General features: G+C 69.3%; 54 protein-coding genes and 2 pseudogenes (1 of these 56 only partly in view). 20 read left to right on the forward strand and 36 right to left on the reverse strand.

The genetic code is table 11. The annotated features are described in order from the left end of the window. Positions 1–162: 162 nt before the first annotated feature. The 5 genes from ABZ883_RS36500 to ABZ883_RS36520 form a co-directional block, all read right to left on the reverse strand. Positions 163–1,623 (reverse strand): M1 family metallopeptidase, encoded by a 1,461-nt coding sequence (locus tag ABZ883_RS36500; protein ID WP_360914146.1) that lies wholly within the window; start codon positions 1,621–1,623, stop codon positions 163–165. Beyond that, complete coding sequence (locus ABZ883_RS36505; RefSeq protein ID WP_360914150.1) at positions 1,620–2,540, reverse strand: M20/M25/M40 family metallo-hydrolase; 921 nt, start codon at positions 2,538–2,540, stop codon at positions 1,620–1,622. Before ABZ883_RS36505 ends, ABZ883_RS36500 begins: the two co-directional genes overlap by 4 nt. A gap of 761 nt (positions 2,541–3,301) precedes the next feature. After that, positions 3,302–4,213: an alpha/beta fold hydrolase gene (locus ABZ883_RS36510; protein ID WP_360914153.1), complete on the reverse strand. Its 912-nt coding sequence runs from the start codon at positions 4,211–4,213 to the stop codon at positions 3,302–3,304. 306 nt (positions 4,214–4,519) lie between these two features. Then, positions 4,520–4,981, reverse strand: a complete 462-nt coding sequence (locus ABZ883_RS36515; RefSeq protein WP_360914156.1) for a nuclear transport factor 2 family protein — start codon at positions 4,979–4,981, stop codon at positions 4,520–4,522. A gap of 44 nt (positions 4,982–5,025) precedes the next feature. Beyond that, entirely contained in the window at positions 5,026–5,799 is a 774-nt protein-coding gene (locus ABZ883_RS36520) for an SDR family oxidoreductase (protein ID WP_360914158.1), read from the reverse strand. A gap of 610 nt (positions 5,800–6,409) precedes the next feature. Here ABZ883_RS36520 and ABZ883_RS36525 point away from each other — a divergent pair. Continuing rightward, positions 6,410–7,561 carry an FAD-dependent monooxygenase gene (locus ABZ883_RS36525; RefSeq protein WP_360914161.1) on the forward strand — a complete coding sequence of 384 codons (1,152 nt, stop codon included), beginning with the start codon at positions 6,410–6,412 and terminating at the stop codon, positions 7,559–7,561. A 71-nt stretch (positions 7,562–7,632) separates the two neighbouring features. Continuing rightward, on the forward strand, positions 7,633–8,562 hold the full coding sequence (locus ABZ883_RS36530; protein ID WP_360914164.1) for an AraC family transcriptional regulator: 930 nt from the start codon (positions 7,633–7,635) through the stop codon (positions 8,560–8,562). A 124-nt stretch (positions 8,563–8,686) separates the two neighbouring features. On the opposite strand, the gene ABZ883_RS36535 is transcribed toward ABZ883_RS36530, so the two are convergent. The 4 genes from ABZ883_RS36535 to ABZ883_RS36550 form a co-directional block, all read right to left on the reverse strand. Next, positions 8,687–9,235, reverse strand: coding sequence for an alpha/beta hydrolase fold domain-containing protein (locus tag ABZ883_RS36535; RefSeq protein ID WP_360914167.1), 549 nt, complete (start codon positions 9,233–9,235; stop codon positions 8,687–8,689). A 22-nt stretch (positions 9,236–9,257) separates the two neighbouring features. Further along, positions 9,258–10,271: an SDR family NAD(P)-dependent oxidoreductase gene (locus ABZ883_RS36540; protein ID WP_360914170.1), complete on the reverse strand. Its 1,014-nt coding sequence runs from the start codon at positions 10,269–10,271 to the stop codon at positions 9,258–9,260. Between the two features lie 121 nt (positions 10,272–10,392). After that, positions 10,393–11,184: an SDR family oxidoreductase gene (locus tag ABZ883_RS36545; RefSeq protein ID WP_360914173.1), complete on the reverse strand. Its 792-nt coding sequence runs from the start codon at positions 11,182–11,184 to the stop codon at positions 10,393–10,395. Between the two features lie 322 nt (positions 11,185–11,506). After that, a complete protein-coding gene (locus tag ABZ883_RS36550; protein ID WP_360914176.1) occupies positions 11,507–12,556 on the reverse strand; it encodes an SDR family NAD(P)-dependent oxidoreductase in 1,050 nt (349 codons plus the stop codon). A 714-nt stretch (positions 12,557–13,270) separates the two neighbouring features. Here ABZ883_RS36550 and ABZ883_RS36555 point away from each other — a divergent pair. Continuing rightward, on the forward strand, positions 13,271–14,101 hold the full coding sequence (locus tag ABZ883_RS36555) for an alpha/beta hydrolase (protein WP_360914179.1): 831 nt from the start codon (positions 13,271–13,273) through the stop codon (positions 14,099–14,101). A 64-nt stretch (positions 14,102–14,165) separates the two neighbouring features. On the opposite strand, the pseudogene ABZ883_RS36560 reads toward ABZ883_RS36555, so the two are convergent. The 3 genes and pseudogenes from ABZ883_RS36560 to ABZ883_RS36570 all read right to left on the reverse strand — a co-directional run. After that, a pseudogene (locus ABZ883_RS36560) lies at positions 14,166–14,573 on the reverse strand (hypothetical protein); the annotation flags it as partial. Further along, on the reverse strand, positions 14,554–15,201 hold the full coding sequence (locus ABZ883_RS36565) for a DDE-type integrase/transposase/recombinase (protein WP_360914181.1): 648 nt from the start codon (positions 15,199–15,201) through the stop codon (positions 14,554–14,556). The pseudogene ABZ883_RS36560 and the gene ABZ883_RS36565, both read right to left, overlap by 20 nt. Further along, on the reverse strand, positions 15,198–15,506 hold the full coding sequence (locus tag ABZ883_RS36570; RefSeq protein WP_360914184.1) for a transposase: 309 nt from the start codon (positions 15,504–15,506) through the stop codon (positions 15,198–15,200). The genes ABZ883_RS36565 and ABZ883_RS36570 overlap by 4 nt, the downstream gene beginning before the upstream one ends. A gap of 78 nt (positions 15,507–15,584) precedes the next feature. Between ABZ883_RS36570 and ABZ883_RS36575 the strand changes: the two are divergent. From ABZ883_RS36575 to ABZ883_RS36585, 3 genes and pseudogenes are all read left to right on the forward strand, one after another. Next, positions 15,585–15,761 (forward strand): annotated as a pseudogene (locus ABZ883_RS36575) (transposase family protein); the annotation flags it as partial. Between the two features lie 157 nt (positions 15,762–15,918). Further along, positions 15,919–16,164, forward strand: a complete 246-nt coding sequence (locus ABZ883_RS36580) for a hypothetical protein (protein WP_360914187.1) — start codon at positions 15,919–15,921, stop codon at positions 16,162–16,164. Positions 16,165–16,269: 105 nt separating this feature from the next. Beyond that, positions 16,270–16,416, forward strand: coding sequence for a hypothetical protein (locus ABZ883_RS36585; protein WP_360914190.1), 147 nt, complete (start codon positions 16,270–16,272; stop codon positions 16,414–16,416). A gap of 108 nt (positions 16,417–16,524) precedes the next feature. Here the strand turns inward: ABZ883_RS36585 and ABZ883_RS36590 are convergent, their stop codons facing one another. Beyond that, on the reverse strand, positions 16,525–16,788 hold the full coding sequence (locus tag ABZ883_RS36590) for a helix-turn-helix transcriptional regulator (protein ID WP_360914193.1): 264 nt from the start codon (positions 16,786–16,788) through the stop codon (positions 16,525–16,527). A gap of 142 nt (positions 16,789–16,930) precedes the next feature. Between ABZ883_RS36590 and ABZ883_RS36595 the strand changes: the two genes are divergently transcribed. Both ABZ883_RS36595 and ABZ883_RS36600 read left to right on the forward strand, forming a co-directional pair. After that, a complete protein-coding gene (locus ABZ883_RS36595; RefSeq protein WP_360914196.1) occupies positions 16,931–17,494 on the forward strand; it encodes a hypothetical protein in 564 nt (187 codons plus the stop codon). 205 nt (positions 17,495–17,699) lie between these two features. Continuing rightward, a complete protein-coding gene (locus ABZ883_RS36600) occupies positions 17,700–19,181 on the forward strand; it encodes a restriction endonuclease (RefSeq protein WP_360914199.1) in 1,482 nt (493 codons plus the stop codon). 127 nt (positions 19,182–19,308) lie between these two features. Here ABZ883_RS36600 and ABZ883_RS36605 read toward each other — a convergent pair whose 3' ends face one another. The 14 genes from ABZ883_RS36605 to ABZ883_RS36670 all read right to left on the reverse strand — a co-directional run bounded on the left by ABZ883_RS36605 (position 19,309) and on the right by ABZ883_RS36670 (position 35,427). Beyond that, complete coding sequence (locus tag ABZ883_RS36605; RefSeq protein WP_360914202.1) at positions 19,309–19,683, reverse strand: hypothetical protein; 375 nt, start codon at positions 19,681–19,683, stop codon at positions 19,309–19,311. A gap of 281 nt (positions 19,684–19,964) precedes the next feature. Further along, positions 19,965–21,170: a helix-turn-helix transcriptional regulator gene (locus ABZ883_RS36610; RefSeq protein ID WP_360914205.1), complete on the reverse strand. Its 1,206-nt coding sequence runs from the start codon at positions 21,168–21,170 to the stop codon at positions 19,965–19,967. 163 nt (positions 21,171–21,333) lie between these two features. Then, on the reverse strand, positions 21,334–21,582 hold the full coding sequence (locus tag ABZ883_RS36615) for a hypothetical protein (RefSeq protein ID WP_360914208.1): 249 nt from the start codon (positions 21,580–21,582) through the stop codon (positions 21,334–21,336). Continuing rightward, positions 21,579–22,085 carry an NUDIX hydrolase gene (locus ABZ883_RS36620; RefSeq protein WP_360914211.1) on the reverse strand — a complete coding sequence of 169 codons (507 nt, stop codon included), beginning with the start codon at positions 22,083–22,085 and terminating at the stop codon, positions 21,579–21,581. The genes ABZ883_RS36615 and ABZ883_RS36620 overlap by 4 nt, the downstream gene beginning before the upstream one ends. A gap of 355 nt (positions 22,086–22,440) precedes the next feature. Next, complete coding sequence (locus ABZ883_RS36625; protein WP_360914214.1) at positions 22,441–23,481, reverse strand: GNAT family N-acetyltransferase; 1,041 nt, start codon at positions 23,479–23,481, stop codon at positions 22,441–22,443. Then, positions 23,478–24,887 (reverse strand): phosphotransferase, encoded by a 1,410-nt coding sequence (locus ABZ883_RS36630; protein ID WP_360914217.1) that lies wholly within the window; start codon positions 24,885–24,887, stop codon positions 23,478–23,480. Before ABZ883_RS36630 ends, ABZ883_RS36625 begins: the two co-directional genes overlap by 4 nt. Further along, positions 24,884–25,738: a class I SAM-dependent methyltransferase gene (locus ABZ883_RS36635; RefSeq protein WP_360914220.1), complete on the reverse strand. Its 855-nt coding sequence runs from the start codon at positions 25,736–25,738 to the stop codon at positions 24,884–24,886. Before ABZ883_RS36635 ends, ABZ883_RS36630 begins: the two co-directional genes overlap by 4 nt. Further along, positions 25,735–27,048: a methyltransferase domain-containing protein gene (locus ABZ883_RS36640; RefSeq protein ID WP_360914222.1), complete on the reverse strand. Its 1,314-nt coding sequence runs from the start codon at positions 27,046–27,048 to the stop codon at positions 25,735–25,737. The genes ABZ883_RS36635 and ABZ883_RS36640 overlap by 4 nt, the downstream gene beginning before the upstream one ends. A 5-nt stretch (positions 27,049–27,053) precedes the next feature. Beyond that, complete coding sequence (locus ABZ883_RS36645) at positions 27,054–28,421, reverse strand: MFS transporter (RefSeq protein ID WP_360914225.1); 1,368 nt, start codon at positions 28,419–28,421, stop codon at positions 27,054–27,056. Positions 28,422–28,520: 99 nt separating this feature from the next. Continuing rightward, entirely contained in the window at positions 28,521–29,993 is a 1,473-nt protein-coding gene (locus ABZ883_RS36650; RefSeq protein ID WP_360914228.1) for an NUDIX domain-containing protein, read from the reverse strand. 92 nt (positions 29,994–30,085) lie between these two features. Continuing rightward, positions 30,086–31,948: an ABC transporter ATP-binding protein gene (locus tag ABZ883_RS36655; protein WP_360914357.1), complete on the reverse strand. Its 1,863-nt coding sequence runs from the start codon at positions 31,946–31,948 to the stop codon at positions 30,086–30,088. Positions 31,949–32,464: 516 nt separating this feature from the next. Beyond that, positions 32,465–33,592, reverse strand: coding sequence for a hypothetical protein (locus ABZ883_RS36660; RefSeq protein WP_360914231.1), 1,128 nt, complete (start codon positions 33,590–33,592; stop codon positions 32,465–32,467). 83 nt (positions 33,593–33,675) lie between these two features. Continuing rightward, positions 33,676–34,518 (reverse strand): TauD/TfdA family dioxygenase, encoded by an 843-nt coding sequence (locus ABZ883_RS36665; protein ID WP_360914234.1) that lies wholly within the window; start codon positions 34,516–34,518, stop codon positions 33,676–33,678. Between the two features lie 30 nt (positions 34,519–34,548). After that, entirely contained in the window at positions 34,549–35,427 is an 879-nt protein-coding gene (locus ABZ883_RS36670) for an amino acid--tRNA ligase-related protein (protein WP_360914237.1), read from the reverse strand. Between the two features lie 503 nt (positions 35,428–35,930). On the opposite strand from ABZ883_RS36670, the gene ABZ883_RS36675 reads away from it, so the two are divergent. The 10 genes from ABZ883_RS36675 to ABZ883_RS36720 all read left to right on the forward strand — a co-directional run bounded on the left by ABZ883_RS36675 (position 35,931) and on the right by ABZ883_RS36720 (position 45,313). Beyond that, on the forward strand, positions 35,931–36,140 hold the full coding sequence (locus ABZ883_RS36675; protein WP_360914240.1) for a hypothetical protein: 210 nt from the start codon (positions 35,931–35,933) through the stop codon (positions 36,138–36,140). 135 nt (positions 36,141–36,275) lie between these two features. Further along, on the forward strand, positions 36,276–37,316 hold the full coding sequence (locus ABZ883_RS36680; RefSeq protein ID WP_360914243.1) for a fatty acid desaturase: 1,041 nt from the start codon (positions 36,276–36,278) through the stop codon (positions 37,314–37,316). Between the two features lie 103 nt (positions 37,317–37,419). After that, the gene (locus tag ABZ883_RS36685; protein ID WP_360914246.1) at positions 37,420–38,565 is read left to right on the forward strand and encodes an inosamine-phosphate amidinotransferase 1; all 1,146 of its coding nucleotides are present in this window, start codon (positions 37,420–37,422) and stop codon (positions 38,563–38,565) included. Between the two features lie 62 nt (positions 38,566–38,627). Further along, on the forward strand, positions 38,628–39,956 hold the full coding sequence (locus ABZ883_RS36690; RefSeq protein WP_360914249.1) for a cupin domain-containing protein: 1,329 nt from the start codon (positions 38,628–38,630) through the stop codon (positions 39,954–39,956). Further along, complete coding sequence (locus ABZ883_RS36695; RefSeq protein WP_360914252.1) at positions 39,953–40,783, forward strand: DUF3865 domain-containing protein; 831 nt, start codon at positions 39,953–39,955, stop codon at positions 40,781–40,783. The genes ABZ883_RS36690 and ABZ883_RS36695 overlap by 4 nt, the downstream gene beginning before the upstream one ends. Then, positions 40,783–41,214 (forward strand): GFA family protein, encoded by a 432-nt coding sequence (locus ABZ883_RS36700; RefSeq protein WP_360914255.1) that lies wholly within the window; start codon positions 40,783–40,785, stop codon positions 41,212–41,214. Before ABZ883_RS36695 ends, ABZ883_RS36700 begins: the two co-directional genes overlap by 1 nt. Positions 41,215–41,345: 131 nt before the next feature. Next, positions 41,346–42,212 carry an arginine deiminase family protein gene (locus tag ABZ883_RS36705; RefSeq protein ID WP_360914258.1) on the forward strand — a complete coding sequence of 289 codons (867 nt, stop codon included), beginning with the start codon at positions 41,346–41,348 and terminating at the stop codon, positions 42,210–42,212. 67 nt (positions 42,213–42,279) lie between these two features. Beyond that, complete coding sequence (locus ABZ883_RS36710; RefSeq protein ID WP_360914261.1) at positions 42,280–43,563, forward strand: cation:proton antiporter; 1,284 nt, start codon at positions 42,280–42,282, stop codon at positions 43,561–43,563. Continuing rightward, positions 43,560–44,129: a nitroreductase gene (locus tag ABZ883_RS36715; protein WP_360914264.1), complete on the forward strand. Its 570-nt coding sequence runs from the start codon at positions 43,560–43,562 to the stop codon at positions 44,127–44,129. Before ABZ883_RS36710 ends, ABZ883_RS36715 begins: the two co-directional genes overlap by 4 nt. An 80-nt stretch (positions 44,130–44,209) precedes the next feature. Next, positions 44,210–45,313 carry a class I SAM-dependent methyltransferase gene (locus ABZ883_RS36720; RefSeq protein ID WP_360914267.1) on the forward strand — a complete coding sequence of 368 codons (1,104 nt, stop codon included), beginning with the start codon at positions 44,210–44,212 and terminating at the stop codon, positions 45,311–45,313. Between the two features lie 68 nt (positions 45,314–45,381). On the opposite strand, the gene ABZ883_RS36725 is transcribed toward ABZ883_RS36720, so the two are convergent. The 9 genes from ABZ883_RS36725 to ABZ883_RS36765 form a co-directional block, all read right to left on the reverse strand. Then, positions 45,382–46,701 (reverse strand): transcriptional regulator, encoded by a 1,320-nt coding sequence (locus tag ABZ883_RS36725; RefSeq protein ID WP_360914270.1) that lies wholly within the window; start codon positions 46,699–46,701, stop codon positions 45,382–45,384. Between the two features lie 672 nt (positions 46,702–47,373). Then, a complete protein-coding gene (locus ABZ883_RS36730) occupies positions 47,374–47,631 on the reverse strand; it encodes a hypothetical protein (protein WP_360914274.1) in 258 nt (85 codons plus the stop codon). Positions 47,632–47,951: 320 nt separating this feature from the next. Then, positions 47,952–48,425: a helix-turn-helix transcriptional regulator gene (locus ABZ883_RS36735; protein ID WP_360914277.1), complete on the reverse strand. Its 474-nt coding sequence runs from the start codon at positions 48,423–48,425 to the stop codon at positions 47,952–47,954. Positions 48,426–48,607: 182 nt separating this feature from the next. Next, positions 48,608–49,816 carry an acyl-CoA dehydrogenase family protein gene (locus ABZ883_RS36740; RefSeq protein WP_360914280.1) on the reverse strand — a complete coding sequence of 403 codons (1,209 nt, stop codon included), beginning with the start codon at positions 49,814–49,816 and terminating at the stop codon, positions 48,608–48,610. A gap of 163 nt (positions 49,817–49,979) precedes the next feature. Beyond that, a complete protein-coding gene (locus ABZ883_RS36745; protein ID WP_360914283.1) occupies positions 49,980–50,519 on the reverse strand; it encodes a GAF domain-containing protein in 540 nt (179 codons plus the stop codon). Next, a complete protein-coding gene (locus ABZ883_RS36750; protein ID WP_360914286.1) occupies positions 50,516–51,094 on the reverse strand; it encodes an ATP/GTP-binding protein in 579 nt (192 codons plus the stop codon). Before ABZ883_RS36750 ends, ABZ883_RS36745 begins: the two co-directional genes overlap by 4 nt. A gap of 10 nt (positions 51,095–51,104) precedes the next feature. After that, positions 51,105–51,476 (reverse strand): DUF742 domain-containing protein, encoded by a 372-nt coding sequence (locus tag ABZ883_RS36755; protein ID WP_360914289.1) that lies wholly within the window; start codon positions 51,474–51,476, stop codon positions 51,105–51,107. Position 51,477: 1 nt separating this feature from the next. Next, positions 51,478–51,924, reverse strand: coding sequence for a roadblock/LC7 domain-containing protein (locus ABZ883_RS36760; protein WP_360914292.1), 447 nt, complete (start codon positions 51,922–51,924; stop codon positions 51,478–51,480). Between the two features lie 32 nt (positions 51,925–51,956). Next, a complete protein-coding gene (locus tag ABZ883_RS36765; RefSeq protein ID WP_360914295.1) occupies positions 51,957–53,462 on the reverse strand; it encodes an ATP-binding protein in 1,506 nt (501 codons plus the stop codon). 2,660 nt (positions 53,463–56,122) lie between these two features. Here ABZ883_RS36765 and ABZ883_RS36770 point away from each other — a divergent pair. Beyond that, entirely contained in the window at positions 56,123–56,608 is a 486-nt protein-coding gene (locus ABZ883_RS36770) for an ATP-binding protein (RefSeq protein WP_360914298.1), read from the forward strand. Continuing rightward, positions 56,605–56,766, forward strand: the 5' portion of a protein-coding gene (locus ABZ883_RS36775) for an aldo/keto reductase (protein ID WP_360914301.1). It continues 894 nt past the right edge of the window; 162 of the gene's 1,056 nt are visible here — the first part of the coding sequence; its start codon is at positions 56,605–56,607; the stop codon falls past the right edge of the window. The genes ABZ883_RS36770 and ABZ883_RS36775 overlap by 4 nt, the downstream gene beginning before the upstream one ends.

Raw genomic sequence — 56,766 nt, forward strand, 5'->3', positions numbered from 1 at the left:
TGTAACTTGAGCGACCCCTGCCACAGCCTCGGACATCATGGCTGCAGACCACGATCTCCGGTGCCGATCCAACACGTTGGGATACCTCTCTGATCGCCCCCGCTTGACACAGAGAGGTGCCGTTCTTTGTACAGTCCCCAGCCCCACCCTTCTGGGCATCATTCACTTATCGACGGGGGCGAAGTTGCGCCAGGCTTCCCGGGAGAGGTACCGGTCCGGCGGTACGGTCGTGCTGTGGGCCCAGGCGCTAAAGAAGCCGGTGAGGTCCTGGCCGGAGACCTTGGCGGCCAGCCGCTCGAAGTCTGGCCACGAGGCGTTGGAGTCGCGGTGTTCGGACGTCCACTGCTTGAGAGTTGTGAAGAAGCCGGCGTCGCCGACGGTGCGGCGCAGGGCATGCATCATCAGGGCGCCCTTGACGTATATCCCCTCATCGTGTTCGTGGCCGGGACCCGCGTCGTAGATCCGCGTGCTCCAGAACGACGGATCACCGCTGGCGCCCTCAAGTGTGCCCTTGTAGAACACGGTGTCGAGATCGCAGCCAGCGGCGTGTTCGTCCCAGAGCTGGGTTGCGTACTGAGCCACGCACTCCGCGATGCAGGCGTCGCGCCAGTCGGTGTAGGAGACGCTGTCGCCGAACCACTGGTGGGCGATCTCGTGGGTCATGGGGTAGTCCCAGAGCCCGCCCTGGTAGGTGGGGCGGCTTTGGGTCTCCAGGCCAGGGGGCACGTCCCGGCCGCTACCAAGGGCTATCCCGCCAGCGGATTCGAAGGGGTAAGGGCCGAACTTGGAAGAAAAGAAGGAGATGATGTCGGCCTGCACCCGCTGTGTCTGCGGGTCGATGGCCTCGCCGGGGCTGTAAGCGTCGATGACGGGGGTCCCGTCGGCCAGTGCGTACTTCTGGACGGTGAACTTGTCGATCGCGACGGTAGCGGCATACATGACCATCGGGTGGGTCTCGCTCCAGCGGAACGTCCGTCGGCCGCCGTCGACTGTCGTGGGTCCGGGCAAGCCGTTACCGATCACCGTCCAACCGGTGGGCACGGTGACAGCCAGTGCGAGGGTCGCCTTGTCGGAGGGGTGATCATTGGCGGGGAACCAAGACGTCGCGCCGTGCGGCTCACCCGCAGCCTCGGCGCCGCCGTCGTCCAGGATGTGCCACCCCTCGGCCGCAGGATTGCCGGCGTACCGGACGCGTACGGTGAACTGCTGCCCCTGCCGCAATTGTACGTACGGTGTGACGACCAGTTCGTGGTCGCCAGAACGCCTCACCGCTCGTGCTGCGTGCCCGTCGACAAGTACTCCGCTGACCTCGAAGCCCTTGAGGTCGAGGTCGAACTGGCCGAGGCCGGCCGTGGCTTGCGCGGTGACGGTCGTGTCGCCGTCGAGGCGGTCGGGGTGAGCGGGGTCGTAGTGGACGTTGACGTCGTAGTGGATGACGTCGTAGCCCGAATTTCCGTCCTCGGGATAGTACGGGTCACCGACGCCCGCTCCGCCTGTGGTGGCGGCGGCGGGCACGGAAACGCCCAGGAGGAGTGTGCCGACGGCGGTCAGTGACACGGCGCCGGTGACTCCGAAGTGCCGGGACCTCTGACGACCTGAGGAGGGACGGAAACTGGTGGTCACGATCGATCACCCTGGTGCCGGTGTTGCGGAGTCGTGGCGGCGTGGCTGCTCGTGGCGAGCGCCCAGGTCACGTCTAGGATCGTGTTGGCGCTCGATGTTTCCGTAGCTGGATCCACGTTCGACAGGTCGTCGCACGGTTCGTGTATGCAGTCGGAGATGCCGGTGGTGAAGCCGCCAATCGGGATACCACCGCTCTTGAAGGACGCGTCGTCCGACCCCCCCGCCCCACCGACTTCGAAGGTCGGTTGGCCGCGCTGAGCGAAGTCCTTCTCGTAGGCAGCGTACGTCTCCGGGTCATCGCTGGTGACTATGCGGTATTCGACGTTCTTCGAACCGGTCCCATCGAAATTCGAGTAGGAGTCGATCGCCGCCCGTGCCTGGGGGCTGAGCCTGTCGACATAATGGGCCGAGCCGATGAGACCTGGCTCTTCGCCGTCCCACCAGGCGAAGCGCAGGTGACGCTGCGTCCTGAGGCCGGACTGCGCGATGGCGACCGCGGTGGAGAGGAGCGCCGCGGAGCCAGAACCGTTGTCGTTGATCCCCGGGCCTTCCGGGACGCTGTCAAGATGACCACCTGCCATGATGATGTGCCGCGCATCACCGCCGGGCCAGTCGGCTATGAGATTGTGCCCACGCTTGCCCTGGTAGGTGAACGGCTCGACGTGGGTGACAAAGCCCGACGCATCCAGGATCTTCTTGACGTAGCCGAATGACTCGTCGTCCCCCTTGGTGCCCAACCCCCTGTTGCCGCCGTTGCGATCAGCGATCTGCTGCAACACCTGCAGGTGGGCCATCACCTCCGACTGAGAGATCGTCGGTGGGGTCGCCGTGTGACCGACGGCGGTCTCGGCGACGGCGACACCGGCCGCGCCCTGGCTCGCCACACAGAGCCCCGCAGACAGGGCGAGCGCGGCCACCCTATGCATCGGTCGGCGGGAGCCCTCCCCGCCGACCGATCCGGCCCGACGGATTGAAGGCCCTGAGACAGCCAATTGTTGTACCCGTTGCATATGGGTTTCCCTTTCGTTCGGATGCGGCTGCGCACGAAGTATGAAGCTCGTGTTTGAGGGAAAGGTCAGGAAATTGTCCGGAGCCCATTAGACGATCTTGCGTGCCGGCCTGCCGACGGAGCAGACGGAGCATTTTGCGTTCCCTGCGGGTGATGGGCAGGCCAGTGGCCTGACTCTCGTGTCGGGGTGGACGCCAGGTTCCACTGCTCCGGACTGGTGGTGCTGCTCGTTGGGACGGGGAATCCGGCTGGTCAACCGGAGTTCGGCAGTTGGGCGAGCCGTACGCGTCCGCCGGGGATTCGGAACCTCCGCCCCACCTGTACTGTCCGGCTGTGCACCGAAGTCCTGGACGCGTGGTCCTGGATAACCACTTGGTCTGACGAACCCCTGCCCCACGACTGCCCCGTCTCAGATGAGTCCGGGTAGTGCAGGCTTCGAATGGGCCTCGTGGGGCCGTGAGGAAGTCTACGGCCCTTAAGAGATATCTTGTCCAGGTAGTTGGTGTTCTGGAGTGGTTTTGTGACCGGCGTCGTTGGTGGTCGTTGGATGTGGCGTGAGTGTTCGCCGTCCGTACCGCAGTGATGTGCCCGACGCCCGCTGGGTGTTGCCGAGTGGCAGCGGAGGGTGACCGGCGAGGTTCCGCACGACCAGTGCTGTGAGCTGCGGCATCAGTCCTGTACGCCGGTCTCGTTGTTTGCCGTGTAGGTGTTCACGATGAAGCTGACGACCATGGCGCGCCGCTTGTCAGCTTCCTTGGATCCGTACAGCATCAAAGTCCCGTGCGCTTCGCCGTCGATCGCGACGAGGTGCTTGTCCGGTGCCGCTGACGCCTCGTAGAGCTCCCGGATCTGCTGCTCGTGCGCTCCCTGCATGTCGTTGTGCGCGACCATGAACAGCGAGGGCTCCTTGATCTTCTTCACCGCTGCCACGGCGTCATCGTCGCAACGCGCAGGTGAGGAAAGCAGCGTCAAACCGACGACGGGTATGCCGCTTTCCACGCCCTGCACGGCTGCGGTCGTTCCGCCGCAGGAGGCTCCCACCAGGAAGACCCGCTTCGTCCCCAGGTCCTTCAGCTTGTCGAAGGCGGCTTTCGCATCCAGGGAGCTGGAGGCGGCGGACTTCTCGGAGGCCACATGGTTGCGGAACTCCGGAAGCATCACCCGGTAGCCACGCCCGGCGAATTCCTCGGCAAGGTCAAGGAAGTTGTAGATCTGGCCTCCGTACTGGTGCCCGAAGTAGACGGCGTTCGGGCCGTTGCCCAAGACCAGAATGGAGAGGTGCTTGCCGTCCTCCGTGGTCAGTGTGGTGACGTACTTGTGCAGTCGTCGGGGAACGCAGTCGTTGACAAGGTGCCCTGACGGCGTCCGCACGGTGGACTCGGGTGCCGCGGGCGGGTACGACACCGGCTTCTCGGTGACAGTGGCCCTCGGTTGCTGCGGCTGTACAACCGAGGACTTGACCGGAGAGGGGCTCTCGTCCACTGCTACAGGGTCGGTCGAGGCGCAACCGCCGAGCACCACGGTAGCGGCGGCCAGGGACAGTGCCGCGGTGTGGTGACCGGCGCGGCGATTCCAGGGCAAGGAGCTCCTCCTGAGAGTGCGGTGTCGAATCTGTGGACGTGCTCTCCGCGGGTTCGGTGACCCGTCCGTACCTAGAGACGCCCGAGTCGCCATGAGGTTGGTAAATGTGACGGAGGACACGGCGCGTGGCTACGGCGCTGTGGCGGCTGCCGCATCTGGGCGGCCATCGGGTCCCAATGCGGACTTCGAACCCCAGGCTTCGGTTGGCGCCGGTGATCAGTGCCTGCAGCACTGTTCGTTTCCTGATGTTGAATCCACGGTTGAGGCGATCGGCAGGAGAGGAGGTCGTCGGGGGCGGCAGTCTGCTCAGGTGCCGGCTTGTTGCCCGACCCCGATCTCGGTACCGGTCGCGAGCCAGCCGGAAGGGTCGAGGCCGAGACGGCCGTAGAGGTAGCCGGTGTCGAAGTTCTCCCAGACTTCCGCGATCTCGCCCTTGTCCATGCGGAACCGGAAGCTGTAAAGGTTGTCGTAGGCGGTGCCGTCCGCGAGGGTCGCCGTCTGGCGCCAGTCCACTGCGACGTGATCGCCCTCGGCGAGGCAGCGTTCGACCCGCACGCGCCGAGAGCCGGGGACGAATGGGGCTCCACCCGCGGCGATCAGGGCGATCACGGCTTCAGGGCCGTGATGGGGCCCCTGGTAGGCGGGCAGGGTGGACGGCGGGGTGTGCCATATGACGGTGTCGGACACCGCAGCCCGTATGGCACCTTCGCTGCCGGTGACAGCTGCTTCGATCAGCTTGACTGCAGTGTTTTTCGAGGTCTCGTTCATGTCGGTTCCCTCTTCGGCGGGTCGGTGTGCGGCTGGGTGTGGCATCAAACGATCCCGCCAGAGGCGTGGATGATCTGACCGTTGATCCACCGCAGATCCAAAGCGGTGGCGAGGACGACGTCGGCGATGTCGTCGGGCCGTCCGATGCGGTTCAGCGGGGAAAGGGCGCTGATCGCGGTGCGCGCGGCCTCGGGCTCGGGGGCGCGATTCAGGTCGGCTTCCAGCATGTCGGTCAGGGTGGGGCCTGGAGCGACGGCGTTGACGGTGATGCCGCGTGAGCCGAGCTCCCGGGCCATGACGATGGTGAACGCCTCCAGGCCCGCCTTGGACGCGGCGTAGGCGGAGTACTGGGGCGCCAGCGTCTTGGTGATGGCGCTGGAGACGTTGACGACAGCGCCGCCGTCACGCAGGTGCAGTGCGGCCTGCCGGCCCACGAGCATGGTGCCGAGCAGGTTCGTCTCCAAGGCGTCACGCATGTCCGCGACGGTGAGCTCGGCGACGGGGGCGGTAGGGAGGGCGGCGGCGGCGTGTACGACGACGTCGACCTGGCCGAGGCGTTCTCGTACGGTCTGGAAGAGCGCGGTGACGCTGGTGGGATCGGCGACGTCGGTCCGAACAGCCAGAGCGTCCCCACCGCGGCCGACGATGTCCTCCACGGTGCGTTTCGCCGCATCGGCATGGGAGCGGAACGTGATCGCGACCGCGTGTCCGTTCGCCGCGAACCGCTCCGCGATCCGTCTGCCTATCCCGCGAGATCCGCCGGTGACGATTACAACGCGGCGGTCATGGCGAGTCTCGTTCTGCTCTGCGTCGTTCATGGAATGATCTTCAGCCGAGCTGCGGGCGGCCGCCGTCGCGCACGTCCGGGATACGTGCGCGGCAGTACGGAATTCGCCGGCCTCCGCCGGAACTCAGCACGAGCGGTGGTCGGCGGCCACCCTTCCGGACCCCGGCGGAACCGACAAGGACTTCATTGCAAGCCTGGGTCGAGCCCAAGTGACTGCTCAGGGTGTCGTGGCTCTTGCAGTGATGCCCCAAACGCATGACCAGGGCACCGTTTGATCAGCTGCTGGACGTGAATGCTCAAAGGGCAGCACCCGCGTCAGACCGCATCCAGCCGTCCCGCGAGCGTCTCGCCGCCCTTGCCGAATCCGATGAGGAGGAAATCGGGCCCTTGAGTAGGGCGCGAGGGACTTCGAGGTACAGAAAGTTTCCGTCGAGTAAGACATGCGCTGAGTCGCCGCATCCGCCCTGCCGGCCTGCGCGGCGGGTCGACGTCCGCTGCCCTGTCGCGGCCGACGGGAGATGTCGGCTCGGCCGTGCGCCGCGGATGCGGCGCACGAGGCGCCTGGTTAGCTTTGTCGGTGGACGACCGCCCGATTCTTCATCGGCCCGCTCCCCGGAGCCGTAGCCTGCCCGAGGTATGCAGTGGATGACGAAACTTTTACCGCTCTTGTCATCGGGGGGTCGGTCGGCGGCCTGGCGGCCGCGCACGAACTGCGATCCGCTGGCGCGGACGTCGGGGTCTACGAGCGCTCGGCCGGACCCACGCAGGCGCGCGGCGCGGGTATTGTCATGCAACCGGAGGTCGAGTCGCTGCTCAATCGGACCGGAACGTCGGCGCGGGATGTCTGCGTCGAACTGAGTGAACGCCAGCACCTGACCCGCCGTGGCGAGACGGCCCGTTACCCCGCACCGCAGCTGATGACCACATGGGACACCCTGTACCGCGCGCTCCGCGACCCGCTCGAGGACGTCTGCTACCGGCAGGACAGCACGCTCGACGGAGTCCTCGTGGAAGGGGACGGGGTCACTGTCTCTTTCAGCGACGGACATACTGCGCGGAGCGACTTCCTGGTCGGCGCGGACGGAATCGGTTCCGCCACCCGCAGGCTGCTCGACTCGACGCCGCCCGTTTATGCCGGCTACGTCGCCTGGCGCGGGCTGGAGGCGGAATCCGGCCTGCCCGGCCACCTGGTGGAACTGCTCGCCGACCGGTTCACGTTCTTCGAGGCCCCCGGCATGCAGATGCTCTGCTACCTGGTTCCGGGAAGCACAGGCGAACGCCGAGACGGGGAACGGCGCGTCAACTGGGTCTGGTACACCAACGTCGCCGAACATGACCTGCCAGCCATCATGACGGGCCGTGCAGGCAAGCGCTTCGCCCACTTCGTTCCCCCGGACGAGCTGCCGCAGGACACAATCGAGAAGGTCGTGGCGCAGGCACACACATCGCTTCCGGCGCCTTTCGCCGAGCTCGTTCATTCGTCCAGGGTCTTCCTCCAGCCGGTCCTGGACCTGGCACCGCACCGAATGCTAACCGACCACGCGGTGCTGATCGGTGATGCTGCGGGCACCGTCCGCCCGCACACCGCCTCGGGCACATCCAAGGCCTTCGGGGACGCCGCGGGTCTTGCCAAAGCCCTCCGTGGTTGGAGGTCCGGACTACCGCTGCCCGTCCAGGCCCTGCAGGAGTGGGAGGTCGTCCGCCTGGACCGGTTGGTGACGCTGGCCGAAGCCGGTGTGCACCTGGCTGCCAGGTCGGGTCTGGGCTCGGGGCGGTCCTTCTTCAGGCGGTAGCCGGGGAGGGCGCCGCCGACGGCGGCTCGCCCGTGCCTCCGTCCGACGGGCCGGTGACATACTTTGCGAATATGAGCGATGACCTGGGCCCCGTGTTCGACCTGCTGGAAGTCAACGGCGTGATTTCGGCGGGATTCGTGGCCGGAGGCAGGTGGCGTACCGGGTTTCGCCCGGACGTGCGGTTGAAGCTGCTTACCGTTGCCCGGGGAGGGGCCCGTGTCTCGGCGGACGGCGCTGACGCCCAGGTCATGGGTGTGGGCGATGTCGTGGTGCTGAACGGCTGCAAGTCTGTGCGCATCGAGGACGCCCTGGAGACGGGCGGGCTGCAGACGACGTTCACGCACCCGCCTGATCAGGCTTTCTACGAGGCCGGTGGTGGTGACGACACCGTGATCGTCGGAGGGCACATTGACCTGTCCGAGGGATCCGATGCCCTGGTCGAAGGCTTGAGCGGATCTGTGCTGTACCTGCCTGCAGGTCGTGACACCGAGAGGCTGTCGAGGACACTGAACCATCTCGTCGACGAGGCAGTGTCGTCGAGGGTCGCCTCAGAACCGGCCGGCCGGCTTCACGCGCGCCTGGTAATCCTCGAAGTGCTCCGGGCTGCGGTCCAAGACGGGGAATCGGTGCCCATCGGGTGGGCACGAGGCCTGCTCGACGAGGCCCTTCGCCCAGCGCTGCGGGCGATACACGGCGACCCCGGACGCTCATGGCGCCTGGAGGAACTCGCCCAGCGCTCGGCGATGTCCCGCACCGTGTTCGCCGAACGGTTCACCACAGTGGTCGGGAAGCCGCCCCTTGCCTACTTGACCGGCTGGCGCATGTACGCGGCTCGGCGCGCCCTCAGAGGCGAGGATGTGCGCGTCGACGAACTTGCCATGCGCCTTGGCTACTCGACGGCCAGTGCGTTCAGCACCGCCTTCCGCCGCGAAGTGGGTGAATCCCCCCGCGCGTACCGATCTCGTTTTACCAGGCATGAGGCCGTGCCGGCCGCCGGCTGAGAGCGCGCCGCCGCGGCATCCCGGCCCGACGTAAGAGTGCTGGAACAAGCGGTGGTCACGCGCCCCGTGCCATGCCCGGGCTCGTACGCGGCATGACACGGGGCGCGCCTGTGTGAGGTGGACCTCACTCGTCCAATAGGCGCTTTAGCCATTGGTGGCACGGGCCTGCCGGGAGATCGCGGCGTGGGGAGCCAGGCTGTCGAAGCCGTGGTACCCGCCCGGCCACACATGAAGTTCGGCGCCTCCTCCCACGCTCCAGATGCCTCCGGAGAATTCGACGACCTTGTCGGAAGGTCTCCGCGGAACCGACGTCGCGGAATGTCGGTGGGAGTCCTGGCGGATCCGATGCGTTGCCCGGTGCGGCGGAGGGGGACACCTCCCCCTGGGCGGGTCGTACCTCAGCCACGCACGCCAGGCGGTGGAGGTCCTGTCCCGCACCCCGCGTCCGAGTATCTGGCGTGCGGACGGACGCCGTGCTGTTGCGGTGTTCGAGCACCGGGTACGTCAGGACCTGTCCGAGAACACTGATGCTCATGCGGTCGCGGGCGAGCAGGCTGAGAGCTGCCGCGATGTTGCCGCCAGCGCTGCCCCTTGGACGCGGCTCGGCGCGTGCCGGGGGGGCAGGCCTGGGGTTCAGGTCCGCTCCGCGAGCGAGACCCCGCGTGTCCCGCATTGAGATGAGCGGCGGTCAGGTTCTAGCGGATCCGGGTTCCGGGCACGAGGCGCTCGCTGAGGTCCCAGAGCCGGTCGGCGACGTCGGGGTCGAGGGCGTGGGCGACAACGCCCGCCGGGGTCTCGCCTGCGACGGCGAGGGCCTGCAGATCGTCGGGCTCGGGGAGCTCGACGAGAGGGGAGACCTCGTTGTTCTCGCCGTAGACGCCGCCGTGGCCGGTCAGGCGCGGGTCGGTCGCCATCCAGGTCTGAGTGGAGGCACCCTGCTGAGAGGTCTTCTTGCCGGCCTCGGGGTCGATGACCCAGTTCCCTTCCTCGTCCATGAGGTCCATGGCGCGGAGGATGTCCGGGGTAGCCCACGGGGACAGGTCGGTGCTCGGGATCGCTCCGGGGTGGACGGAGAACGCTTCGATGCCGTCGGCGGCGCCCCGGGCCGTGATCCCGACGGCGTGCAGGATGTTGGCGGTTTTGGACTGTCCGTAGCCGAGGATCCATTCGTAGCTGCGGTGCTCGAACATCGGGTCGTCGAAGACGATCGGGGACATTCGGTGGGCCCAGGCGGCAACGTTCACCACTCGCGCGCCGTTGGCGGTGGCCAGCGCCGGCCACAGTTGCCGGACGAGCTGGAAGTGGCCGAGGTGGTTGGTGGCGAAATGCGCCTCGTAGCCGCGGCTGTCGCGGGTCAGGGGCACTCCCATGATCCCGGCGCTGTTGACGAGGATGTGCAGCGGCCGGCCCGAGGCGACGAAACGTGCGGCGAAGTCGTCCACGGAGGCCGGGTCGGCGAGGTCGAGCCGGTCGACCTCGATGCGGTCTCCGGCGCCTGCCAGGCGGGCCCGGCCCTTGGCGGGGTCGCGGACGGGCACCACGACCTGGGCTCCTGCCGCGCTCAGAGCGCGGGTGGTCTCCAACCCGACGCCGGAGTGGCCGCCGGTCACCACCGCGGTCCTCCCCGTGAGATCGACGCCCGCGACGACCTCCAGCGCGGTGTTCGCCGCGGTGAAACCGGAACCGATCGGCTGCTGCTTGAACTGCATGGTAATGACGTCCTCCTTGCCGGCGGTGTGCCGGCGATAGTGCTGTTGCTCTCGGTGGGGCAGCGGTGGACTCGGCTCCGGCCTCAACCACCGTGCGCCACGGGGGGATCCGGTAGGCGGGTTATCCGAAGGTCTCGGTCTGTCCACCGTCGATCGTGATGGCGGTCCCGTTGATGTAGGAGGCCTCGCCGGACATCAGGAAGGCGGCCAGTGCGGCGGCCTCATCGACGTGTCCGAAGCGCCGCATGGGGTTGGTCGCGGCTGCCGCGTCGCGGAAGGCTTCCCAGTCCTCGCCCGCCATGCGCCGGAGCGAGGCGTCACTCATGGGGGTGGTGAAGGCGCCCGGCACGAGCGCCACGACCGAGATTCCCTTGGCGCCGTATTCCGCGCCCGCGGTGCGCGTCAGCCCGATGATGCCGTGCTTGGTTGCGGAGTAGGCGCTGCGGGTGGCGAAGCCGCGGATTCCGCCCACGGAGGAATTGTTGACGATGACTCCGCTGCCTTGTTCCACCATGACGGACAGGACATGCTTCATCGCGTAGAAGGTGCCCATCAAATTCACCCCCACCACGCGCTCGAAGTCCTCGGTCGGGTACTCGTGCAGAGGAACGAGCGGCCCTTCGTAGCCGGCGTTGTTGAACAGGGCGTCGATGCGGCCGAAGCGCTCCAGCGTCTGCGCGACCATCCGGGAGACGGCACTCTCGTCCGCCACGTCGGCCACCGTGGTGAGAACGTCAGCACCGGGTACCAATTCGCGAAGGACTCGCTCGCCCTCGGCGAGACGAGTCTCGGTGCTGCCCACGAGGGTCACCTGCCCGCCCTCGGACGCTATGCGTTGTGCCGTGGCCAGGCCGATGCCCGACCCACCGCCCGTGATCACCACGGATTTGCCGGCGAATCGTGTGTCGTTCATATCGGAGTTCAGTTCCTTCTGCGTGTCGTGTCCACCAGCGAAACGATGGTGGCGTGGTGACGAGCGCGAGCGTCCGCGCCAGTGCGGCAGGCGGCAGCGAGTGGTGAAGTTGGCACACTGCCGGCGGGGGCCGCGAGGTGGAAGATGGGGCGTGTGTCTGCGTCCCGCCAGGCCCGGGCGACGGCAGTTCGCCAGCCGGAAGTCGGGAACTGCAGCAGCCGCGGAACGGGCCTGGCACGTGGTGTGTTCGCCGTCCAGCAGTACCTGGGGGCTCGGCCCGAAGCGTGAGCGGGGCCGGACCTGGCCGCCGGGCGGTTCGGGGTCAGCGGGCGTGGGTGACGAGCTTCTCGCTCAGCTCCCACAGCCGGGTGGCCGCGTCGGGGTCCACGGCGTGCGGGGCGACGCCGACCGGGTAACCCTGGGCGGCCGCATCGGTGTCGACGCCGCCGCTTTCGCCATCGGCGCTTTCGGCACCGGTGCCGTCAACGGGGTCCAGCAGAGGAGAGACCTCGTTGTTCTCGCAGTACAGGCCGCCCAGGCCAGCCAGCTGCGGGCTGGTGGCGCACCACACCGAGGTCGAAGCACCCTGCGCCGGGGTCTTGCGACCGGAAGCGGGGTCGATCACGGGCTTGCCGTTCTCGTCGAGGGTGCGGCTCTCCAGCAGCACCTCCTGGGAGACGTGCCGGCTCAGCGGCGTGAAGATCGCCCCCGGGTGCAGGGCGAAGGCACGCACGCCGGCATCCCGCTCGCGCCGGTCCAGCTCCACGGTGAACAAGATGTTGGCTGTCTTGGACTGGGCGTAGGCCATCAGCGGGTCGTATCCGCGTCGCTCGAAGTGCAGGTCGTCGAAGACGACCGGCGACAGGCGGTGCGCCATGGCAGCAACGTTGACGACCCGGGCCCCCTTCTCGGCACGCCGCAGCGCCGGCAGCAGACGGGTGGTGAGCTGGAAGTGCCCGAGGTGGTTGGTGGCGAAGTGCGACTCGAAGCCTCGTGCGTCGCGAGCGAGAGGCGCGGCCATGATGCCGGCGCTGTTCACGAGGATGTCCAGCGCTCGGCCGGACTCCAAGAACGCGCCCGTGAACCGGTCGATGGATGCCGGGTCCATCAGGTCCATGGCGACGACCTCGACACCTGTCACAGGTCCCAGCGCACCTGCGAGGGACTTCTGCGCCCGGGCGACGTCACGGGCCGGGATGATCACCTGCGCTCCTGCAGCGGCCAGGGCCCGGGTGGTCTCGATGCCGATCCCGGAGTACCCGCCGGTTACGATGGCGGTGCGCCCCGTGAGGTCGATACCGGCGATGACGTCGTCGATGGTGGAGGCGGCCGTGAAACCGGAACCGATCGGCTGCTGAACGGGAGAGTGCATGGTCTGGCCTTTCGGGGCCCCGCGGGGCCCATCAGTGCTGCGTGCGCGGCGTCTCCGCGCACTGGTCACACTAGGTTTGGGCCACCCAAGGGATGATCTTCCTGCGTTCGGAGTTCTTTCGCCATCGTCCGGAAACCGCAGCCCCCTTCTCGTTCCCCTCCGGCCGCGGGCCCGAGTCACGTCTTCGGAGGCGGTCCTCACCCTCGTCAAGGACCATCCCGCCGCTTGCGCCGCTCTCCGACGCTTCGGCTGCCTCGCACAGATCAGGAAGGCAATCGGCGCCGCCTGGCCACCCCGCTGCGACCGAAGGCGCCACGGATGGTTGAGCGCCTGAGTGAAGAGACCTGCGTACTCGACGAACAGACCGTGGTCCAGTGACGCAGACAGCAGCAGACCTTGCCACCTTCGACAAGTCGTCCGGACGTCCCTCCGCATACCCAGCACAACTGCCCGCTGACCGTCCATGCCCGAACGGCATGGCCCGCGAAGCATCCGGTACACGAGGGCGGGCACCGGGTTCGGCCAGCAGCACAGGGCACTGCGCCGGACGATCACGCACGAACTCCGGACGCACGCGAAAGTCGCCCACCACGACCGGTGGGAGGCTCCTTCTGTGCACAGCGCAGACAAGGCAATCACCTTGCCCTGAACGCGCCCCTGGGATTTACCTGTCCGCATTTCGAAATCAATGAGGTTAAAAGAGAGGGCTTATCGATGGGAACTGTCGTCACCAATGACGGTACGAACATCTTTTACAAGGACTGGGGGCCGCACGACGTCCAGCCGATCGTTTTCCATCACGGCTGGCCGCTCAGTGCAGACGACTGGGACAACCAAATGCTGTACTTCTTGTCCCACGGCTACCGCGTGATCGCTCACGACCGCCGCGGCCACGGTCGTTCCACCCAGACCTCGTCCGGCCACGACATGGACACCTACGCCGCCGACGTGGCCGCACTGACCGACGCACTCAACCTGCGGGATGCCTTCCACATCGGTCACTCGACCGGCGGAGGCGAGGCCGCGCGCTACATCGCCCGCGCCAAGCCGGGACGCGTCGCGAAGGCCGTGCTGGTCAGTGCGGTCCCACCGATCATGGTCAAGTCGGACTCCAACCCGGGCGGCCTGCCCATCGAGATCTTCGACGAACTGCGCGCGACTCTCGCCGGTAACCGTGCGCAGTTCTACTCCGAAATCTCCTCCGGCCCGTTCTACGGATTCAACCGACCCGGAGTGAATGTTTCACAGGGGCTGATCAACAACTGGTGGCGGCAAGGCATGATGGGCGGCGCCAACGCCCACTACGAGTGCATCAAGGCATTCTCGGAGACCGACTTCAACGAAGACCTGAAGAAGATCGACGTACCTGTCCTTGTCGCGCATGGCACCGATGACCAGATCGTTCCCTACGCGGATTCGGCGCCGCTCTCGGTCAAGCTCCTGAAGAACGGGATCCTCAAGAGCTACGAGGGCCTCCCCCACGGCATGCTGTCAACTCACCCGGAGATCCTCAACCCCGACATTCTGGCGTTCCTGCGGTCGTAGCACAGCTCGTCAATTCATCGATGGCCTGCAACCGCAAGCGCCGGCTGCAGGCCACCTAAAAAGTCTGGACGTAAAGGGCTTGGTAGATCACTTTGTGCGAGATACGCATCGCCCCATCCTGGGGGAAATCCACCTTCAGCCGGTGAGAGATCTGCTCCGGACTCCAAGCCGACATCCATTTCCGGTCCTGACGGTGGGGCTTGTTGCGGCCTTTCCAAGGTCTGTCTCGGGGCCCCTGCACCAGGGTTCCATCCGGGCGGTGGACGTGTCCCGACAGCCGTTCCTGCACATACTCGTGCCGCCGCTGCCGGAACCATCGGGTGCCGGCAGCCGGAGACACGCCGACTGTAACAGCGGCCTCCTCGCTGAGGAGGCCTTTGACGATCTCACACCAGAACTCGCGCTCGACCTCCCGCCGCAACGACGGCGCCCCTGGTGACTCCATCGGAGACCTACCCGTCAGCTCCTTCATCCACCCTGCCCATCACACCTCTCCAGTCGAGGTGTTGCGACGACCGGTTGAATCCACCCTGCGATCCGCGATCGCTGTGCAGGATGCATCCGTCGACGTGTTCACGCCGGGCGACGGCGTTGTCCAGGGCGGCCACGGCCAGCCGGGACTTCATCCGCGTGTCGATGGAGTAGCCCACGATCCTGTTGCTGAAGGCGTCCTTGATCGCGCAGAGGTACAGCTTGCCGTCGCCGGTGGCGTGTTCGGTGATGTCGACGAGCCACAGGCGGTTCGGAGCGTCGGCGGTGAAGTTGCGGCGGACCAGGTCGTCGTGGACCGGCGGGCCGGCCTTCTTGGTCCTTCCGCGCTTCTTGCCGAACACGCTCCACCAGTGGTTGTCCCGGCAGATCCGCCATGCGGTCCGGTCGGCCATCGCGGCCCCTGAGCTTCGGGCTTCGTCGGCCAGGAAGCGGTAGCCGAACTCGGGATCCTCGCGGTGGGCGTCGAACAGCGCGTTCGCGCGATGAGCCTCCTCCAGCGCGGTGTCGGTCACCGGCTTGTCGAGCCAGCGGTAGTACGGCTGTCTGGCGAGTTTCAGCACCCGGCACGTCACCGTGACGGGCACCCCGTCCGCGGCCAGCTCTTTCACGAGCGGGTAGATCCTTTTCCCGGCAGATGCGCCTGCGACAGGTAGGCCGCAGGCCTGCGCAGGACCTCGTTCTCCTGCTCCAGCAGCTTGATCCGCCGACGCGCTTCCCGCAGTTCCGCACTCTCCTGGCCGGTCACCCCGGGCCTGGCACCTTCATCGATGTCCGCCCGGCGCATCCATTTCCACAACGTCATCGGATGGACTCCGAAGTCGGTGGCCACCTGCTCGACCGTCACCCCCGGGCCACGGTTCCTCGCGACCCGCACGACGTCTTGGCGGAACTCATCCGGATAGGGCTTGGGCACAGCGACATCCTTCCCACCTGCCCCACAGGGCAAGCCAGTTCAGATGTCACCCGATCGTGCGGCAGACCCCTTCGGTACCTGTCCGGTCTGCTCAGCGCCCGGCGTCGCGAGCGCGGCACCCGCTGGCGACGGCTTACCTCGGACCGGCAGGCTCTCCTGGCGCTGGCATATTTGCGCTGCGGACACACCTACGCCCAGTTGGCGGAAGGTTTCGGCGTCGGGATCGCCACGGTCTACCGCTACGTCGCCGAGGCTCCTGCGCAAGCTGAGGTGCAGCACCACCCGCATCACCGCCTTCGTCCAGGCCGTCCTCGCCCTCCACCTCAACCCTGCAAACTGAGGTTGGAAACAGCTCACTGACGTCGACTTGCGTGACTGGGACATGCCGCACACCGAGAATGCTGCCTGACCGATGACGGTCTACATCGCCTACCTTCGGTTCCAGCCTGGCGGAGGCACGGTCACCGGGCAGTGGGACGTGTACGACACTGCCCTGCGCGCATACCGCGGCTACGTCGGCCGCTACGGGAACCCTCAGTCCGACGTGACGATCATGCTTCTGGAGGACAACGGCGGCCGCCGGAAGATCCTGAAGCGGTTGACTGCGGACGGCGAGGTCGATGACACAGATCCTGTGCAGCCCTCGTCGGACGGCTGACACGCCGGAACGACGTCCGGAACGCGGGTCGATGACTTCGAGGTCGATCGGTCGGCGTTCAGCCGGTCAGCTCCGCTTCATGCCCCGTGTGACGATGCGATAGGCATGGACGTCGTCACCGGGCTGGACCGGTCTTCCTCATCGTTCTCCTTGTGCAGGTACATCCACACCGCCACGCAGATGAGGGCCACCAACGCCACCTGCCACCAGGACGGACGGAACTCCGGCCGCCCCGGGCCCCTGCTGTTCTGATCCACGCGATTCCCCCTCCGATCGAGGAGCACACGGTACAGCGGTGCGTGAGCACGGGGAGCGCCATAGGGCGCCCGAAGAGGCCACTCCCGCGGATGGTGCGATGCCTCAACGGTCGGCGACGTGATCGATCTCCAGTGCCGGCTCGCGCACCAGGTCGGTAACCGGCGTCTGGAGCGCATTGGCGATGGCCAGCAGCATGTCGAGACGGACCCCTGATCGGCCGGATTCCAGGGAGACGACCATGCGGCAGGAGACGCTGGCGGCGTGCGCCAGGTCCTCCTGCGAGAGGTTGCGCCACAGCCTCGCAGTCCGCACGTGATCGGCTACGGCCTGGTGGAAGCGGGCGAGGCGCGTCGGGTCGTGGAGCATGCGGGCACGCTGTCATCATCCAACTGGCGTGGCAAAACGGTCAGGCGATGGGCGGGCCGGTGGCACACCACGTAATTTCTGCCCGGCGGGCCATCCGGCGGGCTGGTGCGGTCCCGGAAGTTGGCTGCTGGTGACCGGGGCGGTGAGTACAGTCGAACAGCTCGCCGACCCCCGGGTCCGCGAACACCTGGCCCGCATGGCCAGCGTCGCCGACAACACCACCAGCGCGCTGGTCCGGCTCGCCCGCAAAGCCTGGGCCCAACACCGCACGGACACAGCCCCGGCCGACATGCTCACTTCCCGACTCACCCCCGACGGTCTCGACCTCGCCTGGATGGAAGCCGTCGACGACAGCCGGCCCGGCAGCGACCTGGACACGATCGTCGGCCAATGGGCAGCCGCCCTGACCGCCACTGCCGAGCGCGGCATCGACTCCCTGAACCTCCCGCTGTCCGTACGGTCCGAACTGAACCGGGCGCTCCTCGACCTGCACAACATCCCGGCATCCCGGGCCCCCAAAGCCGGCGTGAAGACCTACGAATTCCTCGGCGAGCAGCTCAGCCTGGCCCAGATCAGCAGGCACCCGCAGTGCGTCGTCAGCTACAACACGCTCCGCAGGCGAGTTGAGGAGGCAGGGCAGGACGTTCACACGGCTGCGACCACCCCAAGCAGACGGGGCCGCCCCAGGGGCGGCTCGGCTTCCTGACCGCTCCCAGTGGCCGCTTCCAGGAAGCCGTCAACTACCAATCCAGCGGCTTGGTCTGGAAACCGTCCAGGCCGACCTCGCGCGACCTAGAATCCGATCATCTTGATCGGACGGGGAGGCCTCGTTGGGTGCCACAGACGAATCGGCGGGTCAGCCCAGCAGCGGGGCGGATGCGTCACCGGCTTCCCGCGTCCCCTTCGGCACCATGATCGGCAGCGTTCGCTCTGGCTACGGGGTACATCCGGGGAAGGCATCTGAGGGCGCCTGCTCGGCGAATCGGCCGGGCGCGGTGCGCCTGATCTGGTCCTCGCATCTGAGTGGGGACGGGGAGATTGCCAGTGCGGATGAGGATGCGATCTGGCGGGACGACTTGCCGGATCGGTTCCAACTGCAAGCTGGAGACCTGCTTCTGTCCGCGGGATTCGGTAAGCATCATCGTCCCCGGGTGGCATTGGTCGAGGAATCCGACCTGCCGGCGGCGGCCACCAGCAGCCTCCTCGTCCTTCGGCCCGTTGACGCCCTGCCGACTGAGTACGCCCGCCTGATTCTCGGGTACCTACGTTCACGCGCCGTTGGGATGGCCCGCAACGCGGTCGGTCTCATGCGTCTTTCCCCTGAAGACCTGGCTCTTTTGGAGTTACCGAAAGCCGATGAGGCGCTCTCTGCCGCGCTTGAGGAACTGCGCACAGCCGGCCAGAGGCTGGGCGGCTGGAGCGCTGAAGCGACATACTTGGCCAGCTCCGTCTTCGACATCGGAGCTGGCCCTGAGACCGTACGGCGCTCCGTCATTGAGGCGGGCCAGCTCACCAGACTTCGGGTAGAGGCGGCAGCTCAGCTCGACGACCCCGGGTACATCGCGCGCACGCGCCTTCCGTACCCCATCGCGCTGCGATGGCGGGAAGTCGAAGCACGGATGAGCGCGAGTGACACCGGACCTGCCTATGAGGCCGTCCTTGAAGCGGCGGAGGCCCTGCTGGCTTACAGCGCCCTGGTAGCCGCGGCGCTCGCCCACGAGGCGGGCATCGCGCTGTCGTCCGTAGCGGATCTGCAGCGCAAGCTCTCCCGAGGCCCGGGAGGCCCAGGACTGGGGGATTGGACGGCAATCCTCCAGGAAGTCGGCGGGGCGAGGACGCGGCGCGCGCTGCCAGCAGACCACCCCCTTCACGAACTGGGAACGCTCCTCAGCGGTGATGACGCCCAGCAGGCGCGAAACCGGTTGTCGGATCGCCGCAACGCCCGGGCTCACGGGCGGGCCCTTGACGCGGTCACCCTGCCCACCGCGTTGCAGGAGGCACACGCCGACCTCACCCTCGTCGTGACCCGTGCTCGATTCCTCGCTGACCTGCCCCTGATCCACGTGACGTCCGTGACGTGGGACGCCTACGAAGGCGAAGCGTCTATCATGTTCCGGCGCCTCATGGGTGACCACCCCGTGGTGCCGACGTCGACCATGCAGTACCGGAGCAACGCGATCGAAAGCGGCAGCCTGTACATGGCTGACCGCGACCGCAACCTGCACCTGCTGCGTCCTTTCCTGACGTGCGAGGTGTGCGAGACGTGCCGCAGCTGGTCGACCTTCCACGCGGACAAGGAGAGAGGCAGCCTCGTTCAGAAAAGTCTTGAGCACGGCCATCACTACCCGTACCGGGCAAACGCCGGAGTCCTCCAGCGGGTCGGCCTGCTCTGACCGAGGCGGTTGCTCGCAAGCGTGCGAGGGGCTTCGAGGAGCGGTGTGCCGGATGCGGTTGCCCTGGCCCTCACAGTCGAAGACGGCCTGGAGCCTGCGGAAATGGCTCCAGACCGCTTCGTTAGCGTCAGGACGAGGCTTCCAGGACACGGTCGATGGTGGTGCGCGCAACCCCAAGACCACGGTGAACGCTGGCCTTGGACAGCCCTGCGCCAATCGCCCAGCGGATCACCCGGTCACGTGCCGCATCGTCCGGCGCCGCCCGGTACCGCCGGAAGACCAGCTGCCCGAGCTCGTTGCGCCAGGGATTCTCCAGAAGCCGCCAGGGAGTCCAGGAATCGGTGAGCGCGGGCAGTTCGAGGTGGGCCGGCGGCAGCGCGTCGACGGCTGCCTGGCGCTCCTGCTGCTCGGCACGGTACAGCCGCGCCAGCGCGCTACGCCCCACCTTCCGGGCCCGGTTGACCGGGACACGGTCGTACCACTCGGCGTCGTCGGCGACCACGAGTTCGTCCTCGGTTCCGTACGCCAGGACCTGCTCGACCCAGGCGTGCGGCCGCTCGGGCTCCTGACCCTCTTGGTCCTGTAGCAGTAGCGTCTGCAGGGCGGAGATGCGGCTCCCGAGCTGCGCGGCCTGATCCAGGTGAGCGATGCTCCGCGCCCAGGGCGCGACCTCGGCGTCCCGCCGGCGAGGCGGCCCCGCTGGTGTTCGCGGGCGATCTCCGGTCCGGTGTCTGCAGGGCTCGTCACGGCGACCAGTATTACGGTCGGCGGCGGCACTGCCGCCTATCCGGTGGAGGCGGTCAGGGCGGCGCGCAGGTTCCTGGCCGATCCGGTTGCGGTGGCGATGGCCACAGCTTGTGAGGCGAGGTCAGCGGCGGTGTCGCGGTCGCCGCGCGCCGCGTAGATGCGTGCGCTCGCGGTCAGTACCTCGGCAGAGCCGCGGACACTTGTGGCGGGCCAGGCGGCCCGGGCTTCGTCGAGAGCCGCCTGGCCGGCGCGCAGGAAGGACGGGGTTTGCTGTCCGAGGCGGGCCATGGCGTGGCCGGTCCACTTGTTCAGCTCGGCGGGGCCGAGGTAGCGGATGTAGGGAGGTGTCTCGCCGTCGTCGGCGTGGTCCAGTAGCTTCCACGCGGTGGTGAGGTCCTTTTGGGTGGTGCGGGCGTCGCCGAGGCAGGCGTGGTGGTGTGCGCGGACGGCGTGCAGCCAGGACCGTACTGCAGGGTGGGCCTTGGTGCCGGCCAGGTGCAGTGCGCCGTCGGCAAGGGTGAGGGCGCGGTGGTAGTGCCCCTGGTCGGTGAGGATCCGGCTCATCTGGCCGATGAGGTTGATACAGCAGGAGAGGTCGCCTGCCTGGCGGGCGTGGGCGGCGGCGTCGCGGTAGTGGGCGGCGGCGTTCTCGGCCATGCCCAGGTCGTAGGTGAGGAATCCGACGAAGCCGCCGGTGTCGGCGGCGAGCGCGGCGATCTGCTTGCGTTCGGTGGCGGCCGCGGTGGCGTGCCAGGCGAGGATCTGCTGATGGTGGCCGACGGCGTGGGGGTACACAGCGGACGCCCCGCGTAAGTTGTCCAGCCGCCCGTGGGCGGCCCGGAGAGCGATATGGGCGTCCAGCAGGTCACGACCGCCCACGGCGGCCATACTGCCCGTTCCCAGACCGGTGGTCAGGGCAGCGGCGCCCACACCCTTGAGGAAGTCTCTGCGCCACACGTTGTCCCATTCCCGCAGGAGACCGTCCTCGGCACTGTCCGAAGCCGCTTCGGCTGTCTCCTCGCTCAAACGCTGCCGTTGGGCCAAGGAGACCAGTGTGCCGCCTGCCCCGAGGGCCTTGTCCAGACCGAGCGCGATCGGGAGCGTCGGCGATCTGCGTGCGTGTTCGAGGTCGCTGATGATGCTCTTGCTGCACGAGGCCCGGCGTCCGAGTTCCCGTAACGTCACCGTTCCCCGCAACCGCCGCAGTTCCGCGGCGAAGGTCGTCTTGTAGGCCTCCGGCATCGCTACCTCCACGCCCTTGTGGTGAATCGTGCTGTCCGCACAACGGTGCGGACAGCGTTCATGCTGTTGTGACCAGCACACACCCCTTCCCGGCGAAATGGGTGGGCCTTGAGTGCGCTGAGGAGAGCCCGTCCACCTGGGACGATCCTAGGCCGACCCTCTTTCAACCGGTGGGCGGGCGGAGCGGGATGACGTTGTCGGGGGCAGGTTGGTCTTGGCTGTCGGGTTTCCGGAGGATGAGGACGGCTGCCGCGAGGGCCACATGCTCCGCTCGATGCCGGGACTTGGCCTCGGCAGCCTGGGAGTTCTTGAGAACTTCCTTCAGGCGGACCACCTCTTTGCGAAGCCGCTTTTCGACCTTCGGTGTCTGGTGCGTTTCCGTACGCACTCGCGCGTAGAACACGATGCTCATTCCTGCCCCCAGTCCCAGTTGTCGAAGTACGCGGTCGTGCCGGTGCGGCGCGCCTCCACCACGGCTTTTAGGCGGTTGAAGTCCTGGGTGGGCATTAGTGGCTGCCAGTCGTTCACGGCCAGGACTCGAGCCTCGTCGTGCTCGTCCACATCCAGGATGATGCCCTGGACCTGCGCATCGGTAAGGCAGCCCCCGTCGAAGATGAACCCCATTGTGCTGTAGGGCCAATCGGCTCCCGGCAAGCCGTAGACGGCCGCCAGCAGGCGCGGCGGGCCGGTCACCGTTATCCCGGTCTCTTCGTGGCACTCCCGGACAGCCGTCTGCCAAGGGCGCTCGCCTGGTTCCATTGTGCCGCCGGCCATCTGCCAAGGGTGCGTTGCTGAGTAGACACAATGGAGTTGGACGGGACGGTCGTGCTCGTCGGTGAAGTAGATGCAGGCAAAGCCTGTCGCCTTCATCAATTGCTCGGCGTACTCTTCCGGCGGTAGCCAGGTACGACGCACCGCTCCTCTTTCTTGCACTGGTTCTGGACGGTTCACCAGGTCCCTTCCCAGGCCGAGGGCACGGCCCTGTGATCGGCTTCTGCACGGAGCCGGGCCAGGCCGCGTTTGCCGCGTTCCACAAGTTCGGGATCCCAGTTGCGTGCGCCGAACCGGATTCCTGAAATGGAGTCCAGAGCGGCGTCGATGGCCAGGTGTGAGACTGAGTGCTGTGGTTTGCCAAGAACCTTCCTCCCTGGCGCTGGTGGTGACGGTTCTGCGCGCGTGGAGTTGCATGAGATGAGCGCGTGACTCTGCATTTTTTGCACGGGGATCGCGGCTACCCGCCGGTCGGACATCAAGACGATGCTGCTGGCACTCATGCGTTCCCCCAGGTGTCGACGTATGCGGCCACGCCGGTGCGGCGGGCCTTCTCCACGGCACGCAGCCGCGTGAAATCGCGGGCGGGCATCAAGGCCTCCCACTCGGCCAGGGGCAGGACGCGGGCCTCGTCGTGCTCGCGCGGATTGAGGGTGATGCTCCGGATCTGCTCAGCGGTGAGGCGACCGCCGTCGAAGATCAGCTGCAGCGTGCTGTACGGCCGCTGCTCCCGGGGCAGCCCGAACACGGTGGCCAGCAGCTGGGGCGGGCCCGCGGCGGTCATGCCGGTCTCTTCCCTGCACTCGCGCACCACCGCGTCCCAGGGCCGCTCGCCCAGATCCATCGCCCCGCCGATCATGTGCCAGGGGTGGCCGGGGGAGTAGACGGAATGCAATTGCAGGGGCCGGTCGTCCTCGTCGGTGACGTAGAGGCACACGTACGCGGCCGCCCGGGGCAGTGCGTCGGCGTACTGCTGCGGCGGCACCCACGTCGAGTCCGGCTGCGCACCGGGCACGCCACCGGCACGTTGACGGTGGCGGGTCATCCGCATCAGTGCCGGGCTGCCGCTGAAGCCGAACTCCCGGTACAGGGGCGCGGCCTCCGGGCTGGCGTTCAGCTCGAACAGCGTGACGTCCTCGACGTTGGCGAGCTGGTCGAGGAGTGCAGACACGACGGCCCGGGCGTAACCGCGTCGCCGGTGGTCCGGGTGCGTTGCGACCAGCTGCACGCGGCCTGCCCGGCCCCGGGGGTAGGCCGGAGCCGCGAGTACGGGGTGGATCAGGCCAAGGGCCCAGGCGGCCATCGTGCCGTCCGCGGCGTCGACGACGAAGGCCCGGGCATCTCCCTGCGGCGTGAGCCGTGGCGCCAGCTCGTCCGTACACTGCCGGACCCAGTCCTCCGTGAATGATGCGGACAGGACATGTCCGGAACGCATCCGGGTGATGGCTTCGGCGTCAGCGGGGGTTGCCGCGCGGACCGGAGGCCGTCCGGCTGCGTCGCGCGGCTCGGCCGCGGCAGTGGGGACCGTGTCGGCGTTCACGGGGCATCTCCTGTCGGTGAGAGGGCTGCACGGTGCTCGGCGCGCAGGCGGGCCAGGGTGCGGAGGCCGCGCTCCACCAGCTCGGGATCCTCGTGGGCGGCGCCGTAGGCGATGCCGGAGACGGCGTCGAGGACGGACAAGACCGTGAACTGGGCCTCTTCCTCAGGCGTGAAGCGCCGGCCGTAGCCGTCCATCAGGGCCTGGAAGAGGTCGGGCCGGCCGTGCCAGGCGTCGGAGAGCCGTACGAAGTCCCGCACAGCTGGGCCCGGTTCCGACCGTTCGAAGTCGATCACGTAGAGGGTGCTGGCCCTCTCGTCCCAGCGCAGGTTGCGGAGCTGGAAGTCACCGTGTGTGGGCACGGTCTCCAAGGGGGCCAGGACAGCCGCCCTCTCAGCGGTGGCGCGGATAAACTTCTCGTCTCCGGGGCTGAGATGAGGCAGGGCCCCGGCCAGGTGCCGCGCCAACTTCGCCACCGGCAGGCTGTCGGCGGCCGGGCGGGGCGGGGTGCTGTGGTGGATGGCCGCCGCGAGCTGCCCGATGCGGTGGAAGATCCGCCGCTGCTGTTCGGGCGGGTGGATGGCGCCGTGCAGGGTGCGTCCGCCCACCGCGCTGAGCACGACCGCGCGCAGCGCGGGGTCGGCGGCCACCAGCCGGGGCGCGGCCGCCCCGAGGCCGGGAACCCAGCTGCGCAGCGCGTCCACTTCACGGTGGTGGAAGCGGTCGTTCTGGTGGATCTTGACGTACCACTCACCGCCCTCGGCGCCGGCCGCCCGCCACACGCGGCTCTCCTCCCGCGCCCAGGAAACGTCCGTCCACCCGGTGATCCGGCCGACCGCCTGCTCGGCGAACGCGCGCACCGCCTGCTCCGGGACCGTGCCGCGGGCGGCGGGTTCGGGGACCAGGACCAGCTGGTCGACGGACCGGTCGTAGGCGATCGGGTCGCCGGGCTCCTGGAAGTGCACGGCCATGCGCGCGCCGGCCCGGTAGGCATCCAACCCGGCCCGGCAGTACGCCACCATCGGCTCCGGCAGGGCGTCGAAGGAGAACCACCCCATGGCGTCGCACACCGCGGGTTCCAGGACCTCCGGGGCGCCCTCCCACCGCCGCACCTCGAAGAACACCCCGATCCGGGCGTCGCCGCCGGGGGAGCGGTGGTGCACGGTGAGGGCCGCCCGGACCTCGGCCGGGTCGATGACGACACCGCAATCTTCCCCGGCCTCGCGCACCAGGCCGGTGACCATGTCCTCCCACGGGCCGTCCAGGTGCCCGGACACCAGATGCCAGCAGCCGGCCGCATACACGCCGCCGGCCCGCCGGGACAGCAGCACCTCAAGCCCCGCCGCGCCGTCGCGTACGGCGATCAGGTGGACGTCGAGCCGCTCGGTGTGCCGCTGGGCGCCGCTCACGCAGCACCGCCGGGGCGGCGCGCGAGCAACACGGTGAACACCGCGTCCTCCGTCAGGACGCCACCGTCGGCATGGTCCTGGAGCAGCCGGAGAGCGGAGGCCTCGAACGCGTGATGGCGGCCGGCGAGCAAGGCGGGACGGGCGAAGCTGGTGGTACGCAGATAGCCGACGACGTCCTCGGGCGTCCAGGTACGGGTGACGGGGAAGTGGTGCTCTGTCACCTCGCTGAACCTGGAGTCGGTCAGGTCGTCCTCGTAGGAGCGGCCCGGCCCGGCGTAGGTGCCGCGGGTGCCCGCGGGCCGGTCTTCGCCGAGGTAGCTCTGGATCAGCTCCCGGAGGGCGGCCGTCCAGTCGGCCTCGTGGGTCCAGAGACTGCCGTCACCCATGATCGCCACGACCGCGTGCGGCGCGGCGACCCGGTCGGCCATGGACAGGACTTCCGGGCGGGCCATCCAGTGGAAGGACCGGCAGCAGGTGATCAGGGTGGGCGCCCGGCCGGGTACGGCGGGGGCGAAGGTGTGGGCGGCGCCGGTGAAGACGTCGACCGTGCACGCCCCGCGGACCGGCTCGAGTACGGCGCGGGCCGCCTGAAGCATCGACGCATTCACGTCGACCAGGTCGATGTGCACCAGCCGGAGGAGGACGGACAGTAGCGCGCGGGGTACCTGGCCGGTGCCGGATCCCAGGTCCAGCAGGACCGGGTCGGGCACGCCGTGCTGGGTGGCGGCCAGGAGGTGGACCGCGGCGTCCGGAAGACCGGGACGGTAGCGGGCGTAGTCGGCGGCCTCGGGCCCGAACAGGGCATCGTCCGAAACCGCCGCCGTGGAGGCCGGCTGGTCGGGGCGGGTCATCGTGCATCTCCAGTCTTGCCAGGGAAAATCTGCCAGGTCAGTGCGCCGGTCGGGCTCGTGGCCCGCTGGCCGCCGTCGGCGTCGAAGTCGATCCGGTAAACGTCCGGTTGCCCGGCCGCCCGCCACCGGCCGGCGACGTCCTGGATCTCCGCCCAGATGTCCCGCGGCCCCGACGTCGTCACCTCCCACCGGCGGTAGCCGACGGCCCGCACGCGCATCCACGACCGGCACTCGGGCGCGCCGATCGTCAGATCCTTGGCACCGAAGTGGCGCACCAGGCCCGGATACAGGTGGTCCAGGGCCAGCCACATGCCGCGCGCAGTGTCGGGCGGTGGCGCGAGCATGCTGCGCTGCGTCCATCCGTCGGCCGTGGTGATCTCCTCGCGGAAGGCGGCGGACAGGAACAGCCGGTCGAAGCCGGCCCCGGCGCGGTGACCGAACTCGACCGCCCGCAGCAGGCCCTCCACGCTCCCGTCCTGCCGTCGGTCGATCACGGCCAGGCCCGGCCACGACGGCGACGACGTGCCAAGCGTCATGAGCGCGCGGCCGCCCAGGGCCAGCTGCTCCACCAGGGCCTGCGGCACGTGGCGGACGGCGAAGGAGACGAAGATCCGGTCGTACGGCCCCGCGTTGCTCCACCCGGTGGTGCCGTCCCCGGTCACCGTGGCCGGCCGGTAGCCGAGGGCGGACAGCCGCTCGCGGGCGGCCGCGGTGACGTGCGGGTCGATGTCGAGGGTGACGACGCCGGCGTCGCCGCACACGAAGCAGGCCGCCGCCGCGGTCACACCGGCGCCGGTTCCCACGTCCAGCACCCGCTGCTCGGGTTGCAAGTCCAGCTGTTGCAGCAGGTCGGCGGTCAGGCTCATCGTGCTCGCCGCCGCGGTCATCACGCCGCCCCTGCGAGACCCGGGAGAGCGGCCGAGGATCGGCTCGCCGTCGTGCTGGATCGCGACGCTGTCCCCGCTGTGCAGTCGCCCCAGCAGCTCCTCCCGGTCGGCCGGACGGGAGACGTCCAGCAGATCCCAGCGCGGCGGCTTCTCGTCGGGGGCGCTGCGCCGCACGTACGCCTGGGGCATCAGGATCTGGCGCGGCAGCGCGAGCAGTGCCTCGTGCACCGGCCCCGGGCCGAGTGCTCCGTCTTCCTCGAGCTGGGCGACCATCGCCGCCCGGGCCGCCGCAGACTCCACGGTGTCGCCAGCGGGCTGCACCGGAGGGAGGGGTGCGGTGGCGGGCGCAGTGGGGTCGCTGAGCATGGTGCACTCCAGGGGATCACGTCGTGCGGCAGCGGGAGTCGCCGTCGAGTTCGGCATCTCGGTCACGATGCACCGCCCCCGAGTGCGCGGTCGTGCCGCGCGTTGTCTGTGCGCGCCGGTGAGGGCACGGCGAGGGGGAACGTCCGGGCTGCGGGCGGCTTCGGTAGAGGGACGGCGGGCGGGTCCGGCATCTGCCGTAGCGCGCGGATCGGGGAGCGGGCGAGGACGACGAACGGGATCAGCAGCAGGAGGGTTCCGGCGGTCAGGGCAAGCCGGACACCGATCCACGTGCCCAAGACGCCGGCGAGCAGCGCGGCCACGGGGCGGGCGCCGGACGTCAGCCAGGTGCTCACCGCTTGCATCCGCGCCTGCATCCCGTCCGTGGTGACGATCTGACGGATGGATCTCTGGGTGGTACCAGCGGCACCGGCGCAAGCGAGCTGCAGGAACAGCGCCGCCCCGATCGTGATCTGCCAGGCAAGGCCGGGGGAGGCGAGCAGCAGCGGGAGCTGGGTGAGCGGGGTGATCGCGAGTGCGGCCAGCATCATCGGTCCCGGACCGTACCGGCGGCCCAACGCCGGTGCGGTGAGCGCTCCGGCGGCCGCGCCCAGCGCGCCGAGGCCCAGCACTACGCCGAACGCGGTCGCGCTCATCGCCAAGGACCTCAGCAGGTACAGCGCCCACAGGGTGTTGAGCAGCCCGAGGGCGAAGGAGGTCGTCGCGTTGACCAGGGTCAGGGTCCACAGCCGGTCATCACCGCGCACGTACCGCAGGCCCTCGACGATTTCACCGAGCAACTGGCGGGTCTCCGGGCGTGCGCGCGCGGGTTCGGCAGTCTGGATGCGAGCAGTGCACACGGCGCTGATCAGGTAGGAGGCGATGTCGCCGAGCAGGGCCCGGGCGGGGCCGAGCAGCGCGGTCAGCGCGGCGCCGAGGTGGCTCCCGGCCGTCGCGGCGACCGCGAACAGCGCGCCGACCCGGCTGTTGCTCCGCTGGATCAAGGACCGGTCGACGAGGCTGGGCAACAGGCTGATGGCCGCCGCGTCGTGGAGCACGCTCTCCGCCCCCTGCACCACGGCAACGATCATGAGCTGCGGCAGGGTGAGGGTGCCCAGCGCGGCCGCCACCGGCACGGTGGCGAGGACCGCCGCGCTCACCAGGTCACCGGCGATCATCTGCCGGCGCTTGGAGTGCCGGTCGGCGAGCGCGCCGGCGTGCAGGGCGAGCAGCGCGGGAGGGAGCTGTCCGAGGAATGCCAGCCAGGCGACCTGGGCGGTGGTCGCGTCCAGGTGGAGCACGGCCAGCACCGGCAGCGCCATCTGCGTGATCGAGCTGCCGGCCACGCTCGCGGCCTGCCCGGTCAGGTACCGGCGGAAGTCCCGGTGCTGCCACAGCGAAGTGCCTGAAGAGGTCCTAGCGCAGGGCGGCACGGAGTACCTCCCTCTGCTCCGCCGGTAGCTCCCGCGGCGGGTGCGTGGGCTCGGCGTGGGCTCGTCGGCCGGGTTCGCTGATCGGCGTGCTCACCCTGTTCACCAGCCCATCTCGGAATAGGGAAGTCCTTCGGAGATCGCGGTGATGGCAGTGCGGGTGTAGGAGACGATCCGGTCCGGGAGCTCGTGCCGCGGCCACCACCGCCAGGTCAGACACTTGTCGGGCTCGCGCACCTCGGGGGTGCCCTCCCACCGGCGAGCCCGGAAGACGAGCTGCATCAACGGCATGCTGCCCGGGGCGTCAACGACGTGGACGACGTGGACGAGATCCACATTCGCGGGGTCGATGACCAGCCCCGCTTCCTCCCACGCCTCTCGGACCAAGCACGCGAGGGCGGACTCCTGCTCGCACCTCCCGGCGAGGTAGTGCCAGGTGTCGCCCGCGTACTTCGACTCGGGGTGACGCAGGCCGAGCAGCACCCGGCCCTCAGCGTCTTCGACATGGAGGTGTACCCCGACGCCGTTCAGCACCACCCGGCTGCCCCCGTCCCACACGGGAGGAGCCGCGTCCGGCTTGCTGCCCGGGGGGTTCTCGGCCGCGTGCCGGCGAATCAGGTCCCGGGTGGCGGGGCTCAGGCGCAGCCGGTCCAGTTCGTCAGGCGTGAACCAGAGCAGCCGCACACCCTCGTGCAGCCGGAGCCGGTCGGGGTTGCCGCGCCACTGGCCGGCGAAGACCTGGATTGGGACGCTGAGGCCGTCGATGCTGGTGGCGCCCTCCACGGCGTAGGGCTTCAGATTCTCGAGGCGGAGGCCGGGTACCTCCTCGGACAGCTCCCGCAGCAGGGTGCTCTCAAGGTTCTGGTCGTCGTGCGTGCGGCCGCCGCCGAGAAGGGCGAACGCCCCCGACTCCCAGATGACGCCTGGCTTGTGGTCGCGCAGATGAAGTAGGTAGCGGCCTTGCCCGTCGTGGATCAGCGCGGCGGCGTTGACGGGCTCCGGCCTCCCGTCCAGACCGTGGGTGCGGGCGTCCAGGAGCTTGGCGCGCAAGGTTGAGGAGCGGACGTCGGCGAACTCGAGCCAGCGGGCGTCGGAGACCTCCTCGTCCTGCAGGGCGAGCCGGGGGTGCTGCTCGGGCACGAGGTAGAAGACGAAGCGGAAGTCGAAGTGCTGGTGGGCGCCTTCGCCCTTGGCGGGGTTGGCGTCGATGTCGTGGACGTCGATGTCGATCGGGGCGCCGAGGAACTGCGGGGTGAGGCACAGGTCGCCTGGCCGAAGGCCGGTCTCCTCGCACACTTCCCGCAGGGCCGCCGCCAGCAGCGTTCGGTCCCTCTCGATGTGGCCTCCTGGGTTGAGGAGTCGCCCTGTGCTCCGGTGACCGATGTGCAGCACGCGCTGTTCACGGTCGATGACGGCCGCGCTGCATGTGACGTGGCCGGGGAGCGTTGCGCGGTCGGCCGGGGGGTCGTCGCCCTCCAGGAGGGACATCAGGCCGGCGAGGGAGTCCCGTTCGTGCGGATGCCGGGCCAGGTACGCCTCGGCGGCCTTGCGGATGTGGGAGCGGCTGAGCGGCACGTCATCACCTCGGGACGGCAGAAGCGGAGCAGGGGTGTCCGCAGCGGTGGCGGGCGTTTCGGCGGGGCGCGCGGAGATGGCGCCGGGGCGTCTCACGCGGGGGTCTCGTGCCTGTCGCCGTCGGGCTCGGACGTGATCTGGTAGGACAGCAATTGCTGGAAGAGACCGGGCTGTTGGGAGAGCTGGGCGTAGGTTCCCTCCTGGACGATCTTGCCTTCGTCGAGGACCACGATGCGGTCGGCGATGGCGACGTTGGTGATGCGGTGGGTCACCAGCAGCACCGCCCGGTCCCGGGCGAGGGTCCGCAGCCGCTGGAAGATGCGGAATTCGGCGCGGGGGTCGAGGTTGGCCGTCGGCTCGTCGAGGACCAGTAGACCTGCCGGGCGGAAGAACGCCCTGGCCAGGGCGATGCGCTGCCACTGGCCGCCGCTCAGTTCCTCCCCGTTGAGCCACTCGCGGGCCAGGAGGGTGTCCAGGCCGGCGCCGAGCTTGTCGACGACCTCGTCGGCGTCGGCCGCCTCGCACGCCTCGCGGACCGCTTGGTCGCCGCGCGCGGTGGGCTGTCCCTGGGTGACGTTCTCGCGCACGGTCAACGGCCAGTGCGCGTAGTCCTGCGGCACGAGGGCGACCCGCTTCCACAGGGCCTGCGGGTCGGCATCGACGGTGGGGACGCCGTCCCACAACACCTGCCCGTCGGTGGGCAGGTACAGGCCGCTGACCAGCTTCGACAGCGTCGATTTGCCCGAGCCGTTGAAGCCCACAAGCGCGGTGACCTCGCCGCGGCGCAGGGTGAGGGAGACGCCGGTCAGGGCGTCGCGGTCCTTGCCGGCGTAGCGGTGGGTGACCGTCTTGACCTCGATCGTCTCCGGGGCCGTGGGGTGGTGCGGGCCCCGGCGCATGCGGAAGCCGCCTGCCCTGTCGAGGAAGCCGGTCCAGTCGTCCATGTACAGCCCGGTCCGCACCGCGCGGGCGCCGACGGCCACCAGGCCGCGGACCGACATGCCGACGGTTTGCAGGGCGAAGACGGCCGTGCCGGCATGTCCGACGGTGATCCGGCCCGTCGCGAGCAGCCACACGACCGCCGCCCACACCACGGCCGACCCCAGGCCTCCGCACATCGCGCCGACCAGGGACATCCGGGCGCCTTGGTCGGCTGCCGCCCGGTCCTCGCGGTTGATCCGGGCGACAGTGCTGCGGTAGCGGCCGGAGAGGAAGTCGGCCATGGTGCCGGCGCGGATCTGGTCGGCGGCGTCCTTGGTGTAGATGTGCCAGCGCAGCACGGACAGCATCCGGTTGTCGCCGTTGCTGCGGAGATTTGCCAGGTAGCGGACGCGCGCGGCGCTGACCTGGGCAAGAGCCTGCGGGAGGCTGGCGGCGACGAGGAGGGGGAGAAGCATCCAGTGCACGCCCGCCAGGACGATGGCTCCGGCGAGGAAGGCGGCGGCTGAGGCGATCAGGTCCTGGCCCTCGTTGATCAGGTCGCCGGTGACCTGGGCGCCGCGATCGGCGGCCTCGCGGTCCCGGTTGAAGTCGGGGTCGTCGTACGCGCACAGCTCGACCTCGGCGCAGCCGGTGAGCAGCATCTGCTCGGCCTCGCGGGACATCAGCGGCCCCAGCCGGGAGGAGAGCCAATTGACGGTGATGCCCAGGAGCGCGCGCACGCCGGCGGCCCCGGCGAGCAGGGCGACGGAGGGCCACGCCTGAAGGAGCCGGTGGTAGACGTCTCCGTCGCGCAGCAAGGCGGTCAGGGTGCCGGCGATGGCGACCAGGCCCAGCGCCTGCATCACGCCGGTGACCAGCTGGCACAGCAGGAGGCCGACGGTCGCCCGCCGGTCGACGCGCCATGCCAGGGCCAGCGAGCGGCCGACCAACTGCGGCAGGCGGCGGGCCATGTCCCGCATCCGGATCGAGCGGCCGGCCGCCTCGCGGCTGCCGGTTACGTCGACGTACCGCATCTGACCCTCGGGCGTCGGCGCGGTGGCCGCCGCCGAGGGGGCGGACGGGGAGAGGGCCGGGGACGGCGCGGTGGTGGTGCGCGGTCCCGGAACGCTGTCGGCTGATGCATCGGTGGGCTCACTCATGCCGCCCACCCCGTATCCGGGCGTTCTGAGGTGCGCGCGCCGTCAACGCCGTGGGTGGGCCGGCCGGGCCGCCGTTCGATTCCGGGAGGCTGCTGCAAGGGGGCGAGGGTGGGGTGCATGGCGTCCTCCGTCTGGGCGTCCGTGTGGCACTGATGCTCTAAAAACGCGGTGGATCTGGTCCCGTCACGCCCGATCGGAGGGCATCTGGTGAACACAAGTTCCAATGGCAGGGTCGGGGCCGTGCGGGCTCTGGGCTCTCGCCGCTCAAACTCGTTCGATCAGGTCGAGTCACTCCTCCGGGGGATTGCGGACAGCACGGACCGGGCCGCGGCGCGCGATGGCGGCGGCCCGGAGGCAGCTTCTCGGGGCTGGAAGGGCTGGAGCGCCGGGTCAGGCGTCGAAGACGGTGAAAGCGACCGCCGGGAAGCGCCGGCCGTTGACCTGGAGAGCGAGGGAGTAGGAGCCGGGGGAGACCTTCCATCGCGCGGTCGAGCGCAGCGGATGCGCCTTGGCGAGCTTCAGCTCCTGGCCCGGCTCGGCGATGGCGCGGCGCAGGAAGGCCACCTTCTCCCGCGGCCGGCCGCTCGGCCCCGTGGTGGCGATCACGATCATCACGTGCACAGGGGCGGTCGCGGTGGCGGTGAGCGCGGCGGAGAAGTTCAGGGTGTCGCCGGCGCGGAGTTCGGTGCGTTCCAGGGCGAGCGGGGTGAGGGAGATGGGTGCGTCGTGGGCGTAGCCGAGGAGTGCGTAGGCGGGCGGCCAGCCCTCCTTCAGCCGGTTGCTCAGGGCGTTGCGGGCGAGGAAGGCGAACTGCTCGCCGGTGACCCGGCCCGAGGCCTTCCACCGCTTGAGGGTGGCCAGCGCGAGATCGGGCTGGGCGGAGGCGATGTCCCCCAGGTGGTTGGCCACGGAGGTCCGGACGTAGAGGTGCGGGTCGTCGTAGAGGGTCTCCAGGACGGGCAGGCCCGCGTCGGCGGGGAGCGCGATCCGTGGGGCCCAGGGCAGCAAGGGCCGGGTGGCCTCGCTCGCCAACCGCCGTACCCGGAAGTCCTCGTCGCGACTCCACGCGTCGACGGCCTTCATCGTCTCGTCGGGAAAGTCGGCGAGAAAGTGCCGTGCCGGGAGCTCGGCGGAGAAGTACCCCGTCATGCGGGCCAGCGCGGCGAGCGACCGCTCCAGGTGCTCGGCGGTGCGCAGGTACCGGGAGACGTAGTCGGAGTGGGGCGAGTAGATGTGCAGTCCGAAGTCGTTGGTCACCCCGGCAGCCGCGGGCGTCGGAGGCAGCGAGCGCAGCAGGACGTCGAGCGCGTCGGAGCCGCCGACCGGAAGGTGGTCGTGCAGGCCCTGGCTGGTCCGGGCGATCCGGGCGCTCAGCTCCAACCGGGGAAGGTCCGCCATCACCAACGCCACGAACGCGTCGGTGTTGAAATCGGGGCACACGGCGTGGACTTCGCGGCCGATATGGGCGATGCGCTCGGCGTTGAGAGCGGTCTCTTTCAGGGGAACCTTCGCGGTCATGGGCAAACCCTAGGGCCGGCTGCAGGGGCATCCTCGTGTTCTCGCCGCGGGTCATCCGGCGGTGTGAACGCGGGGGCTTTCGGCTATCGGACGGCGGCGCGGTACAGCAGTCGGCGGTGCCGGCTGCTGTCGCAGGGGGAAGCGGTGTGGAGGGTGGCGAGGTTGTCCCACACGACCAGGTCGCCCTGGCTCCAGCGGTGGGTGTAGACGTACGGCGGGCTGATCGCGTGGTCCAGCAGCTCCTCCAGCAGCGTCCGGCTCTCCTGCTCGGCGAGCCTGGTGATCCCGCTGATCACCATGGAGCCGAGCAGCAGGGATCGGGCCCCGGTCGCGGGGTGGGTCAGGACGAGCGGGTGTTCGACCTCCGGGCTCGTGGCCAGGCTCCCGGCAACGATCGACGACTGCCCGCCGCTGGCCTGGCTCTGGAGCGCGCCGAGCTGCTCGAGCGAGTGCCGCGCGCGCATCGGGTCGATCCGCTGCCGCACCGCATCAGGGAGGTTGGCGTAGGCGCGGGTCGCGTCGGCGAAGCGGGTCTCGCCGCCGCGTTGGGGGGTGATGACCGAGTAGAGCATCGTCGCCGAGGTGAGTTGGGGCTTGAAGCTGTTGTCGGCGTGCCACTCCTCCTCGTTGTCCCCGTCGTAGACGCCGATGTGTCTGCCGTCCTCGACGATGTTGCTGATGACGGTCAGGCCCGGGAAGCCGCCGACGGCGTACCGGCGGTCGACGTGGGTGTCGACCGTCCCGAAGCAGGAGGCGACGGTCAGCAGGTCGGCGTGGGTCAGGTGCTGGCGGGGCACGATGAGCAGCCGGTGCTGATGCAGGGCCGCGGCCAGTTGGGGCGCGAGGTGCTCGGCGTCGGTCGCGAGGTTGGTGTCGACGACGGCGCCGAAGCCGCTCTCGTCGAGCGGACGCAGCGACAGGTCCATCTCACTCCTTCCGGACGTTGATCGGGGTGGTCAGAACCGGGGCGAGGGCTGGAAGACGCTGATGTCCTTGACTCCGGAGGCGCCCATGCACAGCCGCTCGATGCCGATGCCGAGTCCGACGCTGCCGGCGGGCACGCGTCCCGTGTCGATCGCCTCCCTGGCCAGGGCCTGCTCGTCGTCGTAGAGGTCGACCGCGCGGGCCCGGTCGACGAAGGCGGCTCCGTCGGGTTCGTCCTCGTAGCCGTGGACGACCTCGATGCCGTCGACCAGGACCTCGAAGCGGTTGAGGACGGCCGTCGTGCCGGGCGTCAGGCGGGCGCACGGCTCGTCTCCGCCGACCGGGTACTCGGTCAGGAACAGTGCGGCGCCGGCGCTTTGGACCTCGACCTGGCGCTCCACGTACTGCCCGAGCACCGTTTTGAACGGCACGTCTGTGCTCATGCCCAGGTGGGCGGCCATCCGTGCGGGCAGGTCGCCGAGGGGCTCGTGGTGCAGGTCGATGCCGAACTGGTCACGGATGTGGCCGGCGACGGAGACGCGCTGCGGGGCGTAGGGGAGGTGCGGGCCGATCAGCCTCTCGGCGAGCGCCAGGAGGAAGTCGAAGTCCTCGCCGGCGGCGTAGAGGTCGAGCATCTGGAACTCGGGCGCGTGCAGCTCGTCGGGCTTCTCGGGCCGGAAGCACGCGCCGATCTCGAAGATGCGCGGGTGATGCTCCAGGTTCACGCGCAGGGCCGGGCCGATCATCGCCCGCAGGAACCGGCCGCCGTCGTGGTCCACGGGCAGACGGCGCCCCGGGCCGAGGTCGGCTCGGCGCATGGTCGGGGTGGTCACCTCGGCGAAGGCCTCGGCGCGCAGGGTGTCCCGGAGGGTGAACAGCAGGTCGGACTTCATGACGACGGGGTTGAGCACGGATGCTCCTCAAGGCCGTTGTTTCCGGGCGGAGTTCGCGGGAAGCCGGGCCCCACGGTGATCTGGCTTCCGGGTCCTCGGCGGGGCCACAAAGTAGCCGCGCCGCGGCGAGCAGCAGAAGCCCTCCCACCCCTTCGGCCGCGGCCAACGGGCCCGAAACGGGGCCCGTCCAGGAACCGAATTCGACATAGGCGCAGCTCAGGCAGGGTGTGTACGCAACGGTGACGCAACGGTCCCGTGCAACCGGCGCAACGGCCGGAGCCGTTGCGGCCCTCCTCGGCCGGGTTCTAGCGTGACTGGCCAAGCGCCCGGCGTGAGTGCCACGCAACGCTCCTCCACAGGTGGAGGGGACGTGCTGCGGCGCGGCCCTCTCCACCAGCGTGCGCCCACGCCACGGCGTGCCGAGCCGACGGTTCAGCACCTCACCGGACCCGCGGCCCGGCAGTTCCACAGCCCGATCACCCGGACTCGCGGATCACCCGCGACCGAGCAGGGAGAACTCGATGACCGCTACCGCTGGAATGATCCCGGACACCGACCTGAAGGCCGGCATGCGCCCCGACGCCGCGCTGAAGGCGGGCATGCGCCCGGACGCCTCCACCCTGAAGGCGGGCATGCGCCCGGACGCCGCGGACCTGAAGCTCGGGATGCGCCCGGACGCCGCCGATCTGAAGGCCGGCATGCGCCCGGACAGCGCCCTCGTCGTCGCCTGACCTGCGGCTGATCCACCCCTTTCGTCGTGCTCCGGCGCGCCCGCCATCGGCAGGCCGTCCGTGCTGCCCACCCTGCGGGGGGCGCGCCGGGGTACGGCCCCGCTCTTATCCGCACCGCGTCGACTGGAGAACCTGATGGGCAGCCCCGCCGCCGGCAGGACCCGCAACGGCACCGGAGCGTCCGGCCCTGTGCGCAAGGCCCTCGGGCAGCAGCTCATCGCCGACCTGGAGAAGCTCTGCGGGCGCCCGACCATCGGCCTGTGGGACGTCGCCTGGGACCTCATGGCGATCGCCGCCGCAGCGATCGCCGGACACCTCATCGGTCACGTCGCCGGCCCCCTGCTCGCGGTCTGCTACATCGGAGTGCGCCAGCGGCACCTGTCCAACCTCGGCCACGAGTGCGTGCACTCCAAGCTCATGGCCACCCGCCGCGCCAACCGGATCGTCGGGCACCTCCTGACCGGCCTGCTCGGCGAGGGCTTCGAGCCCTACCGCAGCAGCCACTACGTCCACCATGCCAAGCTCGGCTCCGGCGACGACCCGATGTTCCAGTCCTACCGCGCCGGCAACCTGCGCGCCGCGGGACAGGCGCCCAGCCGCCGCGCCTTCGTCCTGCGGGTCATCGTGGGCAACGCCCTGTGGCGGCTGCCGAAGACCGCGGTGCTGACTCTGGTCACCCGCGCGCCGGGGGAGACCTGGCGGGCGCTTACCGCCCGGGCCGTGCTGTGGGCGGGCGTCGTCGCGGCGCTGTGGCTCGTGGGCGGCGTGCCGTACCTCCTGCTCTACTGGCTGCTCCCCCTCGTCCTGGTGCGGCCCGTCGTCACCTGGATCACCGATCTCGGCAACCACGCTGGGCTGATCGAGAACGGCGACATCCTCCTGCAGACCCGCGGCTGGACCTCCCACTGGCTCACCCGGCACCTCCTCGGCGGCCACCTCGACGACATGTTCCACCCCATCCACCACTGGTGCCCGCTGATCCCCTGGCGGCGCCTGCCCGAGGCCCGCGCCCTCACCGCGCAGCACCTGCCGCGCTTCGGTGAAGTGCCGTGGTGCTCCGGCTACTTTTTCCGGCGCCGCGCCACCCCCGACCAGCCGTGCGTGATCGAGGACATCATCACCCGGCTCGCCGCCCCCACCGCCTGCACCCCACGTCGGCACGCCTCGGCCGCCTGACCTCCCCCGCCCGAACACCTAACCCCGAACGGCACCGCCCACCCCGGCCGCGCGGCCGGAGGCATGGGCGCGCCGTCGCCCGCCGCCGAGGAGGCGGCCCACCATGCCCCAGCCCGCGCCCGCCTTGCCGCCAGCCCTGAACAGCTTCGACGAGTTCACCCGGCTCGACGAAGTCGTCCTCGGCCGCGCCGACCACTACGACGCCCACCACACCGACACCTCGTGGCGGCTGTTCTTCTACGACAACGTCGCCCCGGTCCTCGGCCGGCACACCAGCCCATCAGGGGAAGAGCTCCTGCCCATCCCCGCGCAGCTCGTCGACGAGCTCAACGAGGACATCGCCGGCCTGGCCGACGCCCTGACCGGATGCGGGGTGAAGGTCCTGCGGCCCGCGGCACCCGGCAAGGACGTCGACATCCGCTCCACGCACTGGGACGCCAGGGCCACCCCGCCGCTCAACGTTCGCGACCAGACCATCGTCCTCGGCAACACCATCGTGGAGACCGCGCCCCACGTCCGCGCCCGGATCTTCGAGAACGATCTGCTCAAGCCCGCCTTCTACCGCTACTACCAGGGCGGGGCGAACTGGCTGAGCATGCCGCGCCCGGCCCTGGCCCGCGACTCCCTGGACACCGCCTACTTCACCCGCCAGAACCTGGACGTCAGCCGCGCCACCGACGGAGAAAGCGCCGGCGCGATCGAGGGCCTGGGCCTGGAGATGGTCTTCGACGGCGCGCAGTGCATGCGCCTGGGCCGCGACGTCCTGGTCAACGTCGCCAACGACAACCACGAACTGGCCCTGCGCTGGCTGAGGGACAACATCCGCGACCTGCGGTTCCACCGCCTGGACGCCATGGCCGACAACCACATCGACAGCGTCCTGGTCCCGCTGCGCCCCGGCCTGATGCTGCTGCGCTCCCCGGACTACCTGAAGTACCTGCCCGAAGACATGCAGTCCTGGGACGTCATCTACGCCCCTGACACCGACGACAGCAACTTCCCCGACTACAGCGACCTCGGCTTCGTCATCCCCATCGGCAGCCGGTACATGGACATCAACCTGCTGTCCCTCGACGAGAACACCGTCGTCGTCAACTCCCTCTACCCGGAGCTGATCGAGGTCTTGGAGGGCCGCGGGTTCACCGTCGTCCCGGTCCGCCACCGCCACCGGCGCCTGTTCGGCGGCGGCTTCCACTGCTTCACCCTCGACACCGTCCGCCGCGGCGGCCCCGAGGAATACCTCAGCTGACCCACGCCACCGCGCCCCGGCCCCCGAACCCGGCAGTCCGCCCCGACGTCAGGAGATCCTCGATGGACACCTCTACCTACCCCTGGCCGCCCGACCAGGCCTTCTGGACCGGGACCTTCCCCGACCACACCACCGGGCGGACCACGCCCTTCCTGTTCAAGGGCATCATCCCCGCCACCGCGGCCGGACCGGACGAGGTACTGGCCGGGTTCGAGGCCATCCGCCGGGCCCACAACGCTGGCACCGACATCAAGGCGCACGCCCGCGTCTACGTCGGCGAGGCCCGCCGTGACGACCTCCTGCCCCAGGCGCTGACCGCTCCGTCCTGGAACGGGGGCGTCGAGTCCTTCGTGCCGTGGATGCAGGACCTCACCGGCGCCGAGCGGTTCTCCCTGGTCATCAACAACCTGGAGACCGTCAGCCCCGCACTCGCCACCGGCCTCGGCACCTTCCTGGGGACCCTCATCAACGGGTGGGGCCTGCCGCTGGGCGGCGCCGAACAGGTCGCCTTCGCCGGGAACTACGCCGGCACCGCCTTCGGGATCCACGAAGGCTACGAGGACGCCTTCCTCCTCCACCTCGGCCCCAACGCCAAGAACTTCTACTGCTGGCCCGCCGAGACGTACGAGAAGCTCACCGGCGGCAAACAGCCCACCTACGGCGACTACCGCGCGCTGCTGGAGGAGGCCGAGCACTTCCTGCTGGAGCCGGGCGACGCCCTCTTCCTGCCCCGCCGCGTCTTCCACGTCGGCACCCAGGACACCTTCTCCATCTCGGTGGCCATGCCGCTCTACACCTACCCGTACGCGCAGCTCCTCCAGAGCCGCATCATCCCGGACGTCCTCGCCGCCCTGGCCGGTGACGGACCCGACGACCCGCTCAACGAGCCCTCCGCGATGGCGGACACGACCGCCGGGCCCGGCGCCGTCGCCGACCGGCTGGCCGGCGTCGGCCGCGAACTCCTGACCGTCGCCGCCGACCGCGTCCGCGCCGCCGCCGGCCAGCACGCCGAACAGCGGTGGGCCACGCTGCTGAGCAACGGCGGCTGGGAACTCGTCGACGGCGACCTTTCCCGCCAGGAAGCCGCGAACGCCTTCGACCCCACGCAGGTCACGCCGGGCGCCGAGATCCGCCTGATCGCCCCCTACCAGGTAACCACCCTGCCCGACGACGACGGCGACTCCCACCAGCTTCTGCTGCGCGGCCACCAGCCGGGCGTCGCCCTCGACGGCTCGGGCCTGGACCGGGACGCCGTCACCGCCCTCAACCGCGGCGACACCCTCGTCCTGCCCGACAACGCCGAGGTCCTGACGGCCGTCCGCGCCCTGGGAGCCACCGGCGGCCTGCACCTGACCCCCCGCCTCGCCGACACCAAGGACGCCGACGCATGACCCCCGCCAATAGCCTCGTCCAGGGCTACCTGAAGGCCCACCCCGAGACGCAGAGCGCCGTCAACGGCACCCTGCTGGGCAAGTTCACCTCCGGCACCGCCCTGGTCACCGCGCACCTGGCGCCGCTGGTCGACTGGGCGTACGCGCGGATCGCCGAGAAGGTCGGCGCCGCCGACCTCAACGAGGCCCAGGCCCGGATGTACATCGAGGAGCTCTCGGTGTTCGCCCGCTACAACGCCCAGTACCTCAAGACGGCCGCCACCGCGGTGGAGGGCTTCTGCCCCGAGCTGGCCCACGAGCTGCGCCGCAATCACCTGGAGGAGGGCGGCGAGCGCGGCAAGGTGCCCGCGCACTACGTCCTCTACACCAACGCGCTCCTGTCGGACCTCGGCCTGCTCGTCAACGGCCACGTGCCCGCCCCCGAGACCGAGACGCTGGTCAACCTCCACCAGTGGATGGTCGGCTCGCACATGCCCAGCCACATCGCCGGCGCCTACTACGCCACCGAGGCCGTGGCGATCGCCGAGACCGAGATCCTGCGCGACATCACCAACCGCTACGGCGAGCTGACCATCGGCCGCAGCGGCAGCGAGCTCAAGGCCCTGCACTACTACTACGAACTCCACCTCGACGACGAACACGAGGCCGCCCAGGTCGGCGGCATGAGCGTCGAGGCCGCCCACATCGAGGGCCTGGCCCGGTTCATCAAGGAGAGTGAACTCTTCCACATCGACCTGCCCCAGGCTCTTGACGGCTGGCTGACGATCACGGAGGGGATGACACACTGGTGGGCTCAACTCGCCCACCGCGCCTCGGAGATGAACTGATGAACGCCACCCCCGACATCGTCGCCGCCGCCCAGGAGCGATCCGGCGGATGCCTGTGCGGAAAGATCCGCTTCACCGTCAAGGGTGAGGCCGTCTACCCGCACACCTGCAGCTGCCAGCACTGCAAGAAGCTCGGCGGCGGCCCGATGATGTGGTGGGCCGGATTCGCTCCCGAGAACATCACCTGGACCGGTGAGGGCGAGCAGATCTGGTTCGAGACGTTCGAGGGCGAGGCCAAGCGCAGCTTCTGCCCGACCTGCGGCACCCGCCTCGCGGCCATCGACAACGGCGTCCCGGAGCTCGGCATCGTCGTCACCGCCCTGGACGACACCAGCGGAGCCGACCTCGTCCCCGTCAACCAGTCCTTCCGCGACGACGCCGTGCACTGGCTGCCCCAGGTCCCCGACACCCAGAAGAGCCCTGTCGGCTGACCCCCCGCGAGGCCTCCGGGGGCCGGCAGTCCTGACCTGCCGGCCCCCGGACCCGCACCCTCCTGGGACCGTCTGCGCCGTGTCCGGCTCACCGTCCGAACCGTCCCGCACCCCGCCCAGGAGACTTGATCGTGCTCACCCCGCACGCCACCAGCGAGTACGGCGCCCTGCAACACGTCGCCATGCGCTACGCGAGCGACGTCACCCCCGACCTCGACGGTCCCGATGTCCACCCCGTCCTGACCCGCCAGAAGACCACCAGCTCCTGGAAGCCGTACGACCCCGCCACCGTCCGTACCCAGCAGGACACCCTGATTGGCCTGCTCCGCGGCCGCGGCACCGAGGTGGCCCTCCTCGACGCCGCGCCGGGCTGCCCGGTCCAGCACTACCCCCGCGACATCGCCTTCGTCATCGACCACGTCCTGGTCTTGGCGCGCCTGAACGCCACTCACCGCCTCCCCGAGGCCGACGCGCTCGCCCCGCTGCTGACCGGCGCCCCACACGTCGCCCACCTGGACGAGGGCACCATCGAGGGCGGTGACGTAGCGCTGCACACCGGTACCGTCCTGGTCGGCCTCGGCGAAGAGACGTCCCCCGCCGGCGTGGCGGCACTGCAACGGGCGCTGGCCCACCACGGCGTCGACCGCGAGGTCCGCCCGGTCCGCTTCGCCACCCGCGGCATCGTCCACCTGGACGACCACTTCACCATCGTCGCGCCCGGCACCGCCCTCATCCACCGCACCGTCTTCCCGCCCGCCGCGCTGCGGTGGTTCGAGCAGCATTTCGATCTCATCGACGTCACCGAGGCAGAGGCGCGCGCCGTCCAGGCCAACGTCCTGGCGATCGCTCCGGACACCGTGATCGTCGCCGCCGGCAGCGACCGAATCGCCACGCAGCTCGCCGCACGCGGACTCGAGGTCCTCGCCGTCGACTACAGCGAGGTCACCCGAATCCCCGGCTCGCTGCGCTGCACCACCCTGCCGCTAACCCGCGCCTGATCCACCCCCGGTTCCCGCCCGGCCGCCGCACCGTCGTGCGGTCCTTCGCCCGACTCCTGGAGCTGTCGTGTCCGACCCGCTGTTGCCCGTGCTCCTCGCCGTCCCGGTCGTGGTCCTCGCCTGCCAGGCCGGCGGGCGGGCCGTCAGGCTGCTCGGCCAACCGCCGGTCATCGGCGAGATCCTGGCCGGGATCCTGCTCGGTCCCTCGCTGCTCGGCTGGCTCGCACCCACCGTCCAGCAGCACCTCCTGCCTCCCTCGGTCCTGCCCATCACCTCCGCCCTGGGCACCCTCGGCCTCCTGGCGTTCCTGTTTCTGATCGGACTGGAACTCGATCTGCGCAGCCTGCGCACCACCCGCGGCGCCGTCGCCGCAGTCAGCCTCACCGGCCTCCTGCTCCCCATGGCCCTCGGCGCCGCACTGGGCGCCGCCCTCTACCCGCACTTCGCCCCCGACGGCGTCGGGCGGCTGCCGTTCACCCTGTTCGTCGCCGTCGCCCTGAGCATCACCGCCTTCCCGGTCCTCGCCCGGATCCTCGCCGACCGCGGCCTGGAGACCACGCCCCTAGGCACCTTCGCCCTGGCCTGCGCCGCCACCGACGACGCCCTCGCCTGGTGCCTGCTCACCGCCGCCGTTGCCCTGGCCACCACCGGCACCGCCCTGTCCGCCCTGTCCGCCCTGACCACCCTCGCCCTGACCGCCGCCTTCGCCGCCGGCCTCGCCCTCATACGCCCCCTGCTGCGCACCCTGCTCGAGCGCGCCGGCCGTACCGGCGACGAACTCGTCCTTGCCCTCCTGTTCGCCGGGCTGTGCCTCAGCGCCTGCACCACCGACCAGATCGGCGTGCACCCCGCCTTCGGCGCGTTCCTGTTCGGCGCCGCCGCTCCCCGCGGCCTGCCGGCCGTCGAGCGCAGCGCCGCGCGCATCCGCGCCGTCGTCCTGCCGCTCCTGCTGCCGCTGTTCTTCGTCGACGCCGGCCTGCACACCGACTTCTCCACCCTGCCTGCCGGACAGTGGGGCTGGGCAGCGGCCATCCTCGCCGTGGCCGCCGTCGGCAAGTGGGGCGGCGCGGCCGGCGCCGCACGGCTCACCGGCTCCGACTGGCGCTGGTCGGCCGCCGTCGGCACGCTCATGAACTGCCGCGGCCTGACCGAACTCCTCGTCCTGGGGATCGGCCTGCAGACCGGCGTTATCACCGAGACCCTGTTCACCCTCCTGGTGATCATGACCGTCATCACCACCGCGGCCACCGCCCCGATCCTCCGGCGCGTGGCCGGTGACGACCCGCGAATGACCCCGCCGGCACTCCACGACGATCCCGAGCGCGCCCCGGCCCGGGAGGCGACCCGATGACCCGAACCCCGAACCCGGTCTTGGACGCGGTCCTCACCCGGCGCAGCGCCCCCCGCATGACCGACCCCGCCCCCGACCCCGGCGACCTGGAACGCCTCGTCCAGGCCGCGGCTACCGCACCCGACCACGGGCGACTTCGCCCGTGGCGGCTGGTAGCCGTGACCGGCGACGAGCGGGCAAGACTCGGTGACGCGCTCGCGGAGGCCGCCGACTCACCAGAGCTGGCCCGCCGCGCCTCCGCCAAGCCCCTGCGCGCGCCCCTGCTCCTGACGATCGTGCACCGGCCCGTGCCCGACCACCCGAAGGTCCCCGAGTGGGAGCAACTGGCCGCCACCACCGGCATGGTTACCACCTTGTCGCTGCTCCTACACAGCCACGGATTCGCGTCGATCTGGCGCACCGGCGCCGCCGTACAAGCACCCCAGGTGCACAAGTACCTCGGCGTCGACGACGATGAACAGCTTCTGGGCTGGCTCTACGTCGGGACCCGGTGTGCCCCCGACGCCACCGACCGGCGGCCGCTCGACACCCCGGCCAGGATCACCTGGCACACCACCGGCATCTGAACCCGTCACCCAGCACACGACACGCCGGCAGCCGCGTCAGCAGAGCTGGGCGGACGCCGAACTTCCGCGAAAGGCAGACCATGCGCGTCATCCAGCACATCGCGGTCCCCGGGCACGCCGTAAGCGTGCGCGTCGACCCCAGCCCTGAGCGAGAGGGCCGCCCCGCCCTGTGGCCGAGCGTGGGGGAGTACCCGATCTACGACCCGTTCCTCTACACGACTATGACCACCGACGACGAGCGCAACCACCGGTTCCGCGCGGCGCTGGCGCACCTGGCACCGGACCGGCGGATCCTGGACATCGGAACGGGCCAGGACCTGCTCTGGGCGCGCGAAGGCGTGCAGGCCGGAGCCCGGCACGCGGTGGCTATCGAGGTCATCGAGGACGCGTTCCACAAGGCAGCCGCCAACCTGCCGGCCCTCGAGTCCCCGGACCGGATCACGCTCCTGCTCGGCGAGTCGACCAGACTCCGCTTCGCACCCCGCGCCGATGTCTGCGTTGCCGAGATCATCGGCTCACTCGCCGGCGCCGAAGGCGCGGCAGCGGTCCTGGCCGACGCGCGCACCCGCCTCCTGGAACCCGGCGGCCTGGTGATCCCCCACCGCGCGGTCACCCTGGCCGCCGCGGTCCGAATGTCCGACCTGCTCCCCGAGCAGCCCGTGGCGTTTGCCGAGGCCGCACTTCCGTACCTGCGAAGCATCTTCGACTGGCACGGCAGCCCCTTCGACGTACGACTCAGGGTCGAGAACCCGCCCGCCGACGCGCTGCTCTCCGAGGGCGCGCCCGTCGAGGTGCTCGACTTCAACGGTGACCTGCAGACGCAGCAGCGTACGACCACCCACTTGGCCATCACGCGGCCTGGCCTCGTGGACGGCGTGCTCACCTGGCTCAACCTCTGGTGCCTGCCGGACGAAGAGCCGCTCGACGCGCTGCGCATGAAGACGAACTGGGCCACCATCTACTTGCCGCTCTTCGACAGTCCCGTGCCGGTCGAGCCCGGAGACGTCCTGGAGCTCACCTTCGCGGCCGCCCTCAGCGACGACCGTGTTCACCCGGACTACCAGCTCCAGGCTGTCCTGCACACCACCGACGGGCAACAGCACCGCGGCTCTCTCGTCTCCCGGCACCACGGCGGCGCCTTCAGGTCCTACGCGATCTACCGGGACCTCTTCCCCGCGGGTTGACCGGCCACCGGGCCGCGCCCTCCGGAACCCCGCCCCGGGCGCGGGGCGACCTGGCGGGGGCGAGAACCTCAGAAGTCTCGTAGCGGATCCCCCGCGTTGAGGTGGTCCAGGCGCTCAGAGAGCCGTCGGCTCATCAGATGCTGAGACGCCTGGGAAGCACGCCTGGCCGCCGCCGCGTGCTCGGTCGAGTCACCGCGCAACCGCGCCAGCTCGGCCTCGGTGATCAGGAGTTCCACCGTATCGCGCGTGCGGTCCGAGGGGAGGGCCGACGCTTCCTTCAGGGCCTGAGCGCCCTGCTCGGCCAGGCCGGCGACGGCGAACGCCCACGCCGCCTGCCCCTCAAGCTCCCGCAGGTCGAACCACTTCAGCCAGGCCGGGTCGGCGCTGCTCTGAGCGCGGGCGAAGAACTCGCGGGCCCGCTTGACCGCCACCACGACTTGGTCCGCCTGGTCGTTCAGAGCCCACGCCCGGGCTTCGGTCACGCACGCGTAGGCCACGACCAGGGGAGAGGCCCCCTTGGCCGCGAGCACAGCACTACGCGCATGCGCGAGCACATCGGCCCGTCCTCCCTGTGTCGCCGCCAGTCGGGCCTGGTGGATGTGGACCCGGGTGATGCGGGCGCGGTCACCGATCGCCTGGGCCAGCCGCATTGCCTGAAGGTCGTAGCGCTGGGCCAGGCCGGGAAGCTGGTCGTCATAGGCCATCGAGGCCATCGCCAGAACCGCGTCCACCACGCTGCCGTACAGTCGGCGCCCGGTCCGCGCGGAGAAGCTCCCGTTCAACATCGGCGTGGCGTGGGTGTCCATCATCGACGCGAACACGCCGCGGAACTTGCCCCCGCCGTGCTGGGAATCGAGCTTGCCGTACAGCTGCGTCTGCTCGTCGAGAAGGTCGATGTCCGCCGCAGTCACCTTGCGCTGCCCGTGGCCACCGATCACAGCATCCGCTGGCATGACGAGCGCCTCCCGCGAAGCGGGACCGAACACGCTCGGCGAGAACGCGCTCTTGACGACGTTGCGCCGGCGCATGGCATCCAGCGCCCACAACTTCGAGAGCATCCGCACTGCGTGAGCAACGTCCAGGTACTCCAACGACTGCGCCGCAACCAGACCTGTGTCGGACGGCCAACCCAAGCTTTCCGGCGTCACCACCCGATGCATGGCGATGGACAGAACATGGCACGCGGCGGCCGCGAGGTCGTCGCTAGGGGTTGCGCCCTTGCACCACCGCGAGACGGTGCTCGTGACCACCGCGTAAGGCAGGTGGATGGCCACGCAGCGAGCGGCGATCCGCCGGGCGAAGCCGCTGATTGACCAGTCCAAAGTCTCCAGATGCTTGAGTAAAACCTCGTTGCGCTCCGCCCGCGGACTCATTGCCGCGCCGCCCATCGCGGTGGGGTCATGGAGAGAACCGAGGCGGCGCTGACTGGGACTTGTGTGCTCGGGCGCCTCTGCCAACTGCAGTGGTGAGGCGGTGATCGACGGGGGCCGCCTCGTCTTCGCCCGCTGTGAGCTCGCCCGTCGCCGACAACCGGCCTTGCGTCGTGGACAGCGGTCACTCCGTCCGGGTGAGCAGGTTGTTGAGGATGTTGGTGAGGGTGTCCTGGTTCAGGCGCACCACGACCGTGTGGTGGTCGGACAGACCCTTCATGCCGATGAGTTCGACCCCGCGCGCGGCGGGCAGGAGTTGCTTGATGGCGGAGATCCGGCCGATGCGCGAGCCCGGCCAGTGGGAGCAGGCATTGTGCCGGGATCTGCGTCGTCATTGCTGCTCCATACGTCATAGGACGGTTTCCTCGCAGGCAAGGGCGAGCCGACGTGCAGGGCTCTCAACTGGTGAAGCATCGCCTCGTACTCCTGGTTGTTGTCACTGATGTCGACTCGGGAGACGGCGACTATTCCGTTGATCTCTCGTAGCCGAAGTGCAGTGAACAGATGTGCCCCTTGAAGGCGCATAGCTGGGGCGGTGGGCCCCGTGTGATCGCTCGCGGGTCGCACGGCTTCTTGTGTCACGCTCCGATGGCGCCCCCGGCGAATGTCAGATTGGGTTGCGATGCTGGATCAGATCGTGGTCTCACTGCGCACGAGCCAGAGGCCTACGCGATGCCGTCCCATCCAGGCCAGCTCCTGGTCGTAGAAACGGTCGGTGCTGGTGATGGCAGTGCGGCTGACGGCCACGACGCCGTGCGCCGACACATGTGGATTTGCCAGATGCCTACGAAGGAGCGCATAGCCGCGGCGCAAGGCCGGGTCGTCCGCAGCTGTGGTGTCGGTGGTGGCATCGACGATCCGCTCCACGACCGTCAAGTGTTCAGCCACTGCGTAACCCTGACCCAGAGCGAGGTCATCTTGAGGGTCACCGCCGGGCGGGGTAAGGGCGTAGAGCACCACATGTAGCGGTCCCGACCACTGCGCGCAGGCCGCACGGTTCATCGAACGCCGGCGGATAGCGAACCCTCGCCCCGTGCCTGACTGCGGTCTGGCGTTGGACCGACAAGGCGTCCGATCGGCTGCCTGCCAGGACGAAGGGCCGACGCCGAGCCGGAGCATGAGCTCTTGCTGCGACTCGTGATTCACCGTTCGATCGCGGAGGAGCCCTACGGCAGCGGGCCCAGGCGACACAGCAAGGTGGGCCGTGCTCATCGCACCGCCCCCAGGACGGCCTTTGCACCGCGGTCCTCGCTGACATGAGTGAACAGCTTCCAGGCGTGGCCCAAACCGACGAGGTGGGTGGGGTTCTTGGCGCCGGTCTTCTCCACGAGGTCGCGGACGTGGGGGCCGACTGAGGCATCGGCGATGTCGGCGGCGCGGGCGATCTCGTGGGTCTCCTCATGGGCTGCGATTGCCTGGAGCAGCATGGTTTCCGCTGTGGTCAGCTCGGGGGCCGGACCAGGGGCGGGTGGTGGGTCTATCTGACCGCCGCCCAGGACCGCGTGCGCGCGCGTCGGCCGGGCGCTGAGGTGGAAGCGCCGTCCGATGCTGCCGAGGTGTCCAGCAACGGTGCCCGGACTGATGCCGAGTTCCGCGGCAATTTCAGCATTGCTGAGGCCGAGGACGAGCTGCTCGGCCACGCGCCGCTCGGCGGGCGTCAGGCGGGTGAAATCAGTGGACATGTCCATTTCCATTGGATCGAGGGGACAAGTTGACTCAGTCAGGTGCAATACCGGCGGAGTGAGAGCAGGGCCGTGGCAAGGTGCCCGGCCGGCTTCCATGCGGCCGGTGCCGGGTGCGCTGCGCTCCCGAGGCGCCAACAGCTGCAGGGTCTCGGGAGCGCATGCGCCGAGTTCCAGGTGGACTAGGTGAGCGCGGCGGTGTATGGCGGGGCGCTCATCTGTACGGGCAGGCGTTGGGACCACTGCCCCTTGTTCAGGCCGAGGGCGGCTTCGGCGAGCCGGAGCAGTTGTATGTCGGAGGTGCCGGCCGGGGCGTAGATGTGGAAGGCGTCCCGCAGATAGCGCTGCAGGGGGCGGTCGGTGGTCAGGGCGGTGGCGGCTTCGATTTCCATGGCGGCGCGTGCGGAGTCGATCGCGGACTCCGCGTTGACGAGCTTTGCGTTCATCAGCTCCAGGTCGCAGGGGACGCTGGAATCGAGGAGGTGGGCGGCGTGGTAGGCGGCCAGACGGGCGGTCATCAGGCGGGATGCGATCTGCCCGATCTTGAGTTTGATGTTGGCCAGGTGGTGGAGGGGTTTGCCGTAGCGGTGGCGTTCGGTGGCGAAGCGGGTGACTTCTTCGAGGATGGCCTGGTGGATGCCGAGGGCAACGGCGGTGAGATTCGGGCGGCCGTACAGGACGCTGGAGGAGTAGGCGATGTCCCGGCCGTCGCCTTCGTCCCTGAGGCGGTTGCCTGCGGGGATGCGGCACTGGTCGAAGAGGAGTTCGCCGAAGCTGAAGCCGTGCAGGCCCAGCGTTTCGGCGTGGGGCAGGAGGGTGAGGCCGGTGCGGTCGGCTTCGACGAGGAATGCGGTCAGGCCGCGTGATCCGGGTGCGGTGCGGGCGACGACGCCGTGGACGTGGCCGATGTGGGAGTTCCCGACGTACGCCTTGCGTCCGTTGAGGATGTAGCTGTCGCCGTCGCGGACGGCGGTGGTCTCCATGCCCAGGACGTGGCTGCCTGAGACGGGCTCGGTCACCGCGATGGTGGGCAGGCACGAGCCGTCGGCGAACCGGGGCAGCCAGAATCGCTTCTGCTGCTCGGTGCCGTAGTGGATGACCTTCGCAACGCCCAGCTGGGACGCCTGGACCATGGCGCCCATTGCCGCGCTGACGCGGGAGAGTTCCTCAATGATGAGCGTCTTGGCGAGGTGGCCGGCTCCCATACCTCCGTAGACGGGGTCGATGGTGGCACCGATCCACCCCCTTGCGGCAATGGCGTCGGCGAGTTCGCGCTCGATGGTTCCCGCTTTCTCCATGGCCGGTACGCGGGGTGCGACCTCGTTCTCGGCGAAGGCGCGTACGTCCTGGCGCAGCTGCCGGTGTGCCGGTGTCAGGTACCAGTCGGACATCGTGGGGCTCCCCTCACTGCTTTGTGGCATGGGTCGAGTGGTTCGACACGCTGGCGCCGGGTCGGTAGGCAACTGCTGCGACGACCGGGACCCCTGGGCGACCTGGATTCGGGGGCCCCGGCGGCGCAGCGTGCGATGGCGGATGAGATGGAGAGGGCAGGGCTTAAGGGGAGGGGGGTTGCTGGCCGGCCTTCTGGAGGATGTGGGCCATGACCTCGTCCCGGATCTGCTTGATGAGCGCCAGGGACGCCTTGCCGGTGGCCTGGGGCTTTTCCTCGGGACCGACCGCGCAGACGGTGCCCAGGACGACGCCGTCGTGGATCAGGGGCGCGCCGGTGTAGGTGCGGATGCCGAGCAGGTCGACGACTGGGTCGCCGGCGAACCGGGGGGCGACGAAGACGTCGGGCAGGACCAGGGGGAGGCCGCGCTCGACGACGACACGGCAGAAGCCGTGGTTGAGCGGCATGGCGCGGCCGACCGGCGGTGCGTCGGGGTCGGCGGGGGCGTGCAGGCCGAGGAACTGCTGCTGGTCGGGGGTGAAGATGTTGACCATCGCGTAGGGCACGCCCTCTTCCTGGGCAAGCCGGGCGGCGTAGGCGTCGAGTTCGGGGTCGGCGGCCCCGGTGAGACCGAGTTCCCGCTGTATCTCGGCACGCCGCTGTGCGACGCCCGGTTGGGCGGTGGGAGAGGGGTCGGTGGTCATGTGTGGGCTCCGTGGCTGGTGAGGGAACGGGACTTTGCGGCGGCGAGGCTGTGCTGGACCAGGGTGATGACCACGGCCAGGGCGGAAGAGCGGTCGCGTGCGTCGCAGGTCAGGTACGGCACGGACGGGGAAAGCTCCAGGGCGGCACGGACCTCTTGTTCGGTGTACTGGTAGCCGTCGGAGAACTCGTTGACGGCGACGACGAAGGGGATGTCGCGCTCTTCGAAGTAGGTGACGGCGGCGAAGGACTTCTCCAGGTGGCGGGTGTCGACCAGGACCACGGCGCCGACGGCGCCGAGGGACAGGTCGTCCCACATGAACCAGAAGCGTTCTTGGCCGGGCGTGCCGAACAGGAACAGGACCATGGGGCGAGGCTGGTCGAAGGTGATCCGTCCGAAGTCCATGGCCACCGTGGTGGTCGTCTTGCCTCCGATGCCCTCCAGGTCGTCGGTGTCCTGGCTGGCGGTGGTGAGGACTTCTTCGGTGGTCAGTGGGGTGATCTCACTGATCGTCCCGACGAGGGTGGTCTTGCCGACGCCGAAGCCACCGGCTATCACGAGCTTCAGCTCCGCCACCGAGGCACGGTCAGGCGAGGGCCTTGAGTCCAGCAAGGACGTCCTCCAGAAGCTGTACGTCGCTGCCAGCACTGCGGGGTGCCGGGGCGTTGAGGGTGAGGGCTTGGATGTCGAGGAGATCGCTTACGAGGATCTTGGTCACCTGAACGGGATGGGCTGTGCGGGCCGATAGCTCGGCGACCGAGCAGGGGTGTCCGCTGCACAGCAGCAGCAAGGCCTCGCACTCCGGGCTGAGCACCGTGGTGGCGTTGGCGGGCCGGGTGCTGAGCAGGGAGGTCAGGCTCAGGTCGTGCCGCGGTTGGGTACGGCCCCCCGTGACGGTGTAGGGGCGGACGTCTCCCAAGCGGCTGTCGGCCCATGCGTCGTGGGGGACGGCCGGCACGTCACTGCCCCTGCCCGGACGGCTGCATCTGCCGGGCCTGCACCGTCAAGTGCTCGTCCAGCGCGCTGATCAGCCTCTTCATCTCGTAGCCGACCTCGCCGGGGTCGGCGCTGTCCGTGGTCATGACGCTCAGGAGTGTCCCGACCAGGTGGGGGTTGGCCGCGCTGCCCTCGGCGCTCATCACGAACAGGGTTCCGGCGTCGTGCTCCACGACGACCTGCCGCACTCCTCCCGGGGAGGTGATGAAGGCGCCGCGTGCCAGGGAGAGTAGCCCCGTCATCAGTGCGGCCAGCTTCTCGGCCTCCGCGGTTTCCTGATCACTCCAGGCGATCTTGAGGCCGTCCCCCGTGGCCAGCAGGACACGCCTGATGCCGGCCACCCGGTTCATCAGGTCGGTCAGCAGCCCGCCCAGCATGTTGGGGCCATCGTCGTTCGGAGGGTTGGTCATGGAAGTCTCCTGCTGTGTCGTGGGGGGAAAGTTCAGTTGTTCGTGGTCCCGGGGCCGGGGCCCTGGCGGGACGTGAACCGGGCCATGAGGTCCGCCGTAGGGGTACCGGCCGTCCTTCGCTCCTGCTCGGGTGGCAAGGGGGAAGGGGCCGGTGGCACGCGCAGCTGCGGAGCGGCACTGCGCTTGATCAGCAGTGGCCTGCCTTCAGCATCCTTCTCCTCGCTGGCGGCTTCGGAGGTGCCTTCTGCAGGCTCCGGGGCCGCGCCGCGGCCTCGGATGGGAAGGCCTCCGGGAGTCGTGCCCGGTACGCGGGGGACGGGCGCAGCCGGCGGGTGGTGCGAGGCGCCCTCGGCTATGGGCATGCGGAGTTCGGCGGTGACGTCGGCGGGCTTGGCCTCGGGCCGAAGGAGCACGTTGCCGGGGAGAACGACGATCGCATGGGTGCCACCGACGACATTCGGCCGCAGATGGATGCCGATGTTGTGCCGCCTGGCCAGCAGCGCAGCGACCAGCAGCCCGATCTGGCCACGCCGCACATGCTCACGCCGGTCCACCGACTCCGGGGCTGCCAGCAGAGCGTTGAGCGCGTCGCGCCGCTGGTCCGACATGCCGGTCCCACGGTCCAGGACCTCGATGACCAAACCGTCGGTCACGTGACGGGTGTGTACCTCCACGTTGTCGGTGGAATACCGGGCTGCGTTGTCCATGATCTCTGCCAGCAGATGCACGACGCCCGGGCTCACGTAGCCCGGCAGCGCGACCGGCTGGCTCTGCTGGTGCGGCTGGGCGATGCGCACCCTGGGGTAGTGCTCGATCTCGCCCACCGCCTGACGCAGGGCGGTAGCGACCAGCACGGGCGCCGCACGGCGGGGCGGGGTGCTGCCGCCCAGGACCGCCAGGCTCTCCCCGGCTCGACGCATCTGGGCAAGCAGGTGATCGACCCTGAACAACTGGTGCAGGAGATCCGGGTCCTCCACGCTGCGCTCCACCTGCTCGATCACCGCGATTCCGCGGGTCACCAGCGCCTGCAGACGCGGGGCGATTGAACGCGAGAGGTCGGCCAGCTCCGCCTCCGGCGTCAGCGCCCGATGCTGCTCCTTGGCAGCGAGCAGGACCGCCTGCCAGGCATTCTCCAGGGCGAACCGCACACCGGTCACCACGTCCACGGGCAGCTCGCCGGTCTCGTGTGGCTTCCTAGACTCCGCTTGGTCAGGGAACCGGCCCTGAGCGGCCTGATCCGCCGCCCAGGCGATCTGCTCTCGGCCGACTGCGATCGAGGCAGAGACATCTTCCAACGCTCGGTACAGACGATCCCGCTCCTCGGTGACCCTGCCGACCACGGCAGCGGCCTTCCTGCGCCCATCAGCGCCACGCACCCCGGCCCACACCAGGCCCAACGCGGCCGCCGAACCCGAAGCGATCGCCGTGCCCTGTGCCGACACGATGTTGAAGTGGTCCACCACCCAGCCACCGCCCATGACCACGCCCGTCAGTGCCGCGACCGTTACAGCAGGCGCTCCACGCAGTTCGCGGGCCACGTCGGAACTGTGTGCCCTGCGACGCCGACCGGTAGCCGCAGTGGAACGCGAGACCTGATCAGACACCGGCCACCTCGCGAACACGATGCCCAGCGCAGGGGGCGACAGGCCGGCGCAGACGAGAACGCGTCAGGCTCAGGCTGTGGAACAGGGCGTCGGCTTTGGTCACGGCCGCCCGGGGCGCCTGGGCCCCGAAGAGCCAGAACCGGCCCGAGCAGGCACCTTGACCCTGGTCCATGAGTTCGGTGCAGTTCCACCGTCCACCAGGCAGGCACCGTGAATGCGGAGCCCGCCAGACGTGCGCCGTACCCGCAGCAACCGGGATCAGCAGCATTTGGTGGAACGGGCAGCACAGGATCGGACCGACAGCCTCGGGCTGCTCGCACAAGGCCTCAACGGCAGGCAGACCCACGGCCACGCTGGTGCTGACGATGTCGTGGTGGGAGGGCAGCCCTGCCGGACGCGGCGACTCCGACAAAGTGAGTTGCCAGGGCTGGGTCGTGCTGGAGAAGGAGGGGGGCATCGGGACTCCGGTCGGGACGGACAGCCGTCCAGGGTGGGTTCGGGGGAGTTGACTCAGTGGTGCGGCAGCCACGTGGCCAGGAACAACGTCACAACGGCGAGCGCGAACACAGCGATCCGAAATTTGTTCTGCGCGGACACGGGGAATATCTCCTGACCTGAACAGGTGTGGCTGTTGATGGGGGCATGCGGCCCCGGGCCGGCGCCGTCCTGGCTGTGGGGTGTGCGGCGCCGGCCCGGGGTTGGTGCCATGCCCCGGGTCCCGTCAGGGGGGAACGGGGTTCCGGGACATGTCGGACGCCGTCGGCGGTGCGTCCTAGCTGCCCGGTGGGGCGGGCAGCGGTCTATGGGGGATGGCTATGGGGGAGAAGCGTGCTCGGGGAGGGCTTCGGGCCTTGGAGCTGGGGCGGTCTGGGTCGCCTCGGCGCCTGGCGCGAAGCTGAGATGGCCGGTCGGTGATTTCGGGGCGGGTGAGGTCGACGAGCTGCCGGCCAGTTCGAAGAGGTCTACCGGCTGGCAGTCGTGCAGACTGACGACGTACCGCGCGGCAAGCGTCCACGAGATCCGCGGATCCTCGAAGCCCACAAGGTCCAGCTGGTCACCATTGGCCCCGGGCAGCGGTTCCAGGGTGGCAGGGGCGTAGACGACCCCCGCCACACCCCAGGACGGGGCGTGCCCGACGAGAGCAGCCGCGTAAGAACCACGCAGGTGAGGACACGCCTCGACGGACTCCAGCGCACACGGAACGCACACCGGGCCCGCAGTCGTCAACTCGCCCTCAGAGATCGGCTGCTCGCCGTGCGACCGCAGCACGAACAGATGCCGCTCATCGGACCTGCCGAAGGTGCTTTCACCGCACACCTGGCACAACATGTGCTGAAGAGAGCGTCGTTGACGCCGAGAGTGGATGCCCGCGAAGTTCGGGCTCCCACGACCAGGCGCGATGGGCTGGCGGACCCACAACACACCATCAAGCAGGTCAACGGCAGCATGCTCATACACGTAGCCCAAACGAGCCCCGTTCCGCCCCAACCGAACCGACAGCGCCGCAGCCTGGGGCCGCTCAGACGCCCAGGGCACAACGTAGGGAACCCGAAGTCCACCCTGATGCAGGGGCGCCGGCCTCATGCTCTGGCTCCTGCCGGCCTCGGCTGGGACAAGGACATCCCAGCCAGTGGGGGCTTGCTGTGGGGACCCGGCGAGACTGGGCTTGTGGGATGGCCAGCTGTGGTGGGTCGGCCAGCTACGCATGGAAAGGCAGCTCCGGAAACGTCCACGCTGGCATGCGGCGGCCCCACGGGTTGTGCCTTCCGTAGATGACAGGTGAGCGTGATCATCGGCTACTCCGAAGAGGGCTGTCGGCTTACTGGATCGAATCTGCTGCCTTCTAGGCTTCTCGATCACGCGCGGCACCGATACGCCAAAGCGTGGCCATCTCGTGGTCATGTCGGTAGTGAACGACAACACCGATGTCCGTCACACCTCCACTGCAAGGGGCATCGAGATGCTTATTAAGCGGCACAAAATGGGTTCCCGTTGGTGGAGTGTGACCTGCGTTGAGGGGTGGGCGAAGACTGTGGCCACTTCATGGCCACCTTTCTGGAAGCACTTGACAAGAACGGGTGAGCGGTTCCGGCCGAGGTGATATTTGCCCCCTTTTGGGGCTCTTGTGCTGGCACCTAGCGTGGCTTGCGAGACCAAACCCCCCCACAGTGCGCGGCGGGCCGTAGCCGCAAGCGATCCCAGGGAAGGCTAGGAAGGGCCTGGTATAGCTGTTTATGCCCCCAAGTGCTCGTAGCCTGGCGTCCCAAGGAACGCGAGCTTCTGCGTGCACATAGCCGACCAGTGCGATGACGATTGGGAGCACGGGGTGTGCGGTGTGCATCCGGATGGCCACCTGGGTAAGCGCCGGCCGGTGCCCGGGACGCGGGCCAAGGTGGCGCGCAACTTGGAAGCCGACCTACGGGGTCATCCGACGCCAGCCCTCTCCAGCGGCGAGGCCGAGATCGAGGCCGTGTAGATGGCCACAACGTGGCCAAGGTTTGGCGTACCGGTGCCGCGGCCCATCAGGGAGGGTTGAAGCCGGACCGACTTCCCAGTCCGTGCCACAGAGCGTCTTGGAACGCGAGGAGCCGAAGGTGCCGACAACTGCCGAACTGATCCAGGGCCAGGCCCTGGGGCAACTGGTTGACCACCATGCCTTCGCACTCGCCGCCAAGGACGAACCGCTGACGTGGGCCCGGGAGACGGTCCGCAAGCTCCTGGCAGACCGAACCGACCAGGACCGAATCGATGACACGGTCTTGGTCGCTACCGAACTGCTCACGAATGCCATCCGCCACGCGGGCGGGCCGGTGTCCTTCACCCTCGACCTTTACGAGAAGGGCGTCACCGTGGGTGTGGTGGACCGCGGACCGGACACCACAGCAATTCCGAGCTCTCTCGCCAGTTACCTGCCTGATATGAACGACGAGGAGGCGGCGGTGATCAGGGAGGAGGACCTGTCTGAGTGTGGTCGGGGCCTGTTCCTGATTTCTGCGTGCGCCGCCGGCTGGGGAGTCGAACCTGCCCGCGGCGGCAAGGTCGTGACCGCCGCGCTTTGCTTGGTGGGGAGCCTGACATGAGCGCATACGATCTGGGAGTCCGGCACTTGTGCCGTGGCATCCTCACGCATCCGCTCGGGCTCCACTGCGATGCGCCCATCGCACAGTCGGACGCAAGCGGATCGACGAGCATCAACCGGTTCCTCGACGGGCTCCAGCACGCAGTCGAGCGTGGTGCG

The sequence above is a fragment of the Streptomyces sp. NPDC046977 genome (assembly GCF_040644455.1).
GTDB lineage: Bacteria > Actinomycetota > Actinomycetes > Streptomycetales > Streptomycetaceae > Actinacidiphila.

Bases quoted from the DNA above. Each gene is read 5' to 3' on its own strand.
- ABZ883_RS36745 (WP_360914283.1), bottom strand. From the start codon at position 50,519: ATGACCACCGACCCCTCTCCCACCGCCCAACCGGGCGTCGCACAGCGG.
- ABZ883_RS36695 (WP_360914252.1), top strand. From the start codon at position 39,953: ATGACCCCCGCCAATAGCCTCGTCCAGGGCTACCTGAAGGCCCACCCC.
- ABZ883_RS36590 (WP_360914193.1), bottom strand. From the start codon at position 16,788: ATGCTCCACGACCCGACGCGCCTCGCCCGCTTCCACCAGGCCGTAGCC.
- ABZ883_RS36725 (WP_360914270.1), bottom strand. From the start codon at position 46,701: ATGGGCGGCGCGGCAATGAGTCCGCGGGCGGAGCGCAACGAGGTTTTA.
- ABZ883_RS36680 (WP_360914243.1), top strand. From the start codon at position 36,276: ATGGGCAGCCCCGCCGCCGGCAGGACCCGCAACGGCACCGGAGCGTCC.
- ABZ883_RS36600 (WP_360914199.1), top strand. From the start codon at position 17,700: ATGATCGGCAGCGTTCGCTCTGGCTACGGGGTACATCCGGGGAAGGCA.
- ABZ883_RS36555 (WP_360914179.1), top strand. From the start codon at position 13,271: ATGGGAACTGTCGTCACCAATGACGGTACGAACATCTTTTACAAGGAC.
- ABZ883_RS36665 (WP_360914234.1), bottom strand. From the start codon at position 34,518: ATGGACCTGTCGCTGCGTCCGCTCGACGAGAGCGGCTTCGGCGCCGTC.
- ABZ883_RS36515 (WP_360914156.1), bottom strand. From the start codon at position 4,981: ATGAACGAGACCTCGAAAAACACTGCAGTCAAGCTGATCGAAGCAGCT.
- ABZ883_RS36545 (WP_360914173.1), bottom strand. From the start codon at position 11,184: ATGAACGACACACGATTCGCCGGCAAATCCGTGGTGATCACGGGCGGT.
- ABZ883_RS36580 (WP_360914187.1), top strand. From the start codon at position 15,919: ATGACGGTCTACATCGCCTACCTTCGGTTCCAGCCTGGCGGAGGCACG.
- ABZ883_RS36740 (WP_360914280.1), bottom strand. From the start codon at position 49,816: ATGTCCGACTGGTACCTGACACCGGCACACCGGCAGCTGCGCCAGGAC.
- ABZ883_RS36720 (WP_360914267.1), top strand. From the start codon at position 44,210: ATGCGCGTCATCCAGCACATCGCGGTCCCCGGGCACGCCGTAAGCGTG.
- ABZ883_RS36540 (WP_360914170.1), bottom strand. From the start codon at position 10,271: ATGCAGTTCAAGCAGCAGCCGATCGGTTCCGGTTTCACCGCGGCGAAC.
- ABZ883_RS36760 (WP_360914292.1), bottom strand. From the start codon at position 51,924: ATGACCAACCCTCCGAACGACGATGGCCCCAACATGCTGGGCGGGCTG.
- ABZ883_RS36735 (WP_360914277.1), bottom strand. From the start codon at position 48,425: ATGTCCACTGATTTCACCCGCCTGACGCCCGCCGAGCGGCGCGTGGCC.
- ABZ883_RS36640 (WP_360914222.1), bottom strand. From the start codon at position 27,048: ATGCCGAACTCGACGGCGACTCCCGCTGCCGCACGACGTGATCCCCTG.
- ABZ883_RS36700 (WP_360914255.1), top strand. From the start codon at position 40,783: ATGAACGCCACCCCCGACATCGTCGCCGCCGCCCAGGAGCGATCCGGC.
- ABZ883_RS36685 (WP_360914246.1), top strand. From the start codon at position 37,420: ATGCCCCAGCCCGCGCCCGCCTTGCCGCCAGCCCTGAACAGCTTCGAC.
- ABZ883_RS36660 (WP_360914231.1), bottom strand. From the start codon at position 33,592: ATGACCGCGAAGGTTCCCCTGAAAGAGACCGCTCTCAACGCCGAGCGC.
- ABZ883_RS36715 (WP_360914264.1), top strand. From the start codon at position 43,560: ATGACCCGAACCCCGAACCCGGTCTTGGACGCGGTCCTCACCCGGCGC.
- ABZ883_RS36690 (WP_360914249.1), top strand. From the start codon at position 38,628: ATGGACACCTCTACCTACCCCTGGCCGCCCGACCAGGCCTTCTGGACC.
- ABZ883_RS36675 (WP_360914240.1), top strand. From the start codon at position 35,931: ATGACCGCTACCGCTGGAATGATCCCGGACACCGACCTGAAGGCCGGC.
- ABZ883_RS36585 (WP_360914190.1), top strand. From the start codon at position 16,270: ATGGACGTCGTCACCGGGCTGGACCGGTCTTCCTCATCGTTCTCCTTG.
- ABZ883_RS36550 (WP_360914176.1), bottom strand. From the start codon at position 12,556: ATGCACTCTCCCGTTCAGCAGCCGATCGGTTCCGGTTTCACGGCCGCC.
- ABZ883_RS36530 (WP_360914164.1), top strand. From the start codon at position 7,633: ATGAGCGATGACCTGGGCCCCGTGTTCGACCTGCTGGAAGTCAACGGC.
- ABZ883_RS36635 (WP_360914220.1), bottom strand. From the start codon at position 25,738: ATGACCCGCCCCGACCAGCCGGCCTCCACGGCGGCGGTTTCGGACGAT.
- ABZ883_RS36535 (WP_360914167.1), bottom strand. From the start codon at position 9,235: ATGCGGGACACGCGGGGTCTCGCTCGCGGAGCGGACCTGAACCCCAGG.
- ABZ883_RS36615 (WP_360914208.1), bottom strand. From the start codon at position 21,582: ATGAGCATCGTGTTCTACGCGCGAGTGCGTACGGAAACGCACCAGACA.
- ABZ883_RS36520 (WP_360914158.1), bottom strand. From the start codon at position 5,799: ATGAACGACGCAGAGCAGAACGAGACTCGCCATGACCGCCGCGTTGTA.
- ABZ883_RS36610 (WP_360914205.1), bottom strand. From the start codon at position 21,170: ATGCCGGAGGCCTACAAGACGACCTTCGCCGCGGAACTGCGGCGGTTG.
- ABZ883_RS36655 (WP_360914357.1), bottom strand. From the start codon at position 31,948: ATGCGGTACGTCGACGTAACCGGCAGCCGCGAGGCGGCCGGCCGCTCG.